General features: G+C 38.1%; 47 protein-coding genes and 3 tRNA genes (1 of these 50 running past the window's edge). 31 read left to right on the top strand and 19 right to left on the bottom strand.

The genetic code is table 11. The features are described from left to right. A protein-coding gene (locus ACTB0Y_RS04005) for a glycosyltransferase family 4 protein (protein ID WP_463205508.1) crosses the window boundary here: on the top strand, nt 1-1029 show its 3' portion. Its footprint begins 99 nt before the window's first position; 1029 of the gene's 1128 nt are visible here — the last part of the coding sequence; its start codon lies beyond the left edge, outside the window; it ends in the stop codon at nt 1027-1029. A gap of 24 nt (nt 1030-1053) precedes the next feature. Then, complete coding sequence (locus tag ACTB0Y_RS04000) at nt 1054-2874, top strand: ABC transporter ATP-binding protein (RefSeq protein ID WP_463205506.1); 1821 nt, start codon at nt 1054-1056, stop codon at nt 2872-2874. A gap of 87 nt (nt 2875-2961) precedes the next feature. Here ACTB0Y_RS04000 and ACTB0Y_RS03995 read toward each other — a convergent pair whose 3' ends face one another. From ACTB0Y_RS03995 to ACTB0Y_RS03985, 3 genes are all read right to left on the bottom strand, one after another. Next, nucleotides 2962-3414: a cold-shock protein gene (locus tag ACTB0Y_RS03995; RefSeq protein ID WP_463205504.1), complete on the bottom strand. Its 453-nt coding sequence runs from the start codon at nt 3412-3414 to the stop codon at nt 2962-2964. A gap of 91 nt (nt 3415-3505) precedes the next feature. Then, the gene (locus ACTB0Y_RS03990; RefSeq protein ID WP_463205503.1) at nt 3506-3706 is read right to left on the bottom strand and encodes a cold-shock protein; all 201 of its coding nucleotides are present in this window, start codon (nt 3704-3706) and stop codon (nt 3506-3508) included. Nucleotides 3707-3720: 14 nt separating this feature from the next. After that, nucleotides 3721-3981, bottom strand: a complete 261-nt coding sequence (locus tag ACTB0Y_RS03985; RefSeq protein ID WP_463205502.1) for an RNA recognition motif domain-containing protein — start codon at nt 3979-3981, stop codon at nt 3721-3723. Between the two features lie 580 nt (nt 3982-4561). Here ACTB0Y_RS03985 and ACTB0Y_RS03980 point away from each other — a divergent pair. The 3 genes from ACTB0Y_RS03980 (at nt 4562) to ACTB0Y_RS03970 (ending at nt 5091) form a co-directional block, all read left to right on the top strand. Next, nucleotides 4562-4634: transfer RNA gene (locus ACTB0Y_RS03980), tRNA-Gly, on the top strand. A 165-nt stretch (nt 4635-4799) separates the two neighbouring features. Then, nucleotides 4800-4882 (top strand) — tRNA-Tyr (locus tag ACTB0Y_RS03975). A gap of 136 nt (nt 4883-5018) precedes the next feature. After that, nucleotides 5019-5091: transfer RNA gene (locus tag ACTB0Y_RS03970), tRNA-Gly, on the top strand. A 144-nt stretch (nt 5092-5235) separates the two neighbouring features. Here ACTB0Y_RS03970 and miaA read toward each other — a convergent pair. From miaA to ACTB0Y_RS03955, 3 genes are read right to left on the bottom strand one after another with little or no spacing between them, the layout of a single operon-like run. Beyond that, entirely contained in the window at nt 5236-6159 is a 924-nt protein-coding gene (miaA, locus tag ACTB0Y_RS03965; protein ID WP_463205501.1) for a tRNA (adenosine(37)-N6)-dimethylallyltransferase MiaA, read from the bottom strand. Next, a complete protein-coding gene (locus ACTB0Y_RS03960) occupies nt 6156-7478 on the bottom strand; it encodes a glycosyltransferase family 87 protein (protein WP_463205500.1) in 1323 nt (440 codons plus the stop codon). Before ACTB0Y_RS03960 ends, miaA begins: the two co-directional genes overlap by 4 nt. Then, on the bottom strand, nt 7475-8194 hold the full coding sequence (locus ACTB0Y_RS03955; RefSeq protein WP_463205499.1) for a glycosyltransferase family 2 protein: 720 nt from the start codon (nt 8192-8194) through the stop codon (nt 7475-7477). Before ACTB0Y_RS03955 ends, ACTB0Y_RS03960 begins: the two co-directional genes overlap by 4 nt. Nucleotides 8195-8355: 161 nt before the next feature. Here ACTB0Y_RS03955 and ACTB0Y_RS03950 point away from each other — a divergent pair, with 161 nt between their 5' ends. Both ACTB0Y_RS03950 and ACTB0Y_RS03945 read left to right on the top strand, forming a co-directional pair. Next, entirely contained in the window at nt 8356-9366 is a 1011-nt protein-coding gene (locus ACTB0Y_RS03950; RefSeq protein ID WP_463205498.1) for an NAD-dependent epimerase/dehydratase family protein, read from the top strand. A gap of 1 nt (nt 9367) precedes the next feature. Further along, on the top strand, nt 9368-10522 hold the full coding sequence (locus ACTB0Y_RS03945; RefSeq protein ID WP_463205497.1) for a glycosyltransferase: 1155 nt from the start codon (nt 9368-9370) through the stop codon (nt 10520-10522). On the opposite strand, the gene ACTB0Y_RS03940 is transcribed toward ACTB0Y_RS03945, so the two are convergent. The 3 genes from ACTB0Y_RS03940 to ACTB0Y_RS03930 form a co-directional block, all read right to left on the bottom strand. Then, nucleotides 10494-11987 carry a hypothetical protein gene (locus ACTB0Y_RS03940; RefSeq protein ID WP_463205496.1) on the bottom strand — a complete coding sequence of 498 codons (1494 nt, stop codon included), beginning with the start codon at nt 11985-11987 and terminating at the stop codon, nt 10494-10496. The genes ACTB0Y_RS03945 and ACTB0Y_RS03940 overlap by 29 nt on opposite strands. A gap of 32 nt (nt 11988-12019) precedes the next feature. After that, complete coding sequence (locus tag ACTB0Y_RS03935; protein WP_463205495.1) at nt 12020-12991, bottom strand: glycosyltransferase family 2 protein; 972 nt, start codon at nt 12989-12991, stop codon at nt 12020-12022. A gap of 366 nt (nt 12992-13357) precedes the next feature. Next, nucleotides 13358-15157, bottom strand: coding sequence for a MutS-related protein (locus ACTB0Y_RS03930; RefSeq protein ID WP_463205494.1), 1800 nt, complete (start codon nt 15155-15157; stop codon nt 13358-13360). Nucleotides 15158-15500: 343 nt separating this feature from the next. Between ACTB0Y_RS03930 and ACTB0Y_RS03925 the strand changes: the two genes are divergently transcribed. Further along, nucleotides 15501-15866: a DUF2141 domain-containing protein gene (locus tag ACTB0Y_RS03925; RefSeq protein WP_463205493.1), complete on the top strand. Its 366-nt coding sequence runs from the start codon at nt 15501-15503 to the stop codon at nt 15864-15866. A gap of 27 nt (nt 15867-15893) precedes the next feature. Here the strand turns inward: ACTB0Y_RS03925 and ACTB0Y_RS03920 are convergent, their stop codons facing one another. Continuing rightward, entirely contained in the window at nt 15894-17006 is a 1113-nt protein-coding gene (locus ACTB0Y_RS03920; protein WP_463205492.1) for a toxin-antitoxin system YwqK family antitoxin, read from the bottom strand. Continuing rightward, on the bottom strand, nt 17003-17806 hold the full coding sequence (locus ACTB0Y_RS03915; protein WP_463205491.1) for a COG1470 family protein: 804 nt from the start codon (nt 17804-17806) through the stop codon (nt 17003-17005). Before ACTB0Y_RS03915 ends, ACTB0Y_RS03920 begins: the two co-directional genes overlap by 4 nt. 92 nt (nt 17807-17898) lie before the next feature. On the opposite strand from ACTB0Y_RS03915, the gene ACTB0Y_RS03910 reads away from it, so the two are divergent. The 4 genes from ACTB0Y_RS03910 (at nt 17899) to ACTB0Y_RS03895 (ending at nt 24882) form a co-directional block, all read left to right on the top strand. Beyond that, nucleotides 17899-19839, top strand: coding sequence for a SpoIIE family protein phosphatase (locus ACTB0Y_RS03910; protein WP_463205490.1), 1941 nt, complete (start codon nt 17899-17901; stop codon nt 19837-19839). Nucleotides 19840-20178: 339 nt separating this feature from the next. Further along, on the top strand, nt 20179-20763 hold the full coding sequence (locus ACTB0Y_RS03905) for a hypothetical protein (RefSeq protein ID WP_463205489.1): 585 nt from the start codon (nt 20179-20181) through the stop codon (nt 20761-20763). A gap of 59 nt (nt 20764-20822) precedes the next feature. Then, nucleotides 20823-21332 carry a hypothetical protein gene (locus ACTB0Y_RS03900; protein ID WP_463205488.1) on the top strand — a complete coding sequence of 170 codons (510 nt, stop codon included), beginning with the start codon at nt 20823-20825 and terminating at the stop codon, nt 21330-21332. Nucleotide 21333: 1 nt separating this feature from the next. Further along, nucleotides 21334-24882, top strand: coding sequence for an OmpA family protein (locus tag ACTB0Y_RS03895; RefSeq protein ID WP_463205487.1), 3549 nt, complete (start codon nt 21334-21336; stop codon nt 24880-24882). 31 nt (nt 24883-24913) lie between these two features. Here the strand turns inward: ACTB0Y_RS03895 and ACTB0Y_RS03890 are convergent, their stop codons facing one another. The 4 genes from ACTB0Y_RS03890 to ACTB0Y_RS03875 all read right to left on the bottom strand — a co-directional run bounded on the left by ACTB0Y_RS03890 (nt 24914) and on the right by ACTB0Y_RS03875 (nt 28201). Continuing rightward, nucleotides 24914-25294 carry a DUF1987 domain-containing protein gene (locus ACTB0Y_RS03890; protein ID WP_463205486.1) on the bottom strand — a complete coding sequence of 127 codons (381 nt, stop codon included), beginning with the start codon at nt 25292-25294 and terminating at the stop codon, nt 24914-24916. A gap of 140 nt (nt 25295-25434) precedes the next feature. Then, the gene (locus ACTB0Y_RS03885; protein ID WP_463205485.1) at nt 25435-26580 is read right to left on the bottom strand and encodes an alpha/beta fold hydrolase; all 1146 of its coding nucleotides are present in this window, start codon (nt 26578-26580) and stop codon (nt 25435-25437) included. A gap of 19 nt (nt 26581-26599) precedes the next feature. Then, nucleotides 26600-26974 carry a DUF1987 domain-containing protein gene (locus tag ACTB0Y_RS03880; RefSeq protein WP_463205484.1) on the bottom strand — a complete coding sequence of 125 codons (375 nt, stop codon included), beginning with the start codon at nt 26972-26974 and terminating at the stop codon, nt 26600-26602. Between the two features lie 192 nt (nt 26975-27166). Next, nucleotides 27167-28201, bottom strand: coding sequence for a hypothetical protein (locus ACTB0Y_RS03875; RefSeq protein WP_463205483.1), 1035 nt, complete (start codon nt 28199-28201; stop codon nt 27167-27169). Nucleotides 28202-28441: 240 nt separating this feature from the next. On the opposite strand from ACTB0Y_RS03875, the gene ACTB0Y_RS03870 reads away from it, so the two are divergent. Genes ACTB0Y_RS03870 through ACTB0Y_RS03845 form a run of 6 tightly spaced genes read left to right on the top strand, consistent with a single transcriptional unit; the run spans nt 28442 to nt 34222 of the window. Beyond that, nucleotides 28442-29116 carry a GIN domain-containing protein gene (locus tag ACTB0Y_RS03870; protein WP_463205482.1) on the top strand — a complete coding sequence of 225 codons (675 nt, stop codon included), beginning with the start codon at nt 28442-28444 and terminating at the stop codon, nt 29114-29116. 3 nt (nt 29117-29119) lie between these two features. Beyond that, nucleotides 29120-29887: a Rossmann-like and DUF2520 domain-containing protein gene (locus ACTB0Y_RS03865; protein ID WP_463205480.1), complete on the top strand. Its 768-nt coding sequence runs from the start codon at nt 29120-29122 to the stop codon at nt 29885-29887. Between the two features lie 54 nt (nt 29888-29941). Further along, nucleotides 29942-30451, top strand: coding sequence for a KdsC family phosphatase (locus ACTB0Y_RS03860; protein WP_463205479.1), 510 nt, complete (start codon nt 29942-29944; stop codon nt 30449-30451). 44 nt (nt 30452-30495) lie between these two features. Further along, entirely contained in the window at nt 30496-31452 is a 957-nt protein-coding gene (locus ACTB0Y_RS03855) for a geranylgeranylglycerol-phosphate geranylgeranyltransferase (protein ID WP_463205478.1), read from the top strand. Next, the gene (locus ACTB0Y_RS03850; RefSeq protein ID WP_463205477.1) at nt 31449-32030 is read left to right on the top strand and encodes a Maf family protein; all 582 of its coding nucleotides are present in this window, start codon (nt 31449-31451) and stop codon (nt 32028-32030) included. Before ACTB0Y_RS03855 ends, ACTB0Y_RS03850 begins: the two co-directional genes overlap by 4 nt. A 17-nt stretch (nt 32031-32047) precedes the next feature. Further along, entirely contained in the window at nt 32048-34222 is a 2175-nt protein-coding gene (locus tag ACTB0Y_RS03845; protein WP_463205476.1) for a S46 family peptidase, read from the top strand. A gap of 49 nt (nt 34223-34271) precedes the next feature. Here the strand turns inward: ACTB0Y_RS03845 and ACTB0Y_RS03840 are convergent, their stop codons facing one another. From ACTB0Y_RS03840 to ACTB0Y_RS03830, 3 genes are read right to left on the bottom strand one after another with little or no spacing between them, the layout of a single operon-like run. Then, complete coding sequence (locus ACTB0Y_RS03840; protein WP_463205475.1) at nt 34272-35168, bottom strand: hypothetical protein; 897 nt, start codon at nt 35166-35168, stop codon at nt 34272-34274. Between the two features lie 19 nt (nt 35169-35187). Beyond that, entirely contained in the window at nt 35188-36498 is a 1311-nt protein-coding gene (locus ACTB0Y_RS03835; RefSeq protein WP_463205474.1) for a polysaccharide deacetylase family protein, read from the bottom strand. Nucleotide 36499: 1 nt separating this feature from the next. Next, the gene (locus tag ACTB0Y_RS03830; protein ID WP_463205473.1) at nt 36500-37564 is read right to left on the bottom strand and encodes a glycosyltransferase; all 1065 of its coding nucleotides are present in this window, start codon (nt 37562-37564) and stop codon (nt 36500-36502) included. A gap of 133 nt (nt 37565-37697) precedes the next feature. Here ACTB0Y_RS03830 and murB point away from each other — a divergent pair, with 133 nt between their 5' ends. The 10 genes from murB to ACTB0Y_RS03780 all read left to right on the top strand — a co-directional run bounded on the left by murB (nt 37698) and on the right by ACTB0Y_RS03780 (nt 49850). After that, a complete protein-coding gene (murB, locus tag ACTB0Y_RS03825) occupies nt 37698-38714 on the top strand; it encodes a UDP-N-acetylmuramate dehydrogenase (protein WP_463205472.1) in 1017 nt (338 codons plus the stop codon). A gap of 92 nt (nt 38715-38806) precedes the next feature. Next, complete coding sequence (locus tag ACTB0Y_RS03820) at nt 38807-39349, top strand: GNAT family N-acetyltransferase (protein ID WP_463205471.1); 543 nt, start codon at nt 38807-38809, stop codon at nt 39347-39349. Nucleotides 39350-39972: 623 nt separating this feature from the next. Beyond that, a complete protein-coding gene (locus ACTB0Y_RS03815) occupies nt 39973-41043 on the top strand; it encodes a sensor histidine kinase (RefSeq protein WP_463205470.1) in 1071 nt (356 codons plus the stop codon). Continuing rightward, on the top strand, nt 41036-41764 hold the full coding sequence (locus tag ACTB0Y_RS03810; RefSeq protein WP_463205469.1) for a LytR/AlgR family response regulator transcription factor: 729 nt from the start codon (nt 41036-41038) through the stop codon (nt 41762-41764). Before ACTB0Y_RS03815 ends, ACTB0Y_RS03810 begins: the two co-directional genes overlap by 8 nt. A gap of 156 nt (nt 41765-41920) precedes the next feature. Continuing rightward, the gene (locus ACTB0Y_RS03805) at nt 41921-43060 is read left to right on the top strand and encodes an efflux RND transporter periplasmic adaptor subunit (protein ID WP_463205468.1); all 1140 of its coding nucleotides are present in this window, start codon (nt 41921-41923) and stop codon (nt 43058-43060) included. Nucleotides 43061-43062: 2 nt separating this feature from the next. Continuing rightward, entirely contained in the window at nt 43063-46233 is a 3171-nt protein-coding gene (locus tag ACTB0Y_RS03800; protein WP_463205467.1) for an efflux RND transporter permease subunit, read from the top strand. Further along, nucleotides 46223-46645: a DUF2141 domain-containing protein gene (locus ACTB0Y_RS03795; protein WP_463205466.1), complete on the top strand. Its 423-nt coding sequence runs from the start codon at nt 46223-46225 to the stop codon at nt 46643-46645. The genes ACTB0Y_RS03800 and ACTB0Y_RS03795 overlap by 11 nt, the downstream gene beginning before the upstream one ends. A 2-nt stretch (nt 46646-46647) precedes the next feature. Further along, entirely contained in the window at nt 46648-47970 is a 1323-nt protein-coding gene (locus tag ACTB0Y_RS03790; RefSeq protein ID WP_463205465.1) for a TolC family protein, read from the top strand. 72 nt (nt 47971-48042) lie between these two features. Then, nucleotides 48043-48552: a hypothetical protein gene (locus ACTB0Y_RS03785; protein ID WP_463205464.1), complete on the top strand. Its 510-nt coding sequence runs from the start codon at nt 48043-48045 to the stop codon at nt 48550-48552. Nucleotides 48553-49673: 1121 nt separating this feature from the next. Beyond that, the gene (locus tag ACTB0Y_RS03780) at nt 49674-49850 is read left to right on the top strand and encodes a Txe/YoeB family addiction module toxin (protein ID WP_463205519.1); all 177 of its coding nucleotides are present in this window, start codon (nt 49674-49676) and stop codon (nt 49848-49850) included. A 123-nt stretch (nt 49851-49973) separates the two neighbouring features. Here the strand turns inward: ACTB0Y_RS03780 and ACTB0Y_RS03775 are convergent, their stop codons facing one another. Then, nucleotides 49974-51407 (bottom strand): carbon starvation CstA family protein, encoded by a 1434-nt coding sequence (locus ACTB0Y_RS03775; protein ID WP_463205463.1) that lies wholly within the window; start codon nt 51405-51407, stop codon nt 49974-49976. 401 nt (nt 51408-51808) lie between these two features. On the opposite strand from ACTB0Y_RS03775, the gene ACTB0Y_RS03770 reads away from it, so the two are divergent. From ACTB0Y_RS03770 to ACTB0Y_RS03760, 3 genes are all read left to right on the top strand, one after another. Then, a complete protein-coding gene (locus tag ACTB0Y_RS03770; RefSeq protein WP_463205462.1) occupies nt 51809-54169 on the top strand; it encodes a hypothetical protein in 2361 nt (786 codons plus the stop codon). A 69-nt stretch (nt 54170-54238) separates the two neighbouring features. Then, nucleotides 54239-56869 (top strand): tail fiber domain-containing protein, encoded by a 2631-nt coding sequence (locus tag ACTB0Y_RS03765; RefSeq protein WP_463205461.1) that lies wholly within the window; start codon nt 54239-54241, stop codon nt 56867-56869. 90 nt (nt 56870-56959) lie between these two features. Further along, nucleotides 56960-57463 (top strand): T9SS type A sorting domain-containing protein, encoded by a 504-nt coding sequence (locus ACTB0Y_RS03760; protein ID WP_463205460.1) that lies wholly within the window; start codon nt 56960-56962, stop codon nt 57461-57463. Nucleotides 57464-57671: the final 208 nt, after the last annotated feature.

The raw sequence follows: 57671 nt of genomic DNA, 5'->3' as shown, positions 1-57671 counted from the left end.
GATTTTCATATATTACTTAACGAAAAATCACCTAAAAAAGACTTTTTTGAGGAAAAAGGTATTCTTACTACTTCGTATACCATTAAAGGAAAAATAGATAAAAAGGCGGTACGTCTAATTAGAGAAATTGTACGAGAACATCGTATAGATATTATTCATTGCTTTAACAATAATGCCACTACAAATGCTGTACAGGCAGCAAGAAAACTAAATATAAAAATAATCAGTTACAGAGGTTTTACAGGCCATGTCCATTGGTACAAGCCTAGTTCCCTAATGAATAATTTACACCCAAGAGTTGCACGTATAGCCTGTGTAAGCAACGCGGTAAGAAACCAGGTAAGAAGTCAGCTGTGGCGCAACAAGAAAAAAGCAATTACAATTTACAAAGGACATGACATTTCGTGGTACCAGAATATAATACCAACAAGCAGAAAAGAGCTTGGAGTACCAGAAAACGCATTTCTAATAGGAATAGTGGCAAACCTGAGACCCATGAAAGGTATCAGGTACTTTATTGATTCAGCAAATCATCTTAAAGGGCATTACGATATACATTTTTTGCTTATTGGCCGCGGAATGGATAGCGATAAAGTGCAGCAGCAAATTAATCAAACACCACTGAAAGATAATTTTCATACATTTGGTTTTCGACAAAATGTACTTAATGATGTAGCAGCTTGTGATGTTGCTGTAAATAGCTCCATTAAAGGAGAAGGATTATCGAAAACTATTATCGAAGCTATGAGTTTGAAAAAACCTGTAATCGCGACCACTGCGGGCGGTAACCCAGAACTGATACGCAATCATGAAACCGGATTATCCATACCTGTTAAAAACCCGGAAGCTATTGCCGATGGGATACTGGAATACAAACACTCTGGTGAATTGCGTCAAAAAATGGCAGAATCCGGGTTTCAACATATTGCAACGCACTTTACTGTTGAGCAAACAGCCAGACAAACAATGGACCTCTATAAGGAATTAAAAACCGAACTTGAGTTAAATTTGAAAGCGAAAAAGAAATAACTTTAGAAAGTAAAAAAATCAATAATGAAATATTTTGGTGAGTTTCTCAAATATGCTTTTCCTTACAAATGGCGATTAGGGTTGAGTGTTTTATTTAACTTTCTTGCTACAATTTTCACACTAGCTTCTTTCGGAATGGCTATTCCCTTTCTGGGAATTCTGTTTAATCAGCAGGAGATCATTAGAGAACCGGTAGAATGGGAGATGACTGCTAAAGCTGTAATGCATAATTTCAATTACTTGCTGAGTAAAGTGCTTATAGAAGAAGGTGCTCACAAGGCGCTTCTTATGGTCAGTTTAATAGTAGTGGTATCTGTCACTTTGAAAAGTATTTTCCATTACCTGGGTAACTATATTATTGTTCCCATGCGCACAGGCATGATACAAGATATTCGAAACAGCCTCTATAAAAAAATCATCTATTTACCCATGAGGTACTTTTCGCAAGAACGTAAAGGAGATTTAATTTCCCGAATGATTGGTGATGTAAAAGAATTGGAAGGCTCTGTAGTTAACTCATTACAAAAGGCTTTAAAATCGCCCATTGAACTATTTGGATATCTTTTTGCACTTTTTGCCATGAGCTCACAACTTACCATTATTGTAATTGTATTACTACCTATTAGTGGGTTTTTAATCAGCCGCCTGGCAAAAAACCTTAGAGGGAAGGCAGTAAAAGGACAAAGAAGACTCGGAAATTTGCTTATTAATATTGAGGAAACCCTTTTCGGGATAAGAATTATTAAGGCATTTACGGCAGAAGAAAAGGTAAAACAACGTTTTCTGAAAGAAAACTCCTCCTATGCACGGATTATGAATAAAGTGTTGTGGAAAAAATTTCTGGCGCATCCCATTAGTGAAACCATGGGTACTTTTGTAATTGTGCTGGTTATGTGGTACGGAGGTAAGATGGTGCTCGATGAGCAAGCCACGCTTGCACCGGAAGAATTTATCACCTACATAATTTTCTTCACTCAGATTCTTACACCCGCCAAATCGTTGTCGAACCTATATTTCGATATTAATAAAGGAATGGCAGCATACGAACGTGTGCGTGAAGTACTTATCGCGGATGAAAGTATAAAAAATGCACCTGGTGCCACAAAAATCGAAACCTTCAAAGAATCCATCCGGTATGAAAATGTATATTTTAGGTACAATACACAAACCGACGTACTCAAAGATATCAATCTCAATATTTCCAAAGGACAAACCGTTGCTATTGTTGGACAAAGCGGTGCAGGAAAATCTACACTGGTTGATTTACTTCCCCGGTTCTACGATATTGACCGAGGTAAAATAAGCATCGACGGCAAAGACCTGAAAAGTTATGATATTAAATCGCTTCGTAACCTTATTGGTATTGTAAGCCAGGAACAAATCCTGTTCAATGATACCATTTTTAATAATATTGCATTTGGTATTGAAGATACTACAGATGAAGAGGTTATGAAAGCGGCAAAAGTAGCCAATGCGCATGAATTTATCGTAAATACTGAAGATGGTTACCAAACCACGATTGGCGATAGAGGAGGTAAGCTTTCAGGCGGACAAAGGCAGCGTATCACCATTGCACGAGCTATTTTAGTCAATCCACCGATTTTAATACTCGACGAAGCAACTTCGGCTCTGGATGCAGAATCAGAGAAATTGGTACAGGAAGCTCTTGATCATTTGATGAAAAACCGTACATCCATAGTTATTGCACACCGACTCTCCACCGTTAAGAACGCTGATTTGGTATGTGTAATGAAAGACGGTGAGATTATCGAATCAGGCAAACATCATGAATTACTCGAAAAAGGTGGACCATTTAAGGAGCTGTATCTACAGCAAATGGAATAAGAATAATTCACGACATAAAATCTTATGGAAGTACAATGCCACAAAATTGAAAAGGCCATCGATAGAAATTGATGGCCTTGTTTAAAATTATCGTATTACTTCGACCCCAACTGCTACAGGGCCTTTTGGTCCTTTTTCGGTCTGAAAAGTAACGATATTATTTTCTTTGATAGGTTCTTTAGTATTTTTCACATGGAAAAAAACACTTTCGTTGGACAGCTTATCTTTAATAAATCCAAATCCTTTATCGTCGTTGTAGTAAGTAACAACTCCTTTGCGAATAAGTTCTTCTTCAGGAAGGTCTTCGTTCTTAGGAATACTGATGTCGATATCTTCCGGATCGATTTCTGTTTTTTCCTTGGGATCAGGTGGAGTGTCAGATAGATTGCCATTTTCATCGACATATGCAATCATATCATCGAGGTTCGAATTGCCGGAGTTTTCTTTTCTTTCTAAACGTTTTTGCTCTTTAGCCTTACGTTTCTTTTCTTTTTTGGTTCTGACTTCTTTCTTATTGTACGTTTCCCGGGATCTTCCCATAATATCCTTTCGTTTAAAATTTAGTTGGAAAAAACCCACTCCAGTTTATCTGAAATGGGTTTCAATATATTCAATTAAAGTTTTTGAAAACTTAGCTCATTGCTTTTACATCAACAGCCATCGGGCCTTTTTCGCCTTGCTTCATTTCAAAAGTTACTTCCTGACCTTCGTCTAAACCCTGATAAGAGTCAACTAAGCCTGTGCGGTGAACAAATACATCGTTACCGTCTTCCATTTCAATAAAACCAAATCCTTTGGTGTCATTGTACCATTTTACTTTTCCTTGTGCCATAGAGTTAAATTCTATTATCCGTTAAAATTTTCTTTTCTTGGACGAGCTTCATTAACAACCATCTCACGTTCTTCGTAAGTGGCGCCATTAAGATCCTCAATAGCTTTGTTTGCTTCGTCTTTGTCTTCCATAGTTACGAATCCAAAGCCTTTGCTTCTACCGCTAAATTTGTCGGTAATAATTTTTGCTGAAGATACGGATCCGTAATCTTCAAATACCTCTTGGAGGTCTGTTTCATTAACCTTGTAATTAAGGTTTCCTACGTAAATGTTCATTGATAAAATAATTAAATTGTTCTTGTTAACTGCAAGCTTTACTTCCTTTAAATACTTGTTGGATAATCTGACATCTGGTGTGAGTAAAAATCCTTACGTATGTATTAGACGGCATCACCCGCAGCTTTTGTTAATTAAGGATTTAAAAATTTTGGCAGATGTGAACTAATAGCGTGAAAGAAATTAGTAACTAAATGCAACATATTCTCAAATCATTTTCAGGTACAAAGATAAGTAATATTTTTGGATTGCACACTTTCAAGACATTTATTTCACTTTTTTTTATCTTTTTTTTTGGTTAAACTTAAATTATACAAAAATAGTGAAATAATATTTTTCTGTAATTCAGCCCAATAGGTTATTTATAGGAGCTGTAGGGCAAAAAAAGCATCATTGCCTTTTGAGATAAAAAATAATGATTTATATTTGCATCCGCGTTAAGCGAAAAGCTCTTTAAAAATGCGAGAATAGCTCAGCTCCGAAAAACAAAAATCTTCGATTTTTATTGTTTTTCGTGAGTCCTCGAAATTTTACGAAAATTGAAAATTTTCTAAATTTCGGGATTGGTAGAGCACGATATGCGAGAATAGCTCAGTTGGTAGAGCACGACCTTGCCAAGGTCGGGGCCGCGGGTTCGAGTCCCGTTTCTCGCTCAGGTTTATTGAAATAGGCGATGATTAATATGGGGTCGCGGGTGCCGCAAAACTTAAAATCTTCGATTTTTTTTTAGTTTTGCGAGCATTCTCGCAACAGAGACAAAATCATAGATTTTGGCTGTTGCGGAATTCGAGTCCCGTTTCTCGCTCAGGTTATTATCAGGGGAGATACCAAAGCGGCCAACTGGGGCAGACTGTAAATCTGCTGGCGTATGCCTTCGGAGGTTCGAATCCTTCTCTCCCCACTTTAACCGACGAAGCATATAGCGAAGTCAGAGTTCGTTGCTTAGGTAAGGTGCTTGTACGCCTTCGCTAAAGCTTCGGAAAAGCCAAAGCTGGCAAACAGGGCTTGTACGCCTTCGCTAAAGCTTCGGCGCACAAGCGGGAGTAGCTCAGCTGATAGAGCATCAGCCTTCCAAGCTGAGGGCCGCGAGTTTGAATCTCGTCTCCCGCTCTACTAAAGCGACGTTTTTAGCGTCGCTTTTTTTGTTTAATAGGCTTAGATCGATCCTTAAAACGGTCTATTATTTGAAGTTTTTTGTGGGTCCTCGAAATTTGTCAGAAAAACAATTTACTACATTTCAGAATTGATAGAGCATCATTTCCCAAGTAAATTCAAAACCACTTCAACCTTATCTTTCATAGGTAAATAACCATCGATCCAATGTATATCTGTACCTTTTCTTTGCATACGCCTGAACCAGGTCATTTGCCTTTTGGAAAATTGGTGAATGGCAATGTTAAGTCTTTCTACCATGGTATCGTAATCCATTTTTCCGGTCAGGTACCAGGTAAGGTATTTGTATTCCAACCCATATGAAATCAATCTTTCAGGCTCAACACCCTCATCAAGCAAACGTTTGGCTTCCTCAACCATGCCCTCTTTCAACCGCTGATGAAGCCGTTCAGTAATTCTTTTCTTTACCTGTGGCCTGTCAAATGAGGGTGCTACAATTAACGGTTTTATTTCAGGAATCTCTGTTGCATCTACTTGATGGTTTATATAATACGTTTCTATTTCAATGGCTCTGATGGCTCTCTGTTTGGTATCAACATCAGTCGTATTGTGCATTCTTTTCATATCAGATAGCATCCTGGTCAACTCCTCCAAACTTTTTTCTTGTAGCTCTGCGCGCAGTTGAGCATTTTGTGGTACATCCAGCAATTTGTATCGAGAAACCACTGATTCTACATACAGACCGGTTCCCCCGCTCAATACAGGAAATCGTTTTCGGGCTTTAATATCCTCGTATGCTTTTAAAAAATCTTGCTGAAACTGAAACACACTGTAAGTTTCACCTGCATCACAAATATCGACCAAATGATAAGGAATTGCTTTTCCGTCTACTACATAATCATCAAGGTCTTTACCGGTACCAATGGACATGCCCCTGAATACCTGGCGGCTGTCTGCACTTATGATTTCGCCGTTAAGTTTTGCAGCAACATTTACTGCCAGAGAAGTTTTACCGGTTGCTGTTACACCGGTTACAATTAATATATCAAAGTCATTAATTTTCATTCTCTCTGTTGTTTGTATATAGCGAGATTAAAACGGTTATAATTGATAAAAATAAGCAATAAGAGTAAAATTAAAAGTATACTTCCAATGGTAATAATAGAAAAAACCTCAAGTATGTCTGACATATACTGCCCTACAAACATTTCAGATGAGAATACAGTAAAAGCAATTGATACAAAGAAAAGAATTCTTAAGAAAAGAATATGCTTAGCTGATAGCTTTATATGTGCATGATATAGATATGCATAACTTACAAGATAAGCTGGAAAAAGAAATATAAAATAGGCTTTCCAGGATAAGGGGGTAAGAACTGGTATAGCAGCCATAACAAGGGCATATTCTATAAACTGTTTGGGAGCCGAAGGCTCAGAGATTTTTTTCCTAAAAAGAAACATTACCGGAATAGCCGCTATGACAATAATCATATACGAAAGATATTTAACCTTGCTTAATGACAAGTCTAATATATTCAGATATATGGGCTCATTAAGCGGGCTATGTTTAGTCAAACCAGGGCTTTCATGTGTAAACAGACTTCTAAAAAATGAAAAAACCGACTGGTTTTTATGACTGACTGACGCTAAGGTATCAACATTCTGAGTGAACCAAAAATGGTAATACTCGTATGACTGGCCAATACCAAATACTAAAAATGGAACTAAAGCAAAAATAATTGTGAAAAAAATAGTGTATGCTGACATCTTCGTGTCGCGTTTAAAAATAAAATAAAGTAATAGAAATATAGTATAAACCTTCATCGAAATACTGAAACTCAATAATAGTGCGGCCCAGAATTTTTGTCCTTTGCTATACTTGTACAAGCTTAACATAATGAGAAATAACATGAAAATATTGATCTGGATATTTCCCAAATTGTTCCATATATATCTGTATGATATCAAAACGGGTATGAGGATAACCCAATGCATTATACTCAAATGTGTTGTTGTAGCTAATTGATCATTTTTGAAATTAATGAATGCAACAGACTTATTTAGAAAAATTCTTATTGTATACTCAATAATCTTGTACATTGCCAGAGAACTTGCAACAAGCCATAGAACCTTAACAAGATAATGATTCAGATTATTAATTAAGGCCAGAAAAACACTAACGACCGAAAAGAATGGTGGCCAAGTATTAGTCAATGGGTTGGTGTAAATATTTTCACCATTCAACACAAAATTTCCAACTGACAGGTATCCGTCAAAATCACCTGAAGTGATAATTGTATTGCGTACAATGGCAAAAACAATGTTTAAAAAAATTATACCATATATAAAATACGCAAGCTTTTTTTTACTTTTGCTGTCGATCATAGTGATTTTGTGAAAACATTATATTTAAGGATACAGAAAATGGCTCTCAAGCCATCTTTCCAGTTTATTTTTTTTCCCTCACTATAGGTTCTGCCGTAATAAGAAATTCCAACTTCGTAAATCCGCACTTTAGGAATTCTCGACAATTTGGCGGTAATTTCAGGTTCGATACCAAACCTGTTCTCTTTAATGGTGATTTTCTTTAATAAATCAGCTCTTACCATTTTATAACAGGTTTCCATGTCAGACAGGTTCAAATTAGTAAACATATTAGAGATAGAAGTCAAAAATTTATTACCTATTGAATGCCAGAAAAATAAAATCCTGTGCGGGAGTGCCCCTTTAAAACGCGATCCATAAACCACATCGGCAAATCCATCGACAAAAGGTTGAAGTAATAAATTGTATTCATTTGGATCGTACTCTAAATCAGCGTCCTGAATAATAACAATATCACCGGTAGCTTCCTTAATTCCTGTATTTATTGCAGCTCCTTTTCCCTTATTTTTCTCATGATTTATTAATTTTATATCGGCATTGTTTCGACTGATATATTGCTCTGTAAGTTCTTTTGTCTTATCTGATGAGCAATCATTAATCACAATAATCTCTTTTTGTAAATCATTAATCAATTTGACCCGGATAACTTTATCTAAAATATCTGTTATAGTTGCCTCCTCATTATATGCGGGCATAAGTACTGATAATTTTTTCATTGCAGTGTATTTATCTTGATTAATTTCAATAAAACACCCTATGTGGTTAATGTTACATTGGGTGTAAACAGTATAGTTTGGCAAAACTATAAAAAATGTTCTTCAAAACATATTAAAATATATTCAATCAGATGATTATTTTTGCATCAAAGAAATATCAAATGTCAAAAGTTCTAATTACCGGCGTCGCAGGGTTTATAGGTTTTCACGTTGCCCAAAAACTATTAAAGAACGGTTTAAAAATTACCGGTATAGATGAAATTAATGATTATTATAAACCTCAGCTAAAGCTGGACAGACTAAAAGAACTAGGAATTCAAGACATAAAGCCCGGGATTGAGCAATCAGGTTCGCAAGATAAATTCACTTTTATTCAGGAAAGCACATACAATAGAGCGGCCATTGAAAAGCTTTTCGAAAAGGAGTCTTTCGACTACATTATACATTTGGCTGCACAGGCAGGTGTAAGAAACAGCATCGATAATCCCTATAAATACACAGAAAGCAATATTGAAGGTTTTCTCCCAATTTTGGAAGCATGCCGCCACCATGTGCCCAAACACCTCATTTTTGCCAGTTCATCAAGTGTTTATGGGAACTGTTCAAAAATCCCATTTGAAGAAACCGATGCCGTAGATCATCCTATAAGTTTATATGCGGCCACCAAAAAAGCCAATGAGCTCATGGCACATACCTACAGCCACCTTTACAATATTCCAGTAACGGGGTTAAGGTTTTTTACGGTTTACGGGCCATGGGGCAGACCAGACATGGCTTATTATAAATTTGCCAATGCAATTTTTAACGGTAAGGCTATTGAGATTTACAACAATGGCGACCTGAAAAGAGATTTCACATACATAGACGACATTACTGAAGGCATAGAAAAACTGCTTGACAGCCCCCCTGAAAAAAAACCGGCCTTTGATGTTTTCAATATCGGAAATTCGAACCCGGTAAAACTGATGGATTTTATTTCTACGCTTGAACACAAACTTGGGCAAAAAGCCAATAAAGTTTTTAAACCGATGCAACCAGGAGATGTTTACGAAACATATGCATCTACTGAAAAATTAAATACAAAAATAGGATATCAGCCAAACACCTCATTGGGCGATGGCTTAGAAAAATTTGCTGCCTGGTACAAATCTTATTATAAATTAAATTCATAACATGCAAATTATTTACGTTCATACTGTTGATATAGGGAAACCATCTACGGCAATTAATTTTGTGTTTTACAATGCCCTGGCAATTGCAAAACAAGGAATTGACGTTCATCTGATGTTCACCAATTCCAGCAATAAACCTGCGGTAGAAATATTAAAAAGCCATTTTAATGAGAAAATACCGGAAAACTTATATCTACATTCATTTTCAAACAAAAAGAAAAGGCATTTCAAACTATATAAAAAGATTCTAACAAAAGTAAAAGAGATAGAAACCTCTCAAACCATTTTTATTACAAGGGCAATTGGCATTTTAGCACATCTATTTCTGTTTAGCCGCAAAGGATTTAAAATGAATGTATTTTTCGAGTTGCATGATTTCTTTTATGATTTGAAACTAAAAAATGCCCCGTCGAAAAACATGAATCCTAAAAAGAAAAGATTTTACGAAAGACATTTCTTTAAGCACACAAAAGGATTGATATGTTTAAACAGCGCCTATAAAGACCTATACAGCAAGTATTTTAATGAAAACCACTTGCATGTTTTTCACACAGGTTTAAATAAGATTATCAAAACAAATACTCCTCGAAAAAATCAGGTTGTTTATATCGGAAGTGTTGACAATAATAAGTATGCCATAGAAGATATTTTTAAAGTAGCATCACTGACAAAACCAGGTATTACATACAAAGTAATTGGTGGACAAAATGAAGAGCAGATAAACTTTTTGAATGACTTATTAAACAAATACAGCGTTACAGAAAAAGTAACCATTGTGCCCTGGACCACACGCGATACAATATCATCGATTCTTAGCGAATCAAAAATTGGAATGCTCGCACTTCGAAACACTTTTAGTAACAGGCATTCGATTCCGCTTAAATTGTTGGACTACTATACACATGGGTTGGCGGTAATAGCTCCGCCTTATCATGCTTTTCAAGAGCTTTTAACAGAAAACAAACAGGGGTTTTATCTTGATTGGGAATCCGACCACGAGAAAATTGCTGAAAAAATTGAAGATATTTGTGAACATACTGATGAGTTTGAAAACATAAGTAAGAACGTTTATTTAAAAGCGCAGGATCTGACATGGGAAAAGAGGGCCATAAAACAAATCCGTTTTTTTAACTCTTTTTTGGAACAAAACGCCTGATAAAAGGTATTTTGCGCAGCCAGGGATCAAAATTTACCTGCAAAAACAAAAATATAGCGAAAGCAATTAAAGGAAATATCGAATTATAGGTGGATCCGCCACCAGCATAAATTATTACCGAAGTTGCAGACAATGGCATTGAAACTATTATAAGTTTTAAATAGGCCCATTTTTGCTCTCTCCATAAAACATATATTACATACAACGCCAGCCATCCTAGCAAAGGTAATGGATGCGTAATGGTCAACACGGTGAGCAAGCGCATAAACACGATATAGCTAAACCACAATGGATCACTGCTGATGTCACCTAACACTTTATCTTTCATTACCGTTTCGTAATGGTCTATTTCATCAAATTTGATATAATACAGACTATCCTTATCGTAGTATAAATCCGTATGCAATTTCCCCGAATATGGAATTTCTAAACCATATTTCTCTTTCAATACGGGCACTGCATAACGATATGCAACGGGGTCGTTCCAGGCATATCCATATTTAAAGTCAAAATCGCCTAAACCGCAAAATACCGGATGCCAAAAACGATGTCCCTCAATCTGCTTGCCATTATATGGGTGGCCACCAGCTGTTTGCACGAAAGTATATGTTTCTTCAAACTTTTTTTCAAAATATTGCTGAATCAATTCACGTGTGCCCATTAAAAAAAGTATAAAAAGCGATAGAGAAACTATACGCAATAAAAATGGACGTGCTGAAGATAAGAGGTAAATAAAAACAACAGAAGCACTAACAACTAATATCTCATTTCTGATTTCAGCAAAAAACCCAATAACAATAGCCGATAAGATGGCGGATAAAAATACCGTAAAAAGCGTTACACGTTTTCTAAACAACCAATCAGCATTTAATCCTAATATAAACAAAAAGCCACTACTCATTAAACCAAAGATATTTTCATTGCCATAATTTTCGAATAGTAAAAAGGGGCTTAAATTAGCCAAAACGGCAATAATTAATCCCAGCAAAGGTTTTTGGGCTCGACGAAATCCTAAAAAGACAACCATAATTGCCAGAGTAAAGCAAATAGCATTGAACAACCTGACGGAGGGATTCTCTGGCGATCCACTTAACCAGGCTTTGGGCAGATAGGCCCAAATACGTGCATTCTCGCCCAATCGGGCCCAGTGCTCATATTCCATGATTAAATCCTCCGGATGCTGTTCTATAAAATTTTGGGCAGCCTCTCTATTATATGCCGGATATTTGCCTTTTGAGGCCAACGGGAAGTAATCTGTGTAGTAATAAAAATACAGAAAATGCTGTGCTTTGTCATGACTCAACCCAATGGCATCTTTACGTCTCTGAACTTTGGGATATCCCAAAAATTCTGTATAGGTATACATTAAAGTGTTAAATGCAAAAATGCCAAGTAACACATATAAGGCAATCCTTGTGTTTTTTAACTTCTCATTAAATGCTGAGTGTATAATTTGCCTGAACATAAAAAACAGTATTTAAGCTGTTCGTTTTATCCTTACAGAGTGTTAGGTTGCTCGCCATGGTCTGTACTTTGCTGTATATCTTCTATTAAATATATAGGTGGGTCTTTAGTTTCTTTAAATATTTTGCCAATATAGTCTCCTGTAATTCCAATGAGAATAAATAAAACAGCAAATCCAAAGCTCAAGAATGTGATTAATGTGGTGTAACCGCCTACGGGTCGGTCATAAAACCACATAAAAACAGAATATATGAATAAAATAAAGCTCAATCCACTAAAAATAAGCCCAATAAACACACCTACTTTTAGAGGAGCAAGTGTTTGCGTAGTAAATGCAGAAAATGCCAACCGAAGCAATTTAATAAATGAATACTTACTTTCTCCAAGTTCTCTTTCTGGCGCATGAAACGGCAAAAGTTTTTTGCGGAAACCTACATTCTGTACAACTCCCCTTATAAACCTTGTATTACTACGATAACGGGTTCTCAGAACATCAGCAACACGATTTGATACCATGAAAAAATCGGTTGTATTGGGTTCAATTTGATTTTCAGATAAACGATTCAAAGTGGAATAAAAAATACGGTTAAAGGTTCGGCGTAGTAACCCGGAATCCTGGCGTGATATGCGGACCATCATAACCACCTCATATCCTGCGTTAAAAGCCTCTATAATAGTAGGTATCAATTTGGGTGGATGTTGCAAATCTGCATCCATACATATTACGGCATCGCCTTTGGCAAAATCTATACCGGCCAGCATAGCTGCTTCATGGCCATAATTTCGCGATAGATTAATATTTTTGACCTTTTCACCGCTTTTAATAATCCTGTCTAATATCTGCTTTGAATTATCTAAGCTCCCATCATTGACAAAAATAATTTCATAATCCACATCGTTAGCCAGCAATTCCAGTTCCTTTTCCAGCTGGAGGTAAAATGTCTCTAATACATCTTCTTCATTATAGACCGAGACAACAATGGATATTTTATTTTTTGCACTCATATGAGATTATCCGCAAATATAGAATTGTTTTCTTTAATGGGTATCTGTTTCTTTACTTAATCTGTAATTTTTAGTCAGAAAATTAATGGTCCTGCCCCATACTTGCCACTCAGCAGCGCCAATTTATCATGACACCCTGAATCTTTGCTTCAACAAACTAATCAGGGTTCATTCTTAAAGCTAAAAGTATGAGTGTAATTTTTATAAGTCCGAGGCTTACCGTTTTTGAAAATCAGGGAGTCCTCCGGCTGGCGCATGATTGTTTGTAAAATGCACATAACCATCGGTCGACAAAGGCTTGCCGACGGCACGGCGCAGTTAATGAAGTTTTCTTACGGGCCCAACTCATACAAATATCAAATAACTTCATTCGATCAACCCCATCTGTTTCATGAGCAGTTGAGCATTCATGGTTTGGGTAACACCCGGCTGCAGTTTGTAGTCGAAATTTACCTCCTCCCCTGTAATCTCGATCTCAAAGCAATAGTTTTCAAACGTTTCAGGATATTGATCAGCTAACGCCCCCAATTGGGTATCATGTGTAGCTACAATACCGCCTACATCGTATCTTTTGAGTTGTGTAAGAAAATCCATGGAACCCTTGCGCTTGTCTTCAGAGTTGGTACCTTTCAGAATTTCGTCCAACACCAAAAACAGCCGCTCTCCTTTTCTGATACGGTCATATGCCTCGCGCAGCCGGCGTAACTCAGCATAAAAATAGCTCTCATCCTTCGACAGGGAATCTGTAGTGCGCATGCTGGTAAAAATAGCTACAGGCGTAAACCTAAAAGTTTTGGCACAAACGGGCAAGCCGGCCATAGCCATCACCATATTGAGGGTAACGGTTCGCAAAAAAGTACTTTTCCCCGCCATATTGGCCCCGGTAATGATATGAAAAAAAGTACCCCGCGGAAAATCGTAATCATTCACCACTCTTTTATCCTCAGAAAGTAATGGATGGCCAAGTTCTTTGGCCTGCAATTGTTGTTGTGCATCTGCCAGCGGTTTGCAAAAACCCGGGTTGTTTTGCCAATAAGCACCCCCGCTTATCATGGCATCCATAGTGTCGAGGGCACGCATCCAATCTTTAATATGCAAACTGACTTCCGTATGCCATCTTGAATAACGACTTACACATTGGATATCCCACAAAAAAAGCGAATTGGCAATAATAGCTACTACAAAATTGTTGCGGTACTCAAAACTTTTAATAATTCCTGCCAGGCGAGTGATTGATTGCAGTGCGGTCTCTTTTCCTTCGTTCAAATTTTGGCTGATTTGTTTCAGCGCCTCACTTTCCCAGGGTTCAATATCAATAAGCTTTATTAAAGCTTTTTGTCCCAGCATAATTTTCTCTGTTCGTCCAAGCGCTGCATCGGCTTTTTTGGTGTATTTCATGGCTAACCCCACAAGCCCCCACTGGAGTAAAACAAATAGAATTGGATACCCGACCGGAATGAACTGTAATGAAGATAAAACTATTGTTAGAATGGTGAGAACAGGCACACCCCAACGAATAAAATCGTGTATGAGCCATTTTGGCGCACCAATCTCCGATTCCGACAGCCGGTTAAACAAATTTTCGGAAGCATCGTCCATGCGGTTGATGCGTGCATGTGCCATAAACTGATGGCGCCATTCGGTTTTTGTACCCAGTTCAGTCAATGCCTGTTGCCGTTTACGTATGGCTTCCCATGCCTGCAAGGGCTGCATAAACCAGCCGGCCAGCATCCGTTTACCGCCCGGCCGTGTAGTTTGATTGATGGTGGCAAAAAAACTTTCCTGACCAAACACATCCAAATCATAACTAAACGAGTGGCTCATATCTTTAAACTCCTCGCCAGTGTCAAATTCTGAAAAATCGCCATTCAGTGCATTCAGGTTTTCCTCATTAATTAGCGCCAGCTCCTTATGCCAGCGCACCATACGCTCAAGGCGCGCGCTGTATTGCACAAGCACCAAAAAGACTATTATTGTTGCCACTAAAATGCAGGTAACTATCCACACATTGGTGCTTAAGGCAAAATAAAAACCCACTATTGCAACTACAAAAACCAATAACCGGGCAGTTGCATTGATATTGTATGTTCGCTTGTACTTTCTACGCAGCGAATTGTGATGTTTAAATCTTTCCGTATACAGCGCTTCCGTTTTTTGTTTTTCCATGGGATAAAAATATATTGAAAATCGGCAATTGCCAATTTTCATTTAGCTGTTATGTTAATTAAAGTTCACCTATTCATAAAGAGCTATTTACATGCCTTTGGTAAAAATAGCCTTAATTCGATGTAAGATTGGTTCCAACATTATTGTAAATATTTCGTTTAGAAATAACTGAGGGCTTTTGTGATTTGTTTATTCGTTTATGATTGAACAAAAAATATTACATAAACATAAATCAATCTCTGAAAATATATCGAAACATATTTTAAAAATAATTTTACAATTAAACATGTCTTCCATGAAAAATGTGCTTTTGAAAGTTTTTCTTTTAAGCTGTTTGTTAAGTATGATGGCCCTACAGCTCCCGGGGCAGCATGTATTGACAATTAAGATTAAAAACCTGCCGGAAAACAAAGGTCGAATTATGCTCGAACTACTAGATCAGGACCGCAATACATTAGAACGTGTGGTGGGTGAAGTAAACGACAAACAAAGCACCATAACCATCGACAGTTTAGCATCGGGCACATATGCTTTTCGGTATTATCACGACCTTGATGGAGATGGGGAACTCAACACCAACCTGGTAGGCATGCCCACCGAGCCTTATGGATTTTCGAACAACGTTGTGGGTTCATTTGGTCCGCCGGCATTTAAGCGGTGGTTGTTTGAATTGGAAGGTGATAAAGAAATGCGATGCAAGCCTGAATAGTCAGGTTTATATCGACCAGGTTAAACTTTATTCAGCAGATGTTTTTTCCACATGGGCTTTTAATAATCTGCCATTAATAAACACAACTTTCTGTATAATTTCACCTGCCTGATTGAACCAGGTCCAACGCCCACTCCTGGCACCATCTAAATAGCTACCACAAGTTTGCAATTCCCCTGTGGGATAGAATGTTTTCCAAATGCCATGAGATTGACCATCTTTATAGGCCCCAAGTTGCTTGATTTTTCCGTTGGGATGATACACTTTCCACACACCGTTAAATTCATTGTTTTTATATTTACCGGTTGAGAAAACAGTGCCGTTTATTAAATACGAATACCACTGCCCTGCTCTTTTGTCGTTTGCAAACAATCCCTGCTCTGCGAGCCGGCCGTCCGGATAGTACATTTTGGTCTCACCTTCCCGGCTATTGTTATTATAATGTACCACCCGTTTTAATGATCCGTCATTGTAATAACTTTTCAAAAGACCGTTCAATTTTCCATTTTCGTAATATGCGACGCGCTCAAGATTTCCATTTTTAAAATAAGTATACAGCGTATCATAATAACCGGCTTCGTTGCGATAACCCTGATAATTAATCTCTCCGGTTTCATGGAAACTTTTATAAAGACCAGCTTTTTTATCAGCAGCATACTTCTGTACTTGATTCAGGTTTCCATTGGGATAAAAAAGAGAATCGTATCCTGTCTTTTCGCCATTTTCATAGTGCATTATTGAAGCCAGCTGTCCGGATTGACTAAATTCTGTTGCTCTTCCCTTGATTTCATCCTCCGCATAATGGCCTGTAAGATATTTCTCCCCATTGGGGTAATAATGAGTAAACGCTCCACTCCTTTCTCCAGCGCTGTAATTGTATTTTGTTTTAATGCGACCGGAAGGATAATAAATTATCCAGACACCCTGCATCTTATTTTTTTCGTAAAAACCCGATTGATAAAGTGTGGCTGAATCTTTAAAAAAATAATAAAATCCAATTTTTATGGTATCATTTTCCTGGATGTACCCCTCAAATTTTTCATATCCATTGTTCTTAACTACAACAAAAGTATTGTCCTGTGCGACATTAATTACAGGTATAAATATGAAACAAAGTACTATGCGATAAAAATAGATCATTTGGGGACCTGAATCACCATTTGAGTTCCTTCCAGGTTTACATTACTACCATAATCCAGTACAGCAGCCAAAGCGTAAGTTCCCTTAGGAAGGTCTATGGGCATCTTTAAAATAATCTTTTGGGTGTTTTTGGGATATGCAGTAAACTGTACGGGTTCATATTGGTGTTCTTTGGCTGTTTGCATATTCGAGGCTATTAAAAACACCTTACAAGGAATAATAATATCACTCAGGTTTGTGACAATGGCAGAAAACCAGCGCTCAGTAGAATCTTCCGAAGAAATTTCTCTTAACTGACCGATTTTAGCTTTGAGATTCTTATTGGATTTGGCTGTCTGGTAAACCTGAATGGCAATTCTTGGACTTAGGTTTAGACCTGCAGCTAACTCTTCACCAGCTTCAAAAGCGGTTTGTTCTTTTGCAGTACGCACATAAATAAGTCCCCATCTCGATCCGTCATCATCCGTAGGTGGTTGCACTGAAACACTCACCTGCCGTTCGGCATTGGGTTCCAGATCAAAAAATGAAGGGCTGATACTCATCCAGTTGGCAATCGAGTGTTTTGTAGAATTGGCAGGTTTAAATTGCTTATCACCATCAGAAGACACCACAAAATCGCCAGCACTTAATATATATGATGTTTTTTGAGCACTATGATTTTTGATTGTAACAGTTTTCGTTTGAGATTCCCCTGGATTGGCACTAAAATAAAGTTGTACAGGCGACACTTCAAAATCCTGGGCAAACGCTTGCATTATTGTTATTAAAAAAAATATTATGCTTAGAATCTTAACTTTCATATTTTTGTTTAGTTTTGTTAATTAATGGTCATTTCAAATTCGAGCGAAAAATAATGAAAATATCTGGATGTGCAATATACAAATTTTTTCTGTTGACAATTCTCCTATGGTTGTATAGTTCGGCATACAGTCAGCAAATATCGCAAATTAGCCCAGATGACCATAGCAAAATCAACAAATTTCTTGAAATTGCCGAAACGGCCATGAACCAGGGAAATTCCCAGGTAGCCGCCACCAATTACACCAAGGTAGCTTTTATTTATTGGAAACATGATTATTTCAGAGATGCCATTGATTATTTCTCACAATCGGCTGTAATCTATCAAAAAACAGAAAACCTCAAAAACCTGAGAAGCGTTTATACGAACATTGGTGTTTTGTACACAGACTTGCAGGAAATTGAATTATCCGAGGAGTATTTCAAAAAAAGCCTGGAAGTGGCAAGAGAAATAGGCAAACAGGAAGAAATAGCTTCAGGGTTGATTGACCTGGCCTATATTCTATCGGCCATGGGCAGATTTGACGAATCCAATCAAAAGTTAGAAGAAGCTTTTCAGATTGCCGAGCAGATCGGAAACAACCAATTATTACTTGCTTGTTATGGTCTGTTTGCAGATAATTTTCGTAACATGAATCAGCCCGATAAAGCTTCTGAATACCGGAATAAATACAATAGAATTCAACAATTTGCACAAGCCCAGACCATGCGCGCTGAATTTGAAGAGGAAAAAGTGGAGAGTATGGCTGAAATACAAAGGCAAAAAGCTGAAAAAAGAGCCCAGCAATTGGAACTGGAGCTGCGGCAAACCAGACTGGAGTCTACGCAGGATTCATTAAAATTTGCAGAACGATTAAGTAAACAACGACAAGCGCAGATAGACCTGTTAAAAAAGGACAGCATCATTAAAGCACAAACCTTAAAAAGACAAAGGGCTGAGCAAAGAGAGGCAGAGGCACGTATTAAGCAGCAGGAAGCTGTTGAACGCAACCAAAAAATCATTATATATGGTACCGGTGTGGTGCTTATTTTAGCCATTCTGGCAGCCATATCCTTATTTATACGGTTTAGAGACAAGAAAAAAGCCAACCGCATTCTTGAAGACCGAAACCGCGAAATTGCAGAGAAAAGTGATGAATTATCAGCTGCATTGACAAAAATTCAAAAACAGAATAAACAAATCACCAAGAGTATCAATTACGCGCAAAGCATACAGACCGCTATGCTGCCTGAAAGAAAAGAATTGAATAAATATATACCTGATTCCTTTATATTCTTCAAACCCCGCGACATCGTGAGTGGTGACTTTTACTGGTTCAGAAAAGCGCAGAAAAAATTCGACATTCAAAAAATATTTAACATCTCTCGCAGGGAAGAGTTTTCACCACTACAAAAAGACGATTATTTTCTTATCTCAGCCGTTGATTGTACCGGGCATGGTGTACCGGGCGCTTTTATGTCGATGATTGGGTATAATTTGTTGGACGATATTACAGATAAGGGCATTAGCCGTCCGGATCTTATTCTGGAGCAGTTGCATCAAGGTGTGCAGGTAGCCCTTAAACAGGAAGTGACTGAGAATAAAGACGGAATGGACCTTTCATTTTGCCAGATAGATATAGAAAACAAAAAACTGACTTTTGCCGGAGCCAAAAATCCGCTCGTATATATTCAGGATAATGAGGTGCATCAGCTACAGGCCGATAAAATTCCCATTGGCGGTACTTTGGTGAAAGATCCTAAATTTACGCTTAAGGAAATCGATATTGACAAGGACACCTATTGTTATATTTTCTCTGATGGTTTTGTTGATCAATTCGGAGGTCCAAAAGGCCGAAAATATATGGCCAAAAAGTTCAGGGCTTTGTTACTTGAAATCCATAAACGCCCCATGGAAGAACAGCAGGAAATACTGGAACTGACCATTGATACCTGGATGGGTGAAAGATATGCCCAAATTGATGACATGCTTGTTATGGGATTCAAATTAACACCTGATTTGCTTAACATAAAACAACATGACACGAAGGGGTAAGGCTATTAAAGCATTAATATTAAAAGCATTAACATTCATCTGTGTTTAATTATTGGGTATTAGAAAATTTGTTAGAATGAGATATTTATTTTGGGTGCATGTAATCCATCAAACAACTTAATATAAACACTATGTATATTGTAAACGAATAACATACAAATATTTCAGTCATTTTCAAATTGAACGAAATTAATATTAATGTTCATCCACATAAAATGGTTCTTTGTCAAATTCTCGTAACAAAATTGTGAATGAAAAGTTAAAGAATATAGTGAAAGCCTTTAAAATTTATATATTGGCACAGAAAAAAGGTAAATAATAACCCTAAATTAAATTAATATGAAAAAACTAAGTGTACTTTTTGTCGGACTGTTGCTGGGCATAGCAACAATCGCACAACCGGTGGTTGACAATGCCATTATTCCGGTTGCAGTAAACCTGAACTCCATTTTAAGATTAAATGTTACTTCCGGTGGTAACATTGAGTGGACAGTTAATACCATTGACCAATACCAAAATGGAATCGCTACAGGACCAAGATACCAAACTGATTTCACAGTGGCCTCATCCGTTGATTTTGATGTTAACTTATATGCTGAAGATGGCACGCTACTGGGTACAGATGACGTTAATAATACAATGCCCTTAGATAATATTGGATATAATGTAGTAAGTACAGGAACTGGAGGTGACGGAACACAGTGGAACTTACCCGGAGCTGTTGCAGCGCTTACCAACTCTGCTGTGCCAGTTGTAAATAGCATTGCAACTTTTGGTGCAGGGGATATTACCCAAAACGCCTTCCAAATTCAATGGGAAATGGGAACAGGTGGTACAGGGATGAATGGCCAATCGCTATTGCAGCAATCATTAGCACCTGACCGTTATACTACTAATGTATTTCTAGTATTGGTACCACAATAATGTTTTAAAAAGCAATGCAGTTTCACTGCATTGCTTTTTTCAATAATAAATTGAATAGTTTGAAAACTTATCTTTTTAATCTTTTTCTAATTTTTTTTGCCCTTAATTCCGTTGCTCAAAACAATGTAACTTCAAGAGTTATTGTTAAAACCGGTAATTATGTTGAGTTCTTTGTTAATCACATTGAAGATTATGAAAATGGGATGTCTTTAGATGATTACACCACCCTTCAGGTTGAGTATAACGACACGGTATCAGGAGGAATAGCTAACCCGGCAGGACCGGGTTGGGAACTCAATGTAAGGGCAATGAGCGCGAGTATTGAGTCGGTTGATTCAGGAGAAACCTTACCATTGAACACACTTGAGCTGAGGGTTTTTCATGAAGGTGTTACCAGTACCTATACTTTAAGCTCTATGGATACAGAAATAGCCACAGGCACTGATAAGGTAGCTTATGTGGCCGATGTACTGATTAGTTATGATATTGGTAAAACTAACCCAATAAATATTGTGTCCAATGAACGGTTTATTGTGGAACTTATATTTACGTTAAAAACCAAAGATTAAATTGAATGCTAAACGTTTCATAGCGCTTTTTTTTTGGCTGTTGCCCTTTATGGCACTCGGCCAATTTTCTTTTTTGGACGACCCCTACAGTGATATCCAATTAGAATTTCTGCGCGACAAAATTGAAACGAGTGCTGAAGAATCTTTCTTTAATGTTTTAAAAATAAAAAACCCTACAGACAGAAGGTTACAATTTAATGCACACCTGACTTTACCAAGAGGATGGAGTTTAATGGTGGAACAAAGACAAACAATAACGCTCCGTCCGAATGACTCTATCTTAATACCAATAAGAGCAGGCATTTCGCCAAGTGCAAAAGGTGAAATTGGATACGCAGTTGTTGCTACATTAACGGACAATAACGGAAAATCATTTAAAAACAAATACAGCTTCGTCAATATCCCAAAAAACAATAAAATTAAGTTCAGACCTGCACAAAGAACCCTTTATTTTAATAATGCCACCAACAAGGCACAAATGGAATTTAATTGCATTAACCAGGGAAATGTAGATGAAGTAGTCTATCTTGAATTTAATTATGATAAAGGCATAAAAATGCCCAATGGAGCTAATCAAACCTTTAAAACAGAATTCTTACTAACACCAAATGCGGACACAACACTAAACTTTGATGTTAGTTATCTCAGTCAAGGGGAACAAACTTACGGCGATCGAAAAAATTACCGGGTGCATGTAAAAACATACACAAGAGATACGGCTTTTGAAAATGCCTTATGGATAAAAAAAATAAACCAGGAATATGAAAATTACATCCCGGATCGCAACAGATTACTTATCGTTGAATTATCCGCCCTTAATATTTTCTCGAACTATGACCCCATTTATAATGCTGATGTAAGAGGAAGTTTTCTGACGCGTAAGGCAGGAAGTATCTTCTACAGATTTCAAACTATGGGAAAACGCTTTTCGGAAGAGCCCTGGAAATATTCCAGAATACGGGTAAGATATAATTACAAAAATTTATTGTTAAAACTGGGTGATATAAATGAAAGTATCGATCAATCGCTTTTTGGTCGTGGAGCTTCCGCTCATATCAATATAAAAAAGCAGGAAATAAGTCTAACAGCCACAAGAAACCTGTATAATAAAGCCGATAAAGTAGGAGCCTTGTTAAAATTAAAACCTATCGGGGAATCATATGTCGAAGCAGGGGGTATCTATGCTCAAAATAGCGATTTAAGCCAGGATAATTATTTAGGCGTTTTTGGTTTTTTCGTCCCTTTTTTCGACAACCTCCGATTCTATATCCGGGGTGGAATTAGTGAAACTTATTTTACAGATTTTGGAAACCGATCTGTTATGGGTTATGGTTCCCAGGCAAACCTTAATTATAATTCTAAAAAGCTTAATTTCAGAAGCACTTTTCAATACGGAGACAGGCATTACAAAGGTTATTTTGCAGGCAGACTGAAAACATACAACCAGGCAAATTATGAAATAAGCAAAAGATTACGATTATCAGCAACAGCCAATTTATTCAAAAATAATCCACCTGTATATGATGGATATAAACTGCGAGAAGATCTATATTTTAATTCGCTTTATTCACTTGTACAACTGAATTATACACTGAATCCAAATTTTACGTTATACGGAGGACCACGTCAGGAAATTAAATGGTCAAATAACTTTTTTAATTTTGACCAAAACAGTGAACTATCTGTACCTACATCATATCTAACTGTAGGTGTCAGAATCAGAGGTCAAAATACATCCGTAACCGCAAACCTAAAAGGGGCAGCAGGGTATACTTATACTTCAGTGGATAGATTTGCGATGAGTAACCCAATTCTCAATAAAAAACATCATTATCCCAGCTTTGAACTTGGGGTGAATTTACGGGGCAGAATCTGGAGTATTTATGCCAGCTATTACGAAGGGCCCTATACCTTAAATCAGCATTTTGAAAACATCTATTTTAACGTCGACAACAGATTGGTTCGTATACTCCCACAAATAGACCTTTTTGTTTACGAGGACTACATAAAAATCACCAATCGGTCAACAATGAACTTTGACCTGGCGTCAAAAAGCACGAGATACAATATTAATACGATTGTTTCAGGCTATCCTGGCAAAGGTTGGCGGCTACAATTAATAAATACAATAGGTTACCAATCATCTTATGATGCAGTAGTAGAAGAAAAATACACATTTAGTAACAGCTATTTTGAATTCCGGGTACAGAAAAAATTTGGGTTTGACCAACCCAGGGTACAATACCATGACTTAAGAATGGTATTTTTTAAGGACCTTAATGGCGATGGTACAAAAAGTAAAGATGAACCCGGTATTGAAAATGTACTTGCCAAAATCAATGTCGATCACACTGTGAATGACTCAATGCAACAAATTGGCAATGTGAATGAAGGAGGGTTTTACGCTACAGAGCTACTATCAGATATAAAGGGATTGGTCAAATATAATAATATTCCGGGAGGTTTCTACACGGTAAATTACGTATCACTGGGGAAAATGCAGGGTAACTTTACAAGCGATAAAAGCCAGCAAAAGTTTATCATGGACGACGATAAAACCATTTACATACCTTATAAAGAGAACAATAAAATATTTGGTTCTGTTATCCTCAACAGGTCAAAATTATCGAATCTGGGTAATATCTCGCCAGCCAATGTTAAAATTACCGCCACCGATAGTAAAGGTAATGTTTACTCTACCCTAACAGATAAAAATGGAGACTTCATACTGTATGTGCCCAATGTGGACAAGTACAAAATTCATATGAACAATATTTTTTATGAACATTTTAACCTGGCACAAAACGACTTTACTGTAGAACTTAATGGTTATAAGCAGTTTGAAATAAACTTTATTTTGAACGAAAAACGCAGAAGAATAAACTTTAACAACAATCTTGATTTTGCAGAGCAGGATCGCAATGTACGGGTAATAAGGCGTACCAACCTCGGTGGTTCGGTGAAAGATGCTGCCACATTTAAACCCATTAAGGCCGAAGTGAAAATTATAGATAATGAAACCGGTGCAGTTGTTACTGAAGCCAATACCGATAGTAAATCAGGTAAATTCTACGTGTCGTTCCTTGCCGGCGAGAACTACAAGCTTGTAGTCACCTCAGACGGTTACTGGTTCTATGCAGAGAACCTGCCTTCAGGGCAAATTACTACTTTCCAGAACATGAAGCGTGAAATCATGCTCGATTATATCACAGTAGGTTCAAAAGTTAACCTGCAGGCCATTACATTTGAGCCAGACAGTGACCAGCTAACACCAGAATCAATGGCCGAACTCGACCGTCTGGCAGGCATCTTAAAAGATAACCCCGGAATTGAACTCGAAATAGTAGGCCATTGCGATGATATTGAAGCCATCGAAAACATAAAAGTTGCCGAAGAGCGGGCGCGCACCGTAACCAGTTATTTAATGAAACAAGGCATTAAAAATATAAAATTCAGTAGTGCCGGAAATTCACAACCCGTTTCTGCCGGTAATACAGAAGAAGAGCGAGCTAAAAACCGCCGTGTAGAAGCAATTGTGATTAGTAAGTAGCGCGGGATTGGTGCATTATAAAAGCTTACAATCAGGGGTTATAGGGTATAAATGAAAAAGTCAGTTCATATAATGAAGCCAACTCCTCTCCCACATCCTGCATATCCTCATCTTCTTCCTGGTAATGCCACTCAATGATGACTTCCTTGCCGCTGTCCTGAATTCGTTTGAAATCAGCGAAAAAGGTTTTGAGCATTTTGGCAGATGATGAATTAAAATAATCAAGGTCAAAAACTACAGTTGTAACGGGCTGTGGATTACTTACATATGCTTTAATCCACTTAATAACCGGGGTATAAAAAAGCGTGGCATCTTCAGGCCGCGACTTGCCTGTAAAACGTATGATACCTTCTTCCGCATCGAGAAAAATTTCAGGTGAATGTTTCGTTGCTGTAATGGTTAAAGGCTTCATATAACAGTGAATTTTCTTTTATTTGGAATATTAACTATTCCTTTACATTTCAAAGGTATTGATTTTTTTTAATATTCCAGCACCACTGTTACATGATATGCGCCACAGCTAACTTAATAAGTCACTGAAGGATAGACAATTTACTGTTTTGAGGTTTTGCCCAAAATAAATTCCGGTGCTTGCTCCCATAAATCTGCATGGCCACATTCGCAATATACCGTTTTCTCTTTCAGTAGGGGTTGGGTATAAAAAAATTCATATTTAGGCACAAAAATACTTGCAGGAGCGCTGTAAAAAAAGTTTTGGAGATTTGTTTTTGTATTTTTTGTGATTAAATACCGACTTATTTTTTTATAAAAAGCGTTGGTAATAAAACTATACACCGTGTTTGGGATATCATCAGGGGCCTTTATCGAATTAATTTTAAGCGCAAAATCAATCAAATACGCTTTTTTGAGGTAGTTGGTGCTTTTTTCAATAACATCTTCGCGGGTTTCAGTTCCATTTAAAACATTGCTAAGCAATCTGCTAAAATCCTCTTTAACATACATAGCAGAAACCAATCCCATAGCCAACTTTTCTGAATGCTTGCTGGCGAACCAACTTTCTAAAGTATCCTTAAAAGCCATTATTCGATGCTCATCACCATCAAAAACAGAACTAATAAAATAATCAATTTTCTCGGGGTTTGGCATAGGCCGATTGGGGTCAACAGGAGAAAAGGCCAGAATAGAATCAACCAATTCTGGGTGATGTCTGTACAACTCACCGGCCACTAACGTTCCATAACTATGAGCAACTATCGTCAGCGGCGATAAACGAAGTTTTTCAGCAATAAGTGCTATATCGTCTGCAATATTGTGCGTAGAATATTTAGCCATATGTTCTGCAATAAATTCCTTTATTGCGGGGTCGTTTTCATCTTTGATATTTTCAAGGGCCCGATCATCAATGCCCCTGTAACCTGGCAATAAAATATTATACTGTTTTAACAGGCTGTCAATATCAAATGAAAATCTGATATTTGACCGTCCGGGACCTCCATTTAATACCACAATCCATGAATTAGAAGTGTCGGGACAAAAGGTCAGAAATGGTAGGGCATATTTGCTTTTTGTATGTTTTACAAAACCATAATTTACCTGGTAATGATTAAAGCTACCCGATTCCTGTATGAGTTCGGTATTTTGCCCAAACGGAAGTATTTCCTCATTGAAAGGATTCCTTATTTGGGCCGATAAAGAATTTAAAAACAGCAGTAAAAAAAGAATTAAAGTAAACCTCAACGGTAAAACTATTTTATGACTAATAAGCAATTAAATTAATTGGAAGTTCTACCAAAGCACCATATGAATCTCCTGCTTCCTCCATATCCTCATCATCTTCCATATAATACCAGTCGACCTTAACAATGCCGCCATCTTCTTTGATACGCTCAAAAAATGTTAGTATATCTAATATTTGCTTTGCAGATGCAGAATTAAAATATTCGAATTTAAATTTCACATGTGTTTCATCTTTAGGATCTTTCACATAGTTTTCGAGCCATATCAAAATGGGGGTGTAAAACTCTTTAACATCCTCCGGCAAAGACTTTCCACCAAATTCAAAACGTCCGTTCTCTTTATCAAGTATTACTTCTGGCGATTCGTCTGTAGGTTCAATAATTAATGGATCCATGAATATATATTTTATTATAAATACAGCTTTATTCGATTTCCAAATTTAATCTTTATTAAAAAAAAACGAAAATAAAAGCTCATAAAATAAGCTAATTCTTCTTAAAGCTTTTGCGTTGTAAATTAATCAATATACTTCAATTATAAAAGTAAAAATTTAATTTGCATGCTTTTTTTTCCCTGTCAAGAATAATTACCTCGTAAATTTATATTTATATTCATACAGGGTAAGAATGGAATCAACTGTTGGGGTTGATAATTTATAATAACGTGTTTGAGATTCATTATAAGACGAAAACAACCCCAGGCCATTATCCATATTACTAACGGTTGTTTCATTGTCTGTAAAGCCTGTATATGCATTGCCGGTCAATTGGGCCAATGCAACATCGCTGTTACCTGCAGTAGCATGATAGGCAACATCAACAAATTTCCTTTTAACAGTATTGGTTGTATCTCCATTTAAAAGCACATCGCGTTCAATGGCATCGTAAAACACGCCGGATGACTGATAAAATGCTTTTATACCACCACTTGATGCTTGCGTCTCATATGAATCACCAATAGTGAAGGTAAATGCTCTTAATACAGTATCTAAATCACCCGCAATATCAGTTATCTCTCTGTAACGCCCAATACCAATTACTTTGTATGCCTGACTGTTTGCCGGTTTATTGATTTCAACCTTAAATTGTTCTTCTTCATAAGAAATATCGAAGGTGCTAAAGTTGGGTGGGTAATTAAAATTAAAATCTTTAATCGGAGTTGTCTGAGAAGTTACAACATTATTACCTTCCTTTACTTCTAAACCCAGTTTAATATTCCCTGATGTATAATTACCCAACAAATTTGGTTCACGAAAATAATATAGTATTACATTTTCTGTATTGAAGTACTCGCCCACTGGTTTTTCCAGTAATGTATCACGGCAAGCATAGGTCTTTACGGTATCATTATTCCGGATTCGATAAATTCTAACATCAACTTCGGCTGCAGCAAACTGAATGCTATCCTGATTATTTGCACCCACATAAAAGTTTTCTGCTGAGAAACCACGATTTACTCTCACATAATGATATTCATTAGAAGGAGATATGTTGGCATATGCTACAATAGTTTTTTGGTATCCATCGGCAATATCTACCTCATCATTCAGCAAATCAAATTCATCTGAACAACCCATAAACAAAACGAGTAAAGCAAACAAAACAGGTAATAAACGTGTCATAGTTATATATTTTAACAAACGGCTAAATTACACAAAAATAGGAATTGCGCAAGGCATAGTAAGCTTTTTGTGATGCTGTATAAAACATATTGAAATGACCATTTACAAAAAAATAGTTGCGTATTATTTTTAACATTATTATTACTTTTACTTGAAATTTAAAGATTAAATCCTTTACAAAAACGTTGCTACTTTTTAAGCCAGATTAAATTCAAACAACAATAAAAATAAAATCACACCATGAAGTATTTATCAATCATATTTATTTTGCTCGTGAGTTACCCGGCAACAGCTCAAAAATTACAAGAAACGAGAAGATTTAATGCCCCCTCAAAAGTAATTGTTGATGGAAAGATGAAGATTAATTTTCATCTTTCAGATGATGTTGAGGTAGTTATTGAGAGCAAGAAAGTACCGCTGAAAGATATATATACAAAGTATACCAATGAAGAACTGCTCATAAGGGTTGAACCATTAGACATTGAAGGAGGCAAAGTAGTGATTGATGCCTATCTGCCCAAATTCACAAGCCTGACCATGTCGAGAGGCGCCGAAACTGACATCAGAAAACCCATTTTTAACGATAGCGTAACCCTAAAAGCAACCTCAGGAGCTGAACTGGACGCCAAAATGTTTATTAAAACAGCAGCAGCCAAATGCACCTCAGGTGCTTTTATTGAACTGGCCGGCAAAATAGATTATCTCGAAGCCAAAGCACATTCGGGAGGTATAATACGAACAGACAGTTTGCAGCTGGAGAGCGCTAAACTTATTGCAAGAACCGGAGGATTTATTGCTGCTACACCTACCAAAGAGGCAAAGGTTCGCTCAACTTTTGGAGGTGAAATAAAATTATTAAATAAAGTAATTGTAAAATCAACCACACTCTTTGGTGATATTTATATTAATGAATAACATATGCATCAAACGCAATCTATATCTGTTATAGGCACAGGTAATGTCGCCCATTCTCTTGTGCCCGCCCTGCTCGATGCAGGTTATAGCATAGAACTTGTATATTCGAAAAACCCTGAACACGCCCAACATTTTGCCCGCAAGTTCAACCTGCGCCCGGCCACAAAAATTACAGATTTAAAAAGCCAAATTATAATAATAGCTATCTCAGACAGTGCCCTGGAACAAGTAATTAAAACCTTACCAAAAAACGAAAATCAGATTCTGGTGCATACTGCCGGCAGCCAGCCCATAGAACTCATTGGCCAATACCATATGCATGCAGGAGTATTATATCCATTACAAACATTTTCGGCACAACGAAGAGTTGATTTTAAAAACGTACCCGTTTGTATTGAAGCCAACAGTGAATTTGTTGCCAAACAATTGACAGGTATCGCCAACCATATTTCGGAAATGGTCTTACAGGTCAATAGTGAAGAACGTTTACAAATACATACGGCAGCCGTATTTGTATGTAATTTTACAAATCTTATGTACACATTTGGTAAAGATATTATGGAGCGTTATAATTTACCGTTCGATATTTTAAGACCACTGATAAAAGAAACGGCAGACAAGGCACTTTCCAATGACCCGGAAACTGTTCAAACCGGCCCGGCCATAAGAAACGATCAGGTAACCCTTGCCAAACATACCAACCAGCTTAACGATGACCTCGCACAAAAATATATACAGCTCTCAGAATGGATTAAAAAACGGTACGGTTGATCACAAATGCTTTGATGATTTATTATCTTTAACCCGCTAAACTTAACAAATTTGATGAAGAAAAATTTTAAAGAACAACTCGGCAATATTAAAGTATTTGTTTTTGATGTGGATGGAGTTTTCACAAACGGCACACTTTATTTATTACCCGGAGGAGAACAAGCGCGCCAGATGAATATTCGTGATGGTTTTGCTGTAAAATATGCGGTTGAAAAAGGTTACCTGATAGGCATCATTACCGGTGGCGAAGATGAGCCTGTTCGCTGGCGATTTAACAGACTTGGCGTTAAGGATGTATATCTCCCTTCGCAAAATAAAGTGGAAGACTTAAAAAACTTCATGGCAAAGCATAAAATTGACCCCGCAACAGTGCTTTACATGGGAGACGACCTACCAGATTACAACGTGATGAAACTGGCAGGCATTCCAACCTGTCCGGCAGATGCTGATTCGGAAATAAAACAAATTTCTGACTATATTTCGGACAAAAATGGAGGTGAAGGTTGCGTACGTGATGTAATAGAGCAAGTACTCAGAGCGCAGGGAAACTGGGTTGTTGAATAATGGCTTTGATATATGAATAGAATAAAAATTTAAACATACACCCTATGCAGGCATTTTTACGACTTATCAGATGGCCCAACCTAATAATTATACCATTGGTGATGGCTGCAATACGATTCGCAGTAATGGAACCCATGCTTCATGTCAGCGGTATGAGCACAGCAATGCCTTTACGCGATTTCTGGCTCATGGTATTGGCTACCATGTTTCTGGGATCTGGTGGGTATATTATTAATGACTATTTCGACCGAAAAATTGACCTGATCAATAAACCGGGAAAAGTAGTTGTGGGCCAAAAAATGAGTCGTATCGGAGTTATTACCTGGCACATAATCTTTAATTCGCTGGCTGTATTGATAGGATTATGGCTGGCATGGCAGGTGCACCTGTGGTGGGTGGCTTTTGTATATGCATTTGTAAGCGGCATCTTCTGGTTCTATTCTACCACCTATAAAAGAATGTTTCTTGTCGGAAACATCATTGTATCGCTTTTAACAGCAATGGTACCTTTCCAGGTGCTATTATTTGAATATACATATCAGGCCAATGAGGGTATGGTGCTCTTTGGAAATGGAGCCTTGCAGCAAAACTTTTATATAATTGCCCTATGGGTTATTGCATTTTCTTTTTTCGCATTTATGACCAACCTGATTCGGGAAATCGTGAAAGATTTTGAAGATATTCGCGGTGATATGCGTTATGGAAGAAAATCAGTTCCCATTGTGTTGGGTCTAAAAAATACTAAATGGGTTGTACAAGTTTTAACCATAGCTACAATGATAGCTATAATTTATGTAGCATCGAGAGTGGTTTACGATTGGTTTTCATGGATTTATATATCATTATTAATTCTATTACCCCTAACGCTACACATGTACTGGGTACATTTTGCTCATAAAAAACGCCACTTCCATCGTTTAAGCCAATTGATGAAAATAATTATGTTTACAGGCTTGCTTTATGCTTTAATTGTCAGATACAATGTACTTCAGATTGTATGATCGAAAATATAAACAAAAATAAAGATATCATACTGGCCTCAGGTTCCCCGAGAAGGCAGGAATTATTAAGGCAATTGGGATTATCATTTTCTGTACAACAGAAAAAAATCGATGAATCATTTCCTGATAACCTAACCCCGGCTGAAATAGCCGAATATGTGGCTCAAAAAAAAGCCATGGCTTTCCCAGCACCCAAAAAAAACCAGATTATTATTACCGCAGATACCATAGTGGCCCTAAATGAACACATACTCGGCAAGCCAACAAATAAAAAAGATGCATTTGAAATGCTGAATGCGCTTTCAGGTAAAAGCCATCACGTAATAACAGGTGTTTGCCTGCGCAATGAACATACCTGTCATTTATTCCATGGTAACACGAAGGTTACTTTTGAAAAATTGACTAATGAGCTTATTGAACAATATATTGAACAAGAGCAACCTTATGACAAAGCCGGGGCCTATGGCATACAGGAATGGTTCGGAATGGTAGCTGTAAAACACATAGAAGGCAGCTATTACAATGTGATGGGACTCCCTGTGCATTTGCTGTACCGAAAATTATTAGAAATTATATAACATTAAAACATAGCATTATGATCAAAAGACGATTAATACTATTTATTGCGGCAATTCTAATTGCATTGCCCCTTTTAAGGGCACATGAAGGAATGTGGGTGCCTGTTTTGCTCGAAAAGTACTCATTCGAGCAAATGCAGAAAGCCGGCTTCAAACTCACTGCTGAAGACATTTATGATATAAACCAGGCATCCTTAAAAGATGCAGTAGTAGGTTTGGGATATAATGGCCGGCCTTTTCGCCATTTTTGTACTGCAGAACTTATTTCTGACGAAGGACTCATCCTCACAAACCATCATTGTGGCTACAGGGCTATTCAACGCCACAGCACTGTAGAGCACGACTACCTTACAGATGGCTTCTGGGCCTATAAAAAAGATGAAGAACTGGCCAACCCATGGATAACCGCATCATTTCTCAAAAGAATGGAAGATGTAACTGATCAGGTTTTAGAAGGAGTTACAGAAAACATGACAGAGGAAGAGCGTGAAATGAAAATAAGGGACAACCAGGAAGCAATTATAAAAAAGGCTGAAGAAGAAACGCACTACCGCGCAAATATCAAACAGTTTTTTGCAGGTAATGAATACTACATGTCAGTATACGAAATTTTTAAGGACGTTAGATTAGTAGGCACACCACCTTCAGCCATTGGTAAATTTGGCGGCGATACAGATAACTGGTCCTGGCCGCGCCATACAGGCGATTTTTCAATGTTCAGAATTTATGCAGGAAAAGATAACCTGCCTTCCGAATACACAAAAGATAATGAACCTTACAAACCGGTAAAACATTTCGAAATTTCTACCGAAGGTATCAATAAAGGTGATTTTACCATGGTTCTGGGTTACCCGGGAACAACTCAACAACATATTCCCTCTTACGCTGTAGAACTTAAAAAGAATCATATATACCCATTGCGAATTAATTTACGTGAAACACGTTTAGATGTAATGAACAAATACATGGAACAAGACAAAGCTGTACGCATTCAATATGCTTCTAAATATGCGGGTATTTCTAACGGATGGAAAAAATGGATTGGTGAGATTCAAGGACTTGAGCGCTTTAATACCATCGAAAACAAACAAAAACTTGAAACCGAATTTAAATCATGGGCAAATAACCATGCTGCTTATCAGGGCGTAATAGAAAAATACGAAAAATTCTATGACAGACTCACCCCGCTTCAGGAAGGATTCTATTATGCTATAGAATCGAGTATGGCCATTGAACTAACAGACTATGCCGGACAATTCTCAAGACTTGTAGATCAGGCCAAAGATGAAAAAGACACTACCGGCGTGGAAAATACTGTTGAACGCCTCAAAAATGGACTTGAAAGCCATTTTAAAGATTATTATTTGCCTATCGACAAAGAAATAGCCGGAAAAGTTTTAAAAATTTATTACAATGGAGTACCTGAAGAATTCAGACCTCCTATCATGCAGGAAATTCATGATAAACATAATGGTGATTTTGAAGCTTATGCACAAGATTTATTTGAAACGTCAATATTTGCCAGCAAAAAAAATGTAGAGGACTTATTAAAAGACTTTAAAATAGAAGATTACGAAAAAATCGAGTCTGATCCTGCTTATCAGTTATACGAACAGGTGGCTATATTTTATCGTAAAAACATACAACCCGAATATGCAGCTATATCAGATACACTGGACATCCTTGACCGCAAGTATGTTGAGGGATTGCGAAAAATGCAAGCTGACAAAGTTTTCTGGCCTGATGCCAATTCTACTTTCCGTATAGCATTTGGTAAGGTAGACGGATACGAGCCACGCGATGCGGTTGAATACGAGTACCAAACAACCTTAAAAGGCATAATAGAAAAAGACAACCCGGAAGTATATGATTACCGTGTGCCGGATAAGCTCAAAAAACTTTACAACCAAAAAGACTACGGTAAATATACCAATAGCGACGGCGAAGTTCCCGTATGTTTCATAGGTACAAATCATACAACCGGCGGAAACTCGGGCAGCCCGGTACTCGATGCCCATGGTAGATTAATAGGTATAAACTTCGACCGTGCCTGGGAAGGTGTTATGAGCGATATTACCTACAAACCTGAAATTTGTCGTAATATTATGCTGGATATCCGCTACGTATTGTTTATTGTTGATAAATATGCCGAAGCAGATAATTTGATAAAAGAAATGACGATTAAGGAATAAACCGATTTAGCCAAAAATAAAACCGTCTGTGTATGCAGGCGGTTTTTTTTTACCACAACCCTAAAATTTTTCTCCTCTTTTTTACTACAGCATAAGGGGTACTGGAAAAACCATTGGCATTTAAAACTTCAATTAATTCTTCGTCACCACGCGCACTGCATTCTAATACCAAATCCTGTTTTTCGAAATCTTTATAGAAGCGATTAAGAATAACCTGGAAAACTTTCTTCCTATCAACCGTGTTATCGGCTAAGCTAAAAAGCATATAAACTCTGTGGTGGAACCTTATGGCATACGTGAGCCCAATAATATTATTTGTAGAAGAATAAACACCATATGCATTACCAAAACCAAAACGGGAACTAAATGATAACAAACGGCGCAAAGCCAGTATCTCTGTTTGCTTTATTTTGCGGCCATACATCCGCAGTACAAAGTTAATAATTACCGCAAGCTGAACACCCCGTGAGACAGTCATATCATCTCCTCTACTCGTTAATAATGAGGCATTTGCCATCTTTTCTTGTACCGCAGCCGCATATATCAGGTCCTTACTATACACATAAGCATCGTAGTGGTAAAACCCATCTATATCTCTGGAGTTAAGCACATTGAGCGGCATTTCCCATCGCTTGTACTTGCCTGGAATTTTATTCAGAAACTCATTTAAAACCGCTTTGCTGACGGGTTTAGTAGAAAATACTCCGAGTTGCGTAATAAGTGAAAGCACCGATAGGCGCAGCTTACCGTTTCGTTTATTCAACGGTAATGGCATTACAGCTTCATAATGGTCCGATATAAGCGCATCCCAACCGTCACAGGTACTGTCGAGAAACCAGGAGTAGGCGTATAAAGTGCCATTTGCAGACTTATTGATACAGGAATCCCATTTACGAAAATCAATTTTTTCGTTAACGACATAAGATATATTCAGCTGCTTACTCAATTTGTTCTCTTAAAACCGGTTAATCCTTTGGCACAGCATAATCCACTACACGTTCGTATATTGTATCCCAGCCTTTCCATGGACTTATGTCACTTAAGGATTCATTGTGCCACACGGTTATAAGCTCACCGCCCACATCTTTGACTTTATCAATAATTTCTGTGCATTTATTGTATGCCTCATTAGGATTATGCTTTGAATAAAAGTTTAATGTGGCATCCATCAGCTGAAACGGATAAATGCGCAGGTTTGTGGGTTGATTGGCTTTAAGATTAAAAAACTTAAAAGATCCGGCATATCCGGCTCTAAAACCCGGCCTTGAAGGATAGCCCATAGAAAAATCCTTCTTAATACCTTGCTTAATGAGTTGCTCGTAGGAATCAGGCATTTTAAATTTAATATAATGAAAACGGTTACACTTCACTTCCTTATCTGTAATTTCATCCATTTCTTCAACCTCTTCTGCTAAATGTCTTGGGTTTTGAGATGAAGCAAATGAGGCGTGAATACCCACATTCGCAGTTTCTGAATAATCATGAATGAGTTGCCTATAGTACCTGTTTTTGTAGGAAAGCGCCCTATCATATCCGCCATAATTTCCCAGTAGAAAAAACACATATGGCTTAAGGTTATATTTTGCGTGTATTCTGTTTATTTCGTCATAGGTGTCGTAAGGATCGGGTTCTGCACCTGTTAAAACCTTCAACCGGTGTCCATAATTATGAAACCGCTCTCTTACCATATTCATCGCCAAACCACCTGCTGTGCGCAAGAATCCCTTGTGTAAATAGGCCCAGGCATTATCCACATCTATTGAAGGGGTAAATCTATATTTGGCCTCTTTTAATGGTAAATCAGGGAAGCGTTCTTTCAATAATGCGCCAAGTCTGTTAAGCCAAATATTGACAACCGGCTCATAAAGAAACTCGCTCTTCCATGCAATGCTGTTCCTCGGGTCATATCGACCGTATCGGTCTCTTTTTGCATACAGATATTCTTCGTAACGGGATATCATATAGAAAGTGGCCGCAAAAACATCGAACGGGAAATCACCTTTGCTGACATTGTAAAAAACCTTTACACCATCCCATTCCTTCACTATTACCTGGTGCTCTGTAACATCCTCCTGGAAAAGTAATAAAACAGGAAATATATTGAGCGAATTGTCTTTAAAATCCTCCATGGAATAGTTAAGCTTAGGACCTAACTCCGCTCTGAACTCCTTTGCATCGGTCACGACTTTAAAATTGATACCAAATCTTTCCTTGAAAATAAAATCAAGGGTATATAATAACCGGTTACTTTTCTTGTGGGTGTATATTGTCAACATATTATTTAAAGATATCTATCAGTTTCTGCTCTTCTTTGTTCCAGTTTAGCTCACCGGCAGCCTTTTCAAGTGCAGCATCAAAGGTATGCCGATTATCGAAAATTTTTACAATTTGTTCGGCAATTTTTTCCGGTGTTCTTTCATTTAAAACCTCTCCTACTCCATATTGCGTTACAAGGTTATTCATTGCGGGCAAATCTGCTACCAAAACAGGGATTCTGGCCTGTATATAATCAAAAATTTTATTGGGCTGGGCATAATAATAATTCAGGCCCATATTTTCTTCCCACGACAGCCCAATATGCGCCTTTGGAGTGAGGCTTTGCATCAACTCAAAGTCGACATGGCCTTTAAAAACCACATTCTCCCGATTTTTTGCCCTGGCCTTCAATTCCGATTCCACATCACCCCTGCCGCAAATTATTAATTGAAATTGCGGCAAATGCGCCATGGTCTCAATCATTAAATCAATGCCACGCCCCACATTCAATACTCCCTGGTAAATGAGCGTGGGTTTTTCAAACTTTTCCAACAATTGTTTTTCCCGGTGAAAAGGTACGTTCCTTATAACATCGACTTGCTTACCATATTTTTGAGCATAGATTTCAGCAATAGGTTCACACACCGTATAAAACCTGTCAACCCGCTTAATGCACTTCCACTCCAGCCAGCTCCAGATATTTTGTACCCGGGGCCGGTTTATTAATTCAGGCACCTCGGTAAAAAGTTCATGACTATCGTAAAATAGCTTTACACGTTTTAAACCTGCTGCTACACGGGCTGCCGGAAGTGTATCGAGGTCGTTACTCAAGATTTCAGTATACCGGTGATTCAGCAAAAAAAGCAGCAGCCTGAAGTTATAAAGCGCATAAAAAAGCGGTCCTTTATTTACTGCCAACCTAAAACGCCTAATTCTGTATGGTCTGGTTATTTCAGGGCTGTTTTTCCGTTTCCGTCCAACGACCCAAACATCTTTACCAAGGCGGTTTTTGAGCGTAAGCGCAGTTTTATGCACACGCTGGTCTGCACTCAAATCATTGGTGACACAAATAATTATTCGCTCCAATTGTTCAACTTTTACACAAAAATAACCGAACCTGCCCAAAAATAAAATATAAAGCCACATATCTCACAGGTTATGCAGTTTTAAAATTTGCATGAGAAAAAATATAACACTTATTTTGCTGCAAATTTGACTCATGTCCCAATTAAAAAAGAATATTGATCTCTCGTCGTATCACACATTTGGTCTGCCACATAAAACAGACGCACTTTTCGAATATGAATCGGAAAAGGAACTGATTCACTTTTTAAAAACAGAAAGTCACAAGTTTAAAAACCTAATGCCAATAGGAAGTGGCAGCAATTTGCTATTTACCCAAACCTACCATGGTTGCCTGCTGCATAATAGAGATCTGCATATAAAAGTAACAGACAGGAACGAAACATATACGATTGTGCAAACCGGTGGCGGTTTGGATTGGGACGATTTTGTGGCCTGGACAGTAGCACAAAAACTTTACGGCCTCGAAAACCTGTCATTAATACCCGGAACAACCGGAGCTACCCCTGTGCAGAATATTGGGGCCTATGGTGTAGAAGTACGGTCCTTTATCAAATCGCTCGAGGCAATTGAAATAGCGACTGGTAGAAAATACACATTCAGCAATGCAGACTGCCGTTTTGGGTATCGCGACAGTATTTTTAAAAACGAATGGCGCAACCGTTTTGTGGTTACCTCCGTAATCTATCAGTTGCTGAACGCCCCACAATTTAATGTTAATTATGGTTCACTGAAACAAGAGATAGACCGCTTAGGATCCCTGAACCAGGAAAACGTGCGCAAAGCAGTCATCAACATAAGAAACAGCAAATTGCCCGATCCGGATGTAACCGGAAATGCCGGCAGTTTTTTCAAAAATCCGGTAGTGACGCAAACCACGGCAAGCAAACTTTTGGAACAATTCCCCGCCATGCCAAATTACCCGGCCGAAGATTCATCTGTAAAACTGGCAGCAGGCTGGCTAATAGACCAATGCGGATTAAAAGGATACCAAACCCAAAAGGGTGCCGGCATACATGACAAACAGGCACTGGTACTGATCAATAAAGGCGCCAAAAACGGAAAAGACATACTTGAGCTGGCTCGTTATGTACAAGCCAGAGTAAAATCGCAATTTGGCATTGAACTGGAGCCTGAAGCTACTATTTTGTGAGCATAGAAAAGTACAAATTAGACGATATATAAAAACAACCTTATAACCTGCCAGAGCATTAAACCAGACACTATTCCCCCAAAAAGTGCACCATGAAAATAAAAACCAAACAACTCATAGTTAGACCAATAACTCTTGCAGACAAAAACGAGATTTTTGAATACCGGCATGATAAAGAGACCAACCGGTTTCAGGGGTGGATTCCCGATACAGTGAAAGATGTGGAAGTATTTATTGCAAAAACCGCCAAACAGATTAACGAACCTGAAACCTGGTTTCAATTGGTAATAATTGAAAAACAATCAGATAAATTAATCGGTGATATCGGACTACACTTTTTTGACGTTGAGCATCAGCAAGTAGAAATTGGTTGCACGCTGGATAAAAATTTCCAGGGAAAAGGTTTTGCTACTGAAGCATTAGCAGCTGTATTCGATTATCTTTTTAAAAAATTGAACAAACATCGGATAATCACTTCTATAGATCCGGAAAATAAAAACTCAATAAGGCTTGTTGAACGATTAGGATTTCGCAAAGAAGCGCATTTTGTAGAAAGCATTTTCATGAATGGTAAATGGGTTGACGACCTGATTTATGCCCTGCTTGAAAAGGACTGGCAAAAAACAAAATCCTAACTACCCGATAGCGCGGATTTGTAATCCGTGCTTGCTAATTATTATTTGAGCGTCGCGCACGGAGCTTTACAATACACCATAATGGATGCATTATGCTACCCGATAGCGCGGATTTGTAACCGTGCTTGCTAATTATTATTTGAGCGTCGCGCACGGAAAACATTTCCGCGCCATCAAAGTAGTTTTGGTATGCCACAGAATTGCTTTTATGCATTCTTGCCACACCAAAACTAACAGCATACATACTCATAGAAATCCTGTAAAGCTCTGGAATTGCAATTTTAACAGGTTTATTGTATCAACATTTGCTAAAACAATTATAATGCGTATACCTCCCCCTTTGTATTAGCAGCAAATATAAAAGTTTATGGGGCTTTGCCGGCTTCGTGTACATTTTTGTCCTCAAAAAATAGGAAAACCCAACAACCTTTGTTACATTAATAAATTATGGTATTTGCTTATAAACAGATATTTCTTTATTTGAAGCCTTACCCTTTTCGTGGAAGGCCACCTAAGTTCCACGATTTAAATAGATTGCGCCTCATAAAACGTCCATAATTTACCGGCCCCATAAAGAAATCTGTATATTTGATAATCTGAAATATATCTTTTTGCAAAAAAAAATGGAAAAGTCAACCCAAAATACAAAAAAAGTAACCCTTGAAATAATCTTCTGGCTCATATTGTTGGGAAGTAATTTCTCTTTTTTAAACCAATTTATGGAATGGCATCAAGCACTGATACGCGCTTCTGTAATGGTGGCTTTGTATGCTTCATTTGCTTATTTTAATATGCTATTGCTCATTCCCCATTTTCTTGACCGTAAAGGTATTGTCTGGTATGGCTTAATTGTGCTGTCATTTGTTCTGATTATGCAGTATTTGTTAGGCACGTCCGATCTACTTTTTTCTTCGAATTTCTCTTTGGAATTTCATTCTGTTAGTAATTCTGATATGGAATCCGGAATAGTGAAAACAGACGAACAGATAAAATCTTTCATTGCAATAATCATTTCATTACTTATTGTTTTAATCAGTACATCGTATAAATTAGTTTTAGATTCAATAGAAAGACAAAAAGCCAAACATAAGCTTGAGAAACAAAAAATGGAGGCAGAAATGAATATGTTAAAAAATCAGATCAATCCGCACTTCTTTTTGAATGCCTTGAATGGTTTGTATGCTTACAGCCGTATATCTCCGCAAAAAACCGGTGAATATATTACAAAGCTGTCAGATATGCTGCGTTACAGCACCTATGCTGCAAAGCAATCAGCAATAACCCTTAAGCAGGAAATTGACTACATCAAAGATTATATTTATTTTCAGCAAATTAAAGATGATGACATTTCTGTTGAAGTTAACGAGGACATTAACAATGCAGGTTTACTAATTGAACCGCTACTTTTAATCCCCATTGTCGAAAATGCGTTTAAACACAGTTATGATGAGAGAAATGCTAAAGGCCGAATCATCATAATTAATATCCGTCAAAAAGAATCTATGTTGTTTTTCGAATGCAAGAACAGCTTGCCTGAACAGCGAATAACCGATACAAAATCAAAATATAGCGGCATTGGCCTTGAAAATATAAGGTTGCGCCTTGAAACAAAATATAAGGAGCGATATGATATTCATTATGGAGAAGAGAATGGATTTTTTAAGTTATCCCTAAAGTTAAATTTGAATGAATGATGCAAAGCAAATAAAATGTGCCATTGTTGATGATGAAAGGCTGGCAAGAGACCTTTTACAGGACTTAATTCAAATGGACAACAATTTGGAGTTGAAAGGGAAATTTAAAAACACGTATGAATTAAAAGCATTTTTGAAACATTCATCAATTGATTTATTATTCCTCGATATACAAATGCCGGCAGAAACGGGCGTGGAGTTTTTAAAAAAAACAACTATTTCGCCAAAAGTGGTTTTTACCACGGCTTATGCTGAATACGCTGCTGAAAGTTATGAGCTGGAGGTGATCGATTATTTATTGAAGCCCATCACAGAAGAACGTTTCCTGAAATGTATGAAGAAAGTGAACCATGTACTGGAAACCGAAAAAAAAGCAGAAGCTTATGAAATAATTATTAATAAGCATGAAAACGATTTTTTTTATTTAAAATCTGGTGCCAGACAATACAAAATTGCTTACACTGAAGTTACCCTGTTTGAGGCAGATGGGGAGTACATTGTATATCATACAATACAGGAGAAATATATGATTTTAGGTTCGCTGAAAAAAATAGCTTTAGAACTGCCGCAGGATAAATTTATTCAGGTTCACCGTTCCTACATTGTTCCTATTTCAAATATAAAAGGGCGCGAAAAATATACTTTGCTCCTCAGTGATGGCCAAAAAATTCCAATTGGCAAAACTTTTCGTAGTGAGGTGTTGAAAAAATTAGAACGGTGAAACGCAGACGGAAACACGACCCTGGGAGGGTCGAACATTTTTGACTAAATATTTCCTTTCGCTGATTATAGCATTCCATTTATTGAATGCGCAATATTTTTGACTGCTTTGCGGCCGCTGTAAGATACTTTTGCTTTCAAATAAAAAGTATCTACAATGAACAACATCAACAAGTTTAGCCGGAAATTAAGTGTTATCACAGGCTTTGTGATAATTGTGGCAGGTGTTACTCTGGGGGTTTTCCTTATTAAAAATCCGAAACAGAAAGCCCCTGTCAGCGATAATAAAGATTTTGATATATCTGTAGTGAATACAAAAACGGTAGCATTAAATGAAATTGCGCCAACGTATGAAACTACCGGAGAGGTAATTGCCAGAAACCAGGTAGAAATTTATGCCGATGCTACCGGTACGTTACATGCAAGCGACAAGCCTTTTAAAAAAGGCGTTACAGTACAAAGGGGCGATACCCTGATTCATCTTGATAAGCGTGAAAAAGAACTGTTAATAAAATCCGGTAAAGCAGATTTTTATAGCCTGCTTGTAAGTTTGTTGCCAACCATTAAGAGCGATTATCCTGAAAGTTTTCATCAATGGAAAGATTATGTAGATAATTTCTCCAATACAGCATCCATTGCGCCACTCCCCGAACCGAAAAGCGAACAGGAAAAATACTTTTTGGCCGCTAAAAAAGTCAGGAACCGTTATTTGTCAATCAAAAGCAGTGAGGCAAATCTTGAGAAATATACCATTTTAGCACCATTCGATGGCGTCATCACTAAAGGAGAACTCAACCCCGGCACTTTGGTCCGTGCAGGTCAGATGCTCGGGGAATTAATGGAACTGGGGAAATATGAAATTCAGGCTGATATACCTTTAGATGAAGCTAATGCCATTCATACCGGAGCCCCAATAACTATCACATCTGATGCATTCAAGCAGCAACTTGAAACCAAGATAACGCGCATCGGAAAAATTGTGGATCAGAATACCCAAACCATACAGTTCTACGCAAATATTAACAGCAGAAACGTTCTGAAAAACGGTATGTTTGTGACTGTTACAGTACAATTACCGCCGGTAGAAGATGCATTTTTAATTAACCGCAAATATCTGACAGAAAACGGCAAACTCATACAAATTAAGGATTCGTTGCTTCAACTTATCCCCTGTACCATTGAAGGTTATAAAGGAAATCAGGTAATTCTTACACAAGTACCTGCAGGCATTGAAGTAGTAAATCAACTGCTTCCCGGTGCTTACGAGGGAATGCAGGTAAAAACAATAAATAAATAGCTATGCAAAAAATTGTAAATTACTTCATTAAATATCCCATTGCTGCAGATCTGATGATCTTTTTGTTCAGTATCATCGGTATTATGTCCATACTGCAGATGACCAAAAGCCGTTTCCCTGAGATTGAAAGTAAAATCGTAACCATTGAAACAGTGATGCCAGGCGCTTCACCTGTTGAATTGGAGCGGGGTATTACCATAAAAATAGAAAATGAGCTGCAGGGGATTACAGGTATTAAAGAGATCAACTCTGCTTCACAAGAAAATGTATCCATTGTTAATGTCGAATTAAAATCAAAAGCGAATAAACAGGAAGTTTTATCTGATGTAAAAAATGCGGTTGATGGCATAGCCACTTTTCCGGATAATGCTGAAACACCTTCTGTATATCTGCAAGAGATGAAAGATGTGGCCGCTACCCTGGTGCTTACGGGTTCGATTACGCACCGTGAGCTCAAAAAATATGCAGATGACGTCAAGCAACAATTGATTGTGAACAAGGATATTGCAGATGTAGCATTGAGCGGTAACAGACCAGAAGAAATTGAAATTGCTTTACATGAAACCAGTATTAACCGATACAAACTTAGCTTTAATCAGGTTGCACAGGCAGTTTCGGATGCAAATATTGACGTAACTGCCGGAACAGTTGAAACCGACGGGCAGCAAATAACGGTTCGTGCATTGGGGAAAAAGTATAGTGCGGATGAAATTGGTGATATTGTTGTAAAAAACACCCCTGCCGGAGGTACGGTGTTGCTGAAAGATATAGCCAATGTTAAAGAAAAATTTGAAAAGGGTAGTACCGAAATACTGCTAAATGGCAAGCCGGGTATCAAGTTGGAGATAATGACCACGTCAAAGCAAGATATCACCAACGCGGTAGATATGGTTACCGATTATATCGATACGTTTAATAATCAGAATGCCACCTGCCATTTATCAATGGTGGAAGATGGTAGTGTCGTTGTAAATCAGCGAATAAATTTGCTGCTGAAAAACGGAGTTATGGGCATGCTGCTCGTATTGTTGGTACTTGGGCTTTTTCTGAATATTCGATTAGCTTTTTGGGTGGCTGTAAGTATTCCTGTATCCATGCTGGGCATGTTTATTATTGCTCCCGGCTTTGGGGTCAATATCAATATGTTTTCACTTTTTGGATTAATCCTGGCTTTAGGGCTGTTGGTTGACCATGGAATTGTAATTGCCGAAAATATTTATACAAAATATGAAAAAGGTCTACCTGCAAATCAGGCAGCCTGGGAGGGATTGAAGGAGGTTGGTTCGCCGGTATTGATTTCAGTAGTGACAACGGGATTGTTTTTTCTGATATTCTTTTTTCTTGAAGGAACAATGGGAGATTTAATCGCTGATGTAGGCTATACCGTGCTAATCATCTTAATTGTTTCATTAGCCGAAGCATTTCTTATTTTACCCGCTCATATTGCCCATTCAAAAGCGTTAAAAAGAGGGAGAAAACCAGGGCGGGTTGAAAGTTTCACCAATACTATATTTGAGACATTCCGGAAAAAACTTTATAAGCCCGTTCTAAGGCTTTCAATGAAATATAAGTTGCCTGCTTTTGCCTTTTTCATGGTTGCTTTTTTGCTGTCAGTTGCTTTACTCGCAGGTAAACATTTGCCGTTTACTTTTTTCCCTGTGGTAGATGAAGATACACAGAGTATTCAACTCGAAATGCCCCCCGGAACGTCAAGAAGCAAAACCAGCAAAGTCATCAACAAAATACAATCACAAATTGAACCAGTCAATGCATATTATAAATCCATACGAGAAGATGGTGAAAATGTCATTCAGGACTATCTACTGCAAATGGGCCCCAATGATAATGAAGCTACAATTACCTTATACCTGCTCAATGGCGAAACAAGGAATCTTGAGGGGTTTCGAATTGTTAACGCCATAAGAGATAAAGTAGGTTCCCTGTCAGAAGCGGCTTATGTAAACTATGGCACACCTTCGTTTTTTGGTGCGGCCTTATCGATTGAATTAACAGGCACAAGTTTCAACAACTTAAAACAAGTTGCAGGAGAAATTTATAAAGGTTTAAAAACCATTCAGGAACTCAAAAGCATTCAAAAAGATGATGAAGAAAGCGGTGAAGAACTGATTGTGAAGCTTACACCGGAGGCGCGGGCTCTTGGTGTCTCGTTACGCGATATTACTGAACAGTTGCGATCAGGTATTTTAGGATATGAAATACAAACCTTACAGCGCGGCAATGAAGAGGTTGCTGTCAATTTACGCTACGCCAATAAAGACCTGAACAGTTTTGAGGATATTAAAAACTTGAAAATAAAAGTCAGTAATCCTGAAAGGGTTTGGGAAACTACGGAGTACACTTTAAAATCGGTAGCGAAATTGGTGTCAACCAAAAGTACAAAGGTAAAAAAGCACGAAAATGGCTTACCCGTCATCACAGTTTCGGCCGAGCAGGTTGACCCCAATGAACCCACTCCTGAAATTCAGGAAAAAGTTGAAAAAGAACTGCTCAAGCCCATCATGAAAAATTATCCCGATGTAAGTTATAAATTTGGGGGGCAAGCAGAAGCGGCCAATGAAACCATTGATTCAACACGTAAAGTAACGCCAATAATTTTGTTGCTTGTATTCTTTAGCATTGTTATTGCTTTTAGGTCTTTCAGACAGGCAATTATTGTATTCCTGTTAATTCCTTTTACATTCATTGGAGTTGCAGCGGGCCATCTCATACATGGTCTTCCACTATCGATGCTCTCTTTTTATGGAGTAATAGCCGTGGCTGGTATTGTGATTAATGATTCCTTGGTTTTTGTGACGCGGTTTAATCAGCTATTGCAGAGTGGGGTTCCTTTTAACGATGCTGTATTTCAAGCCGGTAATTCCCGTTTTCGGGCTGTAGTACTAACATCAATAACAACTATTGCAGGCCTGGCGCCATTAATCCTTGAAACAAGTTTACAGGCACAGTTAATTATTCCTATGGCCATTTCATTATCATACGGGCTTATCGCATCTACCCTGATTATGCTCATTCTATTGCCATTGTTACTGAAATTTCATAACAGTATGTCAATTTGGTTTTATTGGCTTTGGCATGGTGAAAGAACAGCGCCGGAAACAGTAGAACCCGCTGTTAAAGAATTAAAACAATTAAAGGAACAAAATGAGGAATAAATTAATAATTGTGGCAGGCCTAATTTTGTTTGGGCAAATTGTTTTGGCTCAAAACTATGATATTATGGTTCAAATTGACGGCTTTGAAAGCAAGCGTGGCAATTGCATAGTAACCCTTTTTGATGATTCAAAACCGTTTAATGTTCAAAATAAAGGCATCATGCAGGTGAAAAAAGTCATAACCGGAGATAAAAACTGCACTGTCATTTTTGAGCATTTACCCAGAGGTAATTATGCCATTATAGCTTTTCACGATGAGAACAGTGATGGCGTATTAAATACGAACCTGCTGGGTTTGCCAAAAGAGGGCGTTGGTAATTTAAACAATCGAAAAGGCAGGCCCGGTTTTAATAAATCTAAGTTCCTTTTGCAAAAAAATGAATCCGTTAAAATAGAAATAAAACATCCATAATTATGTTTAAACAAAAATTAACCTTGGTATTGATAATTATCATAAACGCTATATCGGCTCATGGTCAGGATACAACTTCGTATAATCTTGATACACTTATTGCGTTTGCCGTTAAAAACAACCATAATGTTCAAATAATCCGCAATAATGTAGAGATAGCAAAAAACAATGCAAGCTTAAGCAATGCAGGATTATTGCCGGAGATATCACTCACAGGTAATGCTTCTTTGTCCAGTAATGATACGAAAGCAGAATTTAGCGGCAATATCCCAACTTCAGAACAAAAAGGTGCCAAATCAATTAATTATGGGGGTAGCGTTGAAATGACAAGAACGCTTTTTCAGGGATTTTATTCAGTTAATAAATATAAAAAACTAAAGTCGCAGGCAGAATTGTCGGACATCAGGCTGCAAACAGAAATTGAAAATACGATAGTTGCATTAACAAGAAGTTATTATACCTACATTGCTATTGCAAAAGATTACAATATTGCCTCAGAAAATCTGTCCATTTCTAAAGAAAGGGTAGAAAAAGTTGAAGACAACCTGGTTTTTGGGCAAAGCAACAAAAACGAACGCTTAAATGCCCAAAGTGCCCTAAATGCAGATTCAATTCAATTGTTAAACTTAGAAAACCAGAAAAAGAGAGCTTTTCATGATTTGCTCAAATCTTTAGGAAAAGAAAACATAAATATTTCGGATATAGATTCCCCAAAATCAACACTTGATTTATTGCTGTTGGATTATAACCAATTAAAATCGGAGTTAGAAGAATACAACAAAGCTTTAATACAGGCATCTTCCAACCTGGGAATTTCTCAGTTAGAATATAAGATGACAAAAGCCAGCCGTTTTCCCAATATAAAACTTTCAACAGGGTATGGCTATAACCAACAAGAATTTGATGTGGGGGTAATGACATATAATCGTACATTAGGTTTTGATGTGGGCATCACTGTTAGTTACAATTTATTTGATTTCGGGCAACGGAAAAGAAATATTCAGAACGCTAAAATAGCCGTCCGGAACGAACGATTAAACATTGATAATATGGAGTTACAGATTCATATGGATTTTGAAAAAGCCTGGTCAGATTATGAGCTTCAACTCAATACTATTGAAATGGAAAAGCAAAATTTAGCCAATGAAAAAGAGCGTTTTAAAAGTGTAAAAGATAAATATTATTTAGGGCAAACCGATCATTTAACTTTTCGCGATGCGCAGTTAAGCCTTGCCCGTGCAAAATCTCAATTGTTCAATGCCCGAATTAATGCCAAACTTGCTGAGCTGGAATTGTTGAGAATCTCAGGGGCATTGATTCGATAAATCAATATTTTTATTGAAAATAAATTTTTCTCAATTGGCAAAGAGTCGCGAAATCATTAAAGGATATACATCATGACAAAATTAACACCTAAACAAACCAAATTATTAAAGAGTATCCATGTTTTAGCTGCCGGTATTTGGATAACCACAGGCCTGGTAATGTTATCTTTTGAAACTTTCATTCCTGAAAAAATTCAAACAGGTGAGCATTTATATATGACCAATTATATTTTGTATTTTATCGATACCAAAATATTGCCTCCGGCAGCTATCACTTGTTTGCTTACAGGTTTAATATATTCTGTTTTTACCAAATGGGGTTTTTTCAAACACAACTGGCTTATATTAAAGTGGATTGTAACTGTCGTTCTCATTCTTTTAGGCACCTTTGCCTCAGAGCCATTAATTATCAAAATGCTCGAACTATCTAAATATGAGGGCATAGCAGCACTAAACAACAGTAACTACGAAGTAATTTCAAATGGACAGTTTATACTTGGCCTGGTGATGTTATCAACACTTGTAGTAACGGTTTTTATTTCAGTTTTTAAGCCTTGGAAAAAAAAGAAGAAGCCAGCTTAAATATTCCGGCTAGCTTATCCATCTTTCTTCTGCAAGCTTACTTCTAAAAGGTAGCCTTCCCAAAAAATGAAGCCTTATGCTTTTGGGAAGGTCACCTAAGCTCCACGATTTAAATAGATTGCGGCTTATAAAACGTCTATAATTTACCGGCCCCATAGTCCAACTTTGTTTTATCCTTCATTTATTCCATAAATTAACTTAGTAGAATCCTAAATTTGAATTTGTTACAAATATGTATTACTTTGCTAAAACAAAGGATAAAACACTATTCTGTTGGCAACAAGCTAGAGAAACGACCGTGCAACAAAATAAAATATGAATTATGAATTTTGATGAAAACACAACAAATGTTTTAGCCTCAATTAACCAAACACTTTTTTTACAATTTTAAATCTTTTATCTTCGTCCTCGGACAAACGACCGATGGTGACTGTTATACCGAAGGTTTCAAGGTGTACGGATTTTTTGTTCGTGCACTTTTTTTAATTTTTTTGCTCGGTTTTAATTGGGGCTAATATAAGCTCTTTAAAAACGGAGAGGAATATTTTTGCAGCCGGATTTATCCGGTTTTTGACAGGCCAAAAAAGGAATGCCTACACATTGCCCCAGGACCTAAAAGGACAAGGCCCAACACGCAGCTTGTGTAAAATTTGGAAATGTACAAACGAAAAATAACGAAAAGGCTAATAGCAAGCGCGAAAGAGTCCTTTTAGGGATACAGGGCAGCGCGTGAGGCGAAAGTCACTCATCGAATTTCACAGGCATTTCTATTGCAATCACTACATAAAAAATCAACGGCACTACAAAAAGCAACAAGTGAGGGTTTCGCTCATCAGAGATTCAGCGACGCTCCCCGCATAGCGCCTTCACGGCGCCTATCTGATAGAAGATTAACGAATGCATCCACCGGCTAGGCGGCCAACAGCCGCTATGCCGTATCGCATCCGTTTTCGCAATTATCGGATCGGGTTTATTTTTGAAAATGAAGCTATTGTTTTTATTCGTTTCTTAAATCGAAAAGACATTTATAGATTTTTCCCGTAAAGGTGCTTGCTCAGAAGTGCACAAAGCGAAGCCCTCACTAACCGAATTTCACAGATACTTCCATATCCTAACCCAGCATAATAAATCAGCGGCACTGCAAAAAGCAACAAGTGAGGGTTTCGCTCCTACAACGGACACCTTCCGAAGGAACAGGACGACCTGAAAAACTTCGATATGATTTGGCGGGTTATTGGGCACGACGAATTGACCAGGAACATAGATTGGTTTATTCTTGTCGATTGCATTACGATTAAAAGAAAACTTACAAAACCTTAATCGAATAGATGGCCAGTGAGCTAAATCAGCCCACTGGAGCACCTCTCAAATATTTGTACTGAATTCCTCAGCCGCCGAAGAAAGCTTCAGCATAGGTGCCATCATCGTTTACGGTAATACCATACAAAATACCCCATTATCAGAATGGCCACACCCACGCCAGTCCAATAGGCCAGTTCGGGATCAAGGGCCAGGCCGCCGTTTGTATGGGGTGCGATCAGTAAGTAACTGACTACGATGAAGGTCATAAAAGCTGCGGGAATGCTCATCAACCAGTGGTTTTTCTTGTTTTGTATCAGGTAGGCCGCTCCCATCCAGAGCACCACCGCCGAAAGCACCTGATTCGACAGTCCGAGGTATTTCCAAACCGTGGCAAAATCAAGCTGCGATAATACAAAGCCCAGCACAAAAAGCGGCACACTCACCAATAATCTGTTGGTAATGGACTTTTGTTTGAAATTGAAAATATCGGCCACGGTAAGTCTTGCACTTCTGAAAGCTGTATCACCGGTACTAATAGGCAATGCAATAACGCCCACAATGGCAAAAATGGCCCCCACCTTACCCAGCCATGACCGGCTGATCAGATCTACTATCTCGGCAGGATTGTGACCAACCTCGGCCATTTTAGCGTTAAGGCTTTCCGCATCGCCGAAATAATTCATGGCTGCCGTGGCCCAAATAATGGCCACAATACCTTCAGCAACCATGGCCCCGTAAAAAACCTGGCGTCCCTGCTTTTCGTTTTTCAAACAGCGCGCCATCATAGGAGCCTGTGTAGAATGAAACCCAGATATAGCCCCGCACGATATCACAATGAACATCATGGGAATCAGTATATTCTGGTCGGGCGTGTGGTGCCAGTTCTTCAGGTTTGCAGGTATGAGTTCCATCATGGCCAAATCGCCTGTTGCACCCTTCCATAGCATGACACCGGCAATACCAACGGCCATTACCAAAAGGGCTGCCCCAAAAACCGGATAAACTTTCCCAATTATTTTATTGATAGGTAATAAAGTGGCAATTAGATAATAGGCAAAAATACCATACAACCACCACAACTTTCCGCCACCTGTAAACTTCTCCAATAGACCGGCCGGCCCGGTTACAAAAGCCACTCCCACAAAAATAAGCAGTACGATGGTGAAAACCCTCAGGAATTGCTGCATACCCGTGCCCAGGTACTTGCCGACCAGTTCGGGCAGGCTGGCACCATTGTTACGCACTGACAGCATGCCTGAAAAATAATCGTGTACACTGCCCATAAAAATGGATCCCAATACAATCCACACATAGGCCCAGGGGCCGTACATAGCTCCCAGAATAGCACCAAAAATGGGTCCCAGTCCGGCAATATTCAAAAATTCAATCATGAACACCTTCCAGCGCGGCATGGGAATAAAATCTACACCATCGTTGAGCCTGTAGGCAGGTGTTTTGCGGTTGGCATCTTCGCCAAAAAAGCGGCCAATAAATTTTCCGTAAATCAAATATCCAAGCACAAGGGCTAATATGGCGAGAATGAAAGTAATCATTTTTTGCAGGCAAATTTACAATAAACATGCGCTCATTGTTCAGCTTAAACGCCAAAATTCAATCACAAACCAGGGCTATTACACCAAAAGCTTTGGCAATAGCTAAGAAAACGCTTCCATAAAAAATCAGTAAAGCATTAATGTATTATAACAATCACAGCACATTATTGAACATATATCACTCATTACCAAGTATGTTAACAAAAATATAAAACCTCGAAAAATTGTTTTTTTACAATTTTATGCAGTAAATTGCTATGAGAAATGATGGCTAAGCTGTAGCTAAAAATTTTCAATGGGATAGAAAAACAGGGGAAATGACTTTTACATAAAAGCTTTGAATCACTTTCAAAGCACAAGCATAAAAACACTTCCAATTATAATAACTAAAACTGCATATCATGAAAAAACAGTTACTTACAACTTTAGCATGTATCCTGAGCATTTCTTTTATAAGTGCTCAACCAGCAACTTTTAGCTACCAGGCAGTAGTGCGCGATCTCGACGGCACATTAATAACAGATCAACAGATTATCTTGCAACTATCTGTTATTGATAATCAGGAAGCCCTTTATTACTTAGAGGAACATGACGTCACAACCAGTGAGTTTGGTCAAATTCAGGTTGATGTTGGTGGTGGAACACCTATTTCAGGTAATTTTGAGACTATTCCATGGGATTCAGCACAACTTTTATTAAAAACCGCTATTTCAACAGATCAGGGCGCATCTTTTACGCACCTGGGGCAAGCTCCCCTGCTCGCAGTGCCTTATGCGCTCTACTCCGCCTCCGGTGAGGCCGGTCCGCAAGGTAACGGTATTGAATTGGTTTCTGATAATGGAGACGGTACACTCACATTCCATTTCACCGATGGTTCCACCTACACAACTCCAAACCTTGCCGGCCCAACCCTGGAAGACCAGCCCGGCAACCTCATCTATCACGATTCCACCGGATGGGTAGGTACCGATGCCATCAAAATTGCCGGAAATAATGTGGGCATAGGAAGCAATCCGGCCATTTCAAGACTTCTGGTTCATGGCGACACCGCCGCCAATCAAGACGACCCTATTTTTGAGGTTAAAAACAAAGATGGAATGGTGGTTTTTGCGGTGTACCAAAATGGCGTTGAAGTAAATATAGATGAGACCGTAAAAGAAAAAGGGCTCAAGGGTGGTTTTGCCGTGGGCGGTTTAACCTCTGGAAAAGCGACTGCGGCCCAGTATTTCCGCGTCACACCAGACAGTGTTAGAATTTACTTAAAAGAAGATACCGCAAAAGCCCTTAAAGGCGGCTTTGCTGTTGGCGGACTTACTTCAGGAAAAGGATCAGCTGAATACCTAAGGGTAACGCGCGATAGCACAAGAGTTTATGTGAATGACCCTGTCAAAGGGACCAAAGGTGGATTCGCAGTTGGTGGACTTACCGGGGGCAAAGCGGGTACAAATTTCCTCGATCTTACCCCGGATAATTACTTCATTGGTCACAATGCAGGAGCCAATACCGAAGCAGATGGAACTTATTACGGAATGTATAACTCATTTATAGGATTTGAAAGTGGATATCTGAATACAATAGGTCATCATAATGTCTATTTGGGCTATTTTTCCGGTCGGTCAAACGTTGAGGGTTTCAATAATGTGTTTATAGGAAATAATACCGGTTCGTCAAATTTCGATGGATACCGGAATGTTTTTATTGGTACAGATGCCGGGGCAAGCAATACCGAAGGTTATTTGAATACTTTTATTGGGAATGTGGCTGGTACATCAAATATTAATGGATTAGCCAATACTATAATTGGGAATTATGCAGGGTATAGCAATGAAAGCGGTAACTTAAATGTATTTATCGGTCAATCAGCTGGCATGCAAAATAGAAGTGGTAGCATGAATGTTTGTGTTGGCCGACGGACCGGTTATTGGAATAAAACTGGTATGACAAACACTTACATTGGTGACGATGCCGCATATAACGATACAATTTCGAACAATAACGTATTTGTCGGGGCGGCAGCAGGTTTTAATATTCAAAACGGAAATAATAATGTGTTTCTTGGTTACCATGCAGGGTATAACGAAACAGGTTCCAATAAGCTATATATAAGTAATAGCGAGACAAATAATCTGATTTATGGAGATTTTGATGCTCAAACATTAACGTTTAATGGGAAAGTAGGTATTTATAATAATAATCCGGCTTACCACATCGATATCAATGAAGCTGATGCAACTATTTCATTAAATGGAAATGAAATCGCCAAATTAACAGGAGGTACAGGTATCGATATGGATATCATTCCATATAGCAACACAACCTATGATATAGGAAACATTGATGCAGCGCAGCATTGGGATGATGTTGTGGCCAACGAATTTGTAACTTTCGTTAAGGGAAATCAATTTAAATCAGCTCAAAAAATGGATTTGAGTATTGATTTACTTAATGCATTGGAACCAATAAAATATACTTCAGATGAATCCGAAGAAAAAGTAGTCAAGTATGGTTTTACAATAGAATCACTCCACAAGGTGGCACCCGGTGCGCTTGTGACATCTGATATTGATTTTAATGAAGAAACAGGGGATTATACTGTTAAAAAAGTAGATAATCCCGGAATTAATTATGATGCTGTATTACCTGTAGTTGTCAATTTTATGCAACAGCAGCAACAACTGATCAGCAAGCAGCAATCTATGATTGAAAAGCAACAAGAGCAGATCAATACATTAATTAAAGAGGTTGAAAAAATAAAAAAATAAAAAATGACGACAGTGTTTTGTCATACTGATAACTAGAAAGATAAAGTTAACATTTAATACCTTAACATCATGAAAAAACTATTGACACTACTCCTTTTGATGTTTACCATGTGCCTCACACTTATTGGTCAGCCCACCACATTCAATTACCAGGCAGTGGTGCGGGATACAGAAGGTAATTTAATTACCAGCCAGGATATTCAATTCCGTATTGAAATTTTAGATAATACGCAAAACTTGCTCTATTCCGAAATCCATAGCATCCAAAGCAATGAATTTGGACAGGTTAGTCTTGAAGTAGGTGGTGGAACTCCACAGCAGGGCGACTTCTCTACAATCCCCTGGGGCAACCTTCAACTATATTTAAAAACAGCCATTTCACTGGATCAGGGGGCAAGCTACATTGAGATGGGGCAAGCTCCCCTGCTCGCAGTGCCCTATGCCTTTTATGCTGCCTCCGGCGAGCCCGGTCCGGCCGGAAATGGTATAGAAACCGTTGAAGACAATGGCGATGGGACCCTTACCTTCCATTTTACCGATGGTTCCACCTACACCACTCCAAACCTGGCCGGCCCTACCCTTGACGATCAGCCCGGCAACCTCATCTACCACGATTCCACAGGATGGGTAGGTACCGATGCCATCAAAATTGCAGGCAGCAATGTGGGTATTGGCACCAACCCGGCCTTATCCAGACTGCTTGTGCACGGCGATATCAATGCCAGCATCGATGACCCTATTTTCGAGGTTAAAAATAAAGATGGCAATGTGGTTTTTGCAGTCTACCAGAACGGTGTGGAGGTAAATGTTGATGAATCAGCCAAAGACAAAGCCCTTAAAGGAGGATTTGCTGTAGGTGGACTTACCGGAGGTAAAGACAGCATTGTACAGTATTTCAGGGTAACGCCCGACAGCGTACGTGTATATCTGAAAGACGACACCACTAAAGCTCAAAAAGGTGGTTTTGCCGTCGGTGGGCTCACATCAGGAAAAGGCTCTTTAGAATACCTCAGGGTAACACGCGACAGCACCCGCGTATATGTCGACAACGCAGCAAAAGCTCAAAAGGGTGGATTTGCCGTGGGTGGACTCACCTCAGGTAAAAGCACTGATTATTACATGAACATTACAGAAGACAACTATTTCATAGGTCATCAAAGCGGAGGTCAATTGAATACCGGAACGTATAATTCCACATTAGGATACCAATCAGGCTATTCTGTTTACGATGGAAATAGTAACTCATTTATTGGTTACCAGAGCGGATATTCCACAACGAATGGTGAAGGCAATTTATTCCTGGGCTATCAATCAGGATACAATAATGCCACAGGGAACTACAATTCATTTTTAGGTTACCAATCCGGATTCAGTAATACAACGGGCAGTGCCAATAGCTTTCTGGGAAGCTATAGCGGATACAGCAACACAACAGGAGACCTGAACACTTTCGTAGGATTCGAATCCGGTAATTCCAACATAACCGGAACAGCCAACACATTTATTGGTAGTTATGTGGGCCAAAATAACACAGATGGAAATTACAACGTTTATATAGGCGAGCGAGCCGGATTTATGGGACTCAGCCCCAACCTGAATGTTTTCATAGGTTACAGAAGTGGTTATGAGGTCAATACTGGATCCTCTAATGTGGCTATTGGCTATCTCAGTGGTTATAGTTTAAATAATGGTGCGGACAACGTTTTTTTGGGCACCAATGCCGGATACAGCATTGAAGATGGAAACAAAAATATAGTTATGGGTTCAAACTCAGGATATACCCTTAGTAATGGCGACAATAATGTATTTATTGGCGATAGCGCAGGTTATACCGGCGGCGCTGTTGATGAAAGTATATTTATGGGTTCTGCAGCAGGAAAAAATGCCATCAATAATATGGAGAATGTATTTATTGGATACCAGTGCGGCTATCACACAACCACAGGGAACTTCAATGTTTATATTGGAAACAGAGCAGGAAGAGACAATAATGGTGGAAACAATGTTTTTATAGGCCGGGGAACTGGAAGATATGTAACATCAGGTGTAAACAATGTTTATATGGGTATAGGTGCTGGTGGCGACAATGTCGAGGGTGACAACAATACCTATATCGGCACACTGGCCGGAGGAAACGGAACATCAGGAAACAAAAACGTTTATATTGGAAACTTTGCAGGAGGAGCAGCAGTGGGCGACAGCAATGTATTTATTGGTAATTTTGCCGGGTATTCAGAAACCGGTTCTCAAAAGCTCTATATTGACAATACAAGCACCTCAAGCCCATTAATCTATGGCGATTTTAATAATAACTGCCTTCAGGTCAATGGAAATTTCTATTATACAGGTTCTTTTGGCGCTTGTTCCGATGCCAGGTACAAAAAAAATATCCAACCCATCTCAAATGCGCTAGGCTACATCATGAAATTACAGGGAATTAACTATTACTGGAGACAGGATGAATTCCCTGACGTTCCCTTCAGCGACAGAAAACAAATCGGACTTATTGCCCAGGAGGTAGAAAAACTCATACCTGAACTGGTTTCAGAAAATAATGACGGGTACAAAACCATTGATTATGCAAAGCTTACACCTCTATTAATAGAGTCGATAAAGAGCCAGCAAGAATCAATCGAAAAACAAAAACTTCTGATTAATGAACTCGTAAAAAGAATAGAAAAGCTTGAAAATAATAAATAACCAACTCCGGCCCATGGTTTTGTTTTTCAACAAATAAAGAACTAATTTGCGGGAGAAACAGATGGCTGGCAACCCTAAAAACAACAAACTATGAAAGCAATATTTTTAACAATAATCGCCGTTGCTGTAATGGAATTTGCAGCAGCACAAACAATATCAAAAGATGTTGTAGCAACTGCCGGTGACAGCTATTCCAATGCAAATGAAAACATTGTATTAAGTTGGACACTGGGCCAAACTGTTACGGGAACCTTTTATTCCGGTGATGGATCTTTCTCTATAAGCCAGGGATTCCACACCGGCATGCCCTTGAGTGGCATTGGCATTGAGGAATATGCGCAAAACAACCAGCTTCAAAACTTATATCCCAACCCAACAAATGGTAACGTTTATCTTGAAATGGCAGCTACCCCAAAAGGAAAAGCCACTTTTAGGGTATACAATGCGCAGGGAGATCAGGTATTTACTCAAAACGCTAATTTAGACGAACAAAAAACGGAAATCAACTTACAAACATTAAACCCCGGTATATATTTTATAACCACGGTTTTTGAAAACGGCAATAAAACAAGTCATAAAATTATAAAACTATAAATCATATAAAAGTAGCTTATAATTTTATCCTTGTTCCTGGTTTTATAGCTGCAAGAAAACCACCCGTTTTTTCGAGTGCTTGATTTATATGTTTATAATTTTGATTTCAATGGTCATATAGAGCTCGCCACAAAAAATACAATAAGTAACATGCTATTTTATAGTTGTTTAATAATAAAATACGTTCGAAACTAAGTTTTAGTCGTGG

The sequence above is a fragment of the Salinivirga sp. genome (genome assembly GCF_055145285.1).
Note: the sequence above shows the minus strand (reverse complement) of the source record. Positions and strands in the feature narration are given on the sequence as shown.

Coding starts and splice junctions, on each gene's coding strand:
- ACTB0Y_RS04000 (WP_463205506.1), top strand. CDS start 1,054: ATGAAATATTTTGGTGAGTTTCTCAAATATGCTTTTCCTTACAAATGG.
- ACTB0Y_RS03995 (WP_463205504.1), bottom strand. CDS start 3,414: ATGGGAAGATCCCGGGAAACGTACAATAAGAAAGAAGTCAGAACCAAA.
- ACTB0Y_RS03990 (WP_463205503.1), bottom strand. CDS start 3,706: ATGGCACAAGGAAAAGTAAAATGGTACAATGACACCAAAGGATTTGGT.
- ACTB0Y_RS03985 (WP_463205502.1), bottom strand. CDS start 3,981: ATGAACATTTACGTAGGAAACCTTAATTACAAGGTTAATGAAACAGAC.
- miaA (WP_463205501.1), bottom strand. CDS start 6,159: ATGAAAATTAATGACTTTGATATATTAATTGTAACCGGTGTAACAGCA.
- ACTB0Y_RS03960 (WP_463205500.1), bottom strand. CDS start 7,478: ATGATCGACAGCAAAAGTAAAAAAAAGCTTGCGTATTTTATATATGGT.
- ACTB0Y_RS03955 (WP_463205499.1), bottom strand. CDS start 8,194: ATGAAAAAATTATCAGTACTTATGCCCGCATATAATGAGGAGGCAACT.
- ACTB0Y_RS03950 (WP_463205498.1), top strand. CDS start 8,356: ATGTCAAAAGTTCTAATTACCGGCGTCGCAGGGTTTATAGGTTTTCAC.
- ACTB0Y_RS03945 (WP_463205497.1), top strand. CDS start 9,368: ATGCAAATTATTTACGTTCATACTGTTGATATAGGGAAACCATCTACG.
- ACTB0Y_RS03940 (WP_463205496.1), bottom strand. CDS start 11,987: ATGTTCAGGCAAATTATACACTCAGCATTTAATGAGAAGTTAAAAAAC.
- ACTB0Y_RS03935 (WP_463205495.1), bottom strand. CDS start 12,991: ATGAGTGCAAAAAATAAAATATCCATTGTTGTCTCGGTCTATAATGAA.
- ACTB0Y_RS03930 (WP_463205494.1), bottom strand. CDS start 15,157: ATGGAAAAACAAAAAACGGAAGCGCTGTATACGGAAAGATTTAAACAT.
- ACTB0Y_RS03925 (WP_463205493.1), top strand. CDS start 15,501: ATGATGGCCCTACAGCTCCCGGGGCAGCATGTATTGACAATTAAGATT.
- ACTB0Y_RS03920 (WP_463205492.1), bottom strand. CDS start 17,006: ATGATCTATTTTTATCGCATAGTACTTTGTTTCATATTTATACCTGTA.
- ACTB0Y_RS03915 (WP_463205491.1), bottom strand. CDS start 17,806: ATGAAAGTTAAGATTCTAAGCATAATATTTTTTTTAATAACAATAATG.
- ACTB0Y_RS03905 (WP_463205489.1), top strand. CDS start 20,179: ATGAAAAAACTAAGTGTACTTTTTGTCGGACTGTTGCTGGGCATAGCA.
- ACTB0Y_RS03890 (WP_463205486.1), bottom strand. CDS start 25,294: ATGAAGCCTTTAACCATTACAGCAACGAAACATTCACCTGAAATTTTT.
- ACTB0Y_RS03880 (WP_463205484.1), bottom strand. CDS start 26,974: ATGGATCCATTAATTATTGAACCTACAGACGAATCGCCAGAAGTAATA.
- ACTB0Y_RS03875 (WP_463205483.1), bottom strand. CDS start 28,201: ATGACACGTTTATTACCTGTTTTGTTTGCTTTACTCGTTTTGTTTATG.
- ACTB0Y_RS03870 (WP_463205482.1), top strand. CDS start 28,442: ATGAAGTATTTATCAATCATATTTATTTTGCTCGTGAGTTACCCGGCA.
- ACTB0Y_RS03865 (WP_463205480.1), top strand. CDS start 29,120: ATGCATCAAACGCAATCTATATCTGTTATAGGCACAGGTAATGTCGCC.
- ACTB0Y_RS03860 (WP_463205479.1), top strand. CDS start 29,942: ATGAAGAAAAATTTTAAAGAACAACTCGGCAATATTAAAGTATTTGTT.
- ACTB0Y_RS03855 (WP_463205478.1), top strand. CDS start 30,496: ATGCAGGCATTTTTACGACTTATCAGATGGCCCAACCTAATAATTATA.
- ACTB0Y_RS03850 (WP_463205477.1), top strand. CDS start 31,449: ATGATCGAAAATATAAACAAAAATAAAGATATCATACTGGCCTCAGGT.
- ACTB0Y_RS03845 (WP_463205476.1), top strand. CDS start 32,048: ATGATCAAAAGACGATTAATACTATTTATTGCGGCAATTCTAATTGCA.
- ACTB0Y_RS03835 (WP_463205474.1), bottom strand. CDS start 36,498: ATGTTGACAATATACACCCACAAGAAAAGTAACCGGTTATTATATACC.
- murB (WP_463205472.1), top strand. CDS start 37,698: ATGTCCCAATTAAAAAAGAATATTGATCTCTCGTCGTATCACACATTT.
- ACTB0Y_RS03820 (WP_463205471.1), top strand. CDS start 38,807: ATGAAAATAAAAACCAAACAACTCATAGTTAGACCAATAACTCTTGCA.
- ACTB0Y_RS03815 (WP_463205470.1), top strand. CDS start 39,973: ATGGAAAAGTCAACCCAAAATACAAAAAAAGTAACCCTTGAAATAATC.
- ACTB0Y_RS03810 (WP_463205469.1), top strand. CDS start 41,036: ATGAATGATGCAAAGCAAATAAAATGTGCCATTGTTGATGATGAAAGG.
- ACTB0Y_RS03805 (WP_463205468.1), top strand. CDS start 41,921: ATGAACAACATCAACAAGTTTAGCCGGAAATTAAGTGTTATCACAGGC.
- ACTB0Y_RS03800 (WP_463205467.1), top strand. CDS start 43,063: ATGCAAAAAATTGTAAATTACTTCATTAAATATCCCATTGCTGCAGAT.
- ACTB0Y_RS03795 (WP_463205466.1), top strand. CDS start 46,223: ATGAGGAATAAATTAATAATTGTGGCAGGCCTAATTTTGTTTGGGCAA.
- ACTB0Y_RS03790 (WP_463205465.1), top strand. CDS start 46,648: ATGTTTAAACAAAAATTAACCTTGGTATTGATAATTATCATAAACGCT.
- ACTB0Y_RS03785 (WP_463205464.1), top strand. CDS start 48,043: ATGACAAAATTAACACCTAAACAAACCAAATTATTAAAGAGTATCCAT.
- ACTB0Y_RS03775 (WP_463205463.1), bottom strand. CDS start 51,407: ATGATTACTTTCATTCTCGCCATATTAGCCCTTGTGCTTGGATATTTG.
- ACTB0Y_RS03770 (WP_463205462.1), top strand. CDS start 51,809: ATGAAAAAACAGTTACTTACAACTTTAGCATGTATCCTGAGCATTTCT.
- ACTB0Y_RS03765 (WP_463205461.1), top strand. CDS start 54,239: ATGAAAAAACTATTGACACTACTCCTTTTGATGTTTACCATGTGCCTC.
- ACTB0Y_RS03760 (WP_463205460.1), top strand. CDS start 56,960: ATGAAAGCAATATTTTTAACAATAATCGCCGTTGCTGTAATGGAATTT.